47 protein-coding genes and 2 riboswitches (1 of these 49 cut by a window edge) are annotated in these 57,671 nt (G+C 64.9%); of the genes, 33 read left to right on the forward strand and 14 right to left on the reverse strand.

The genetic code is table 11. The features are described 5' to 3' along the window. The first annotated feature begins 290 nt into the window (after positions 1–290). From B3349_RS12620 to B3349_RS12630, 3 genes are all read left to right on the forward strand, one after another. A complete protein-coding gene (locus B3349_RS12620) occupies positions 291–881 on the forward strand; it encodes a septation protein A (RefSeq protein WP_192333928.1) in 591 nt (196 codons plus the stop codon). After that, positions 878–1,147, forward strand: coding sequence for a BolA family protein (locus tag B3349_RS12625; protein WP_291589085.1), 270 nt, complete (start codon positions 878–880; stop codon positions 1,145–1,147). Before B3349_RS12620 ends, B3349_RS12625 begins: the two co-directional genes overlap by 4 nt. A gap of 76 nt (positions 1,148–1,223) precedes the next feature. Continuing rightward, on the forward strand, positions 1,224–2,009 hold the full coding sequence (locus tag B3349_RS12630; protein ID WP_291589088.1) for a peptidylprolyl isomerase: 786 nt from the start codon (positions 1,224–1,226) through the stop codon (positions 2,007–2,009). Between the two features lie 231 nt (positions 2,010–2,240). Here B3349_RS12630 and B3349_RS12635 read toward each other — a convergent pair whose 3' ends face one another. Further along, positions 2,241–3,812, reverse strand: a complete 1,572-nt coding sequence (locus tag B3349_RS12635; RefSeq protein WP_291589233.1) for a fatty acid--CoA ligase — start codon at positions 3,810–3,812, stop codon at positions 2,241–2,243. 179 nt (positions 3,813–3,991) lie between these two features. After that, positions 3,992–4,080, forward strand: a riboswitch (glycine riboswitch). 25 nt (positions 4,081–4,105) lie between these two features. Then, positions 4,106–4,219, forward strand: a riboswitch (glycine riboswitch). 50 nt (positions 4,220–4,269) lie between these two features. On the opposite strand from B3349_RS12635, the gene gcvT reads away from it, so the two are divergent. The 12 genes from gcvT to B3349_RS12695 all read left to right on the forward strand — a co-directional run bounded on the left by gcvT (position 4,270) and on the right by B3349_RS12695 (position 19,859). Then, on the forward strand, positions 4,270–5,400 hold the full coding sequence (gene gcvT / locus B3349_RS12640) for a glycine cleavage system aminomethyltransferase GcvT (RefSeq protein ID WP_291589090.1): 1,131 nt from the start codon (positions 4,270–4,272) through the stop codon (positions 5,398–5,400). Positions 5,401–5,552: 152 nt separating this feature from the next. Then, positions 5,553–5,927 carry a glycine cleavage system protein GcvH gene (gcvH, locus tag B3349_RS12645; RefSeq protein WP_291589092.1) on the forward strand — a complete coding sequence of 125 codons (375 nt, stop codon included), beginning with the start codon at positions 5,553–5,555 and terminating at the stop codon, positions 5,925–5,927. A gap of 49 nt (positions 5,928–5,976) precedes the next feature. After that, positions 5,977–8,880: an aminomethyl-transferring glycine dehydrogenase gene (gene gcvP / locus B3349_RS12650; RefSeq protein WP_291589094.1), complete on the forward strand. Its 2,904-nt coding sequence runs from the start codon at positions 5,977–5,979 to the stop codon at positions 8,878–8,880. Positions 8,881–8,992: 112 nt separating this feature from the next. Further along, positions 8,993–11,197 (forward strand): PAS domain-containing hybrid sensor histidine kinase/response regulator, encoded by a 2,205-nt coding sequence (locus B3349_RS12655; protein ID WP_291589095.1) that lies wholly within the window; start codon positions 8,993–8,995, stop codon positions 11,195–11,197. Between the two features lie 16 nt (positions 11,198–11,213). After that, positions 11,214–11,906: an RluA family pseudouridine synthase gene (locus B3349_RS12660; protein WP_291589097.1), complete on the forward strand. Its 693-nt coding sequence runs from the start codon at positions 11,214–11,216 to the stop codon at positions 11,904–11,906. Positions 11,907–12,396: 490 nt separating this feature from the next. Further along, a complete protein-coding gene (locus B3349_RS12665) occupies positions 12,397–13,518 on the forward strand; it encodes a branched-chain amino acid ABC transporter substrate-binding protein (protein ID WP_291589099.1) in 1,122 nt (373 codons plus the stop codon). A 121-nt stretch (positions 13,519–13,639) separates the two neighbouring features. Continuing rightward, positions 13,640–14,566 (forward strand): high-affinity branched-chain amino acid ABC transporter permease LivH, encoded by a 927-nt coding sequence (livH, locus tag B3349_RS12670; RefSeq protein ID WP_218332018.1) that lies wholly within the window; start codon positions 13,640–13,642, stop codon positions 14,564–14,566. After that, positions 14,566–15,828, forward strand: coding sequence for a high-affinity branched-chain amino acid ABC transporter permease LivM (locus tag B3349_RS12675; RefSeq protein WP_066532793.1), 1,263 nt, complete (start codon positions 14,566–14,568; stop codon positions 15,826–15,828). Before livH ends, B3349_RS12675 begins: the two co-directional genes overlap by 1 nt. Further along, entirely contained in the window at positions 15,825–16,589 is a 765-nt protein-coding gene (gene livG, locus B3349_RS12680) for a high-affinity branched-chain amino acid ABC transporter ATP-binding protein LivG (RefSeq protein ID WP_291589105.1), read from the forward strand. The genes B3349_RS12675 and livG overlap by 4 nt, the downstream gene beginning before the upstream one ends. Continuing rightward, positions 16,589–17,302 carry an ABC transporter ATP-binding protein gene (locus B3349_RS12685; RefSeq protein ID WP_291589107.1) on the forward strand — a complete coding sequence of 238 codons (714 nt, stop codon included), beginning with the start codon at positions 16,589–16,591 and terminating at the stop codon, positions 17,300–17,302. The genes livG and B3349_RS12685 overlap by 1 nt, the downstream gene beginning before the upstream one ends. A gap of 195 nt (positions 17,303–17,497) precedes the next feature. Then, positions 17,498–18,259, forward strand: coding sequence for an SDR family NAD(P)-dependent oxidoreductase (locus tag B3349_RS12690; RefSeq protein ID WP_291589109.1), 762 nt, complete (start codon positions 17,498–17,500; stop codon positions 18,257–18,259). Positions 18,260–18,872: 613 nt separating this feature from the next. Then, positions 18,873–19,859 (forward strand): Bug family tripartite tricarboxylate transporter substrate binding protein, encoded by a 987-nt coding sequence (locus tag B3349_RS12695; RefSeq protein ID WP_291589111.1) that lies wholly within the window; start codon positions 18,873–18,875, stop codon positions 19,857–19,859. 357 nt (positions 19,860–20,216) lie between these two features. Here the strand turns inward: B3349_RS12695 and B3349_RS12700 are convergent, their stop codons facing one another. Together B3349_RS12700 and B3349_RS12705 are read right to left on the reverse strand one after the other, a co-directional pair. Next, complete coding sequence (locus tag B3349_RS12700) at positions 20,217–20,654, reverse strand: universal stress protein (protein WP_192333912.1); 438 nt, start codon at positions 20,652–20,654, stop codon at positions 20,217–20,219. Positions 20,655–20,757: 103 nt separating this feature from the next. Continuing rightward, the gene (locus B3349_RS12705) at positions 20,758–21,531 is read right to left on the reverse strand and encodes a 2OG-Fe dioxygenase family protein (protein WP_291589114.1); all 774 of its coding nucleotides are present in this window, start codon (positions 21,529–21,531) and stop codon (positions 20,758–20,760) included. 355 nt (positions 21,532–21,886) lie between these two features. On the opposite strand from B3349_RS12705, the gene B3349_RS12710 reads away from it, so the two are divergent. After that, the gene (locus tag B3349_RS12710; protein ID WP_291589115.1) at positions 21,887–22,402 is read left to right on the forward strand and encodes a HugZ family pyridoxamine 5'-phosphate oxidase; all 516 of its coding nucleotides are present in this window, start codon (positions 21,887–21,889) and stop codon (positions 22,400–22,402) included. A gap of 164 nt (positions 22,403–22,566) precedes the next feature. On the opposite strand, the gene B3349_RS12715 is transcribed toward B3349_RS12710, so the two are convergent. Then, entirely contained in the window at positions 22,567–23,484 is a 918-nt protein-coding gene (locus tag B3349_RS12715) for a LysR family transcriptional regulator (protein ID WP_291589117.1), read from the reverse strand. 106 nt (positions 23,485–23,590) lie between these two features. Between B3349_RS12715 and B3349_RS12720 the strand changes: the two genes are divergently transcribed. From B3349_RS12720 to B3349_RS12755, 8 genes are all read left to right on the forward strand, one after another. Next, a complete protein-coding gene (locus B3349_RS12720; protein ID WP_291589119.1) occupies positions 23,591–24,700 on the forward strand; it encodes an Ldh family oxidoreductase in 1,110 nt (369 codons plus the stop codon). 42 nt (positions 24,701–24,742) lie between these two features. Then, complete coding sequence (locus B3349_RS12725) at positions 24,743–25,726, forward strand: Bug family tripartite tricarboxylate transporter substrate binding protein (RefSeq protein WP_291589121.1); 984 nt, start codon at positions 24,743–24,745, stop codon at positions 25,724–25,726. 6 nt (positions 25,727–25,732) lie between these two features. Beyond that, positions 25,733–27,103, forward strand: coding sequence for an NAD-dependent succinate-semialdehyde dehydrogenase (locus B3349_RS12730; protein ID WP_291589123.1), 1,371 nt, complete (start codon positions 25,733–25,735; stop codon positions 27,101–27,103). A 37-nt stretch (positions 27,104–27,140) separates the two neighbouring features. After that, complete coding sequence (locus B3349_RS12735) at positions 27,141–27,539, forward strand: cupin domain-containing protein (protein WP_291589125.1); 399 nt, start codon at positions 27,141–27,143, stop codon at positions 27,537–27,539. A 47-nt stretch (positions 27,540–27,586) separates the two neighbouring features. Then, positions 27,587–27,910, forward strand: coding sequence for an antibiotic biosynthesis monooxygenase family protein (locus B3349_RS12740; RefSeq protein ID WP_291589127.1), 324 nt, complete (start codon positions 27,587–27,589; stop codon positions 27,908–27,910). Positions 27,911–28,015: 105 nt separating this feature from the next. Further along, complete coding sequence (locus B3349_RS12745) at positions 28,016–28,810, forward strand: SDR family oxidoreductase (RefSeq protein ID WP_291589128.1); 795 nt, start codon at positions 28,016–28,018, stop codon at positions 28,808–28,810. A gap of 749 nt (positions 28,811–29,559) precedes the next feature. Further along, entirely contained in the window at positions 29,560–32,019 is a 2,460-nt protein-coding gene (locus tag B3349_RS12750; RefSeq protein ID WP_291589129.1) for a membrane-bound PQQ-dependent dehydrogenase, glucose/quinate/shikimate family, read from the forward strand. A gap of 111 nt (positions 32,020–32,130) precedes the next feature. Then, the gene (locus B3349_RS12755) at positions 32,131–32,316 is read left to right on the forward strand and encodes a tautomerase family protein (RefSeq protein WP_291589130.1); all 186 of its coding nucleotides are present in this window, start codon (positions 32,131–32,133) and stop codon (positions 32,314–32,316) included. 291 nt (positions 32,317–32,607) lie between these two features. On the opposite strand, the gene B3349_RS12760 is transcribed toward B3349_RS12755, so the two are convergent. The 4 genes from B3349_RS12760 to B3349_RS12775 all read right to left on the reverse strand — a co-directional run bounded on the left by B3349_RS12760 (position 32,608) and on the right by B3349_RS12775 (position 37,093). Beyond that, positions 32,608–33,597 (reverse strand): Bug family tripartite tricarboxylate transporter substrate binding protein, encoded by a 990-nt coding sequence (locus tag B3349_RS12760; RefSeq protein WP_291589131.1) that lies wholly within the window; start codon positions 33,595–33,597, stop codon positions 32,608–32,610. Positions 33,598–33,677: 80 nt separating this feature from the next. Continuing rightward, complete coding sequence (locus B3349_RS12765) at positions 33,678–34,658, reverse strand: Bug family tripartite tricarboxylate transporter substrate binding protein (RefSeq protein WP_291589132.1); 981 nt, start codon at positions 34,656–34,658, stop codon at positions 33,678–33,680. Between the two features lie 27 nt (positions 34,659–34,685). Next, entirely contained in the window at positions 34,686–36,032 is a 1,347-nt protein-coding gene (locus tag B3349_RS12770; protein WP_291589133.1) for an MFS transporter, read from the reverse strand. Between the two features lie 8 nt (positions 36,033–36,040). Continuing rightward, complete coding sequence (locus tag B3349_RS12775; RefSeq protein ID WP_291589135.1) at positions 36,041–37,093, reverse strand: lactonase family protein; 1,053 nt, start codon at positions 37,091–37,093, stop codon at positions 36,041–36,043. 277 nt (positions 37,094–37,370) lie between these two features. Between B3349_RS12775 and acnA the strand changes: the two genes are divergently transcribed. The 4 genes from acnA (at position 37,371) to B3349_RS12795 (ending at position 42,964) form a co-directional block, all read left to right on the forward strand. Continuing rightward, positions 37,371–40,007, forward strand: coding sequence for an aconitate hydratase AcnA (gene acnA / locus B3349_RS12780; RefSeq protein ID WP_291589137.1), 2,637 nt, complete (start codon positions 37,371–37,373; stop codon positions 40,005–40,007). Positions 40,008–40,033: 26 nt separating this feature from the next. Continuing rightward, entirely contained in the window at positions 40,034–40,930 is an 897-nt protein-coding gene (locus B3349_RS12785; protein ID WP_291589139.1) for a GntR family transcriptional regulator, read from the forward strand. A 10-nt stretch (positions 40,931–40,940) separates the two neighbouring features. Then, complete coding sequence (locus tag B3349_RS12790; RefSeq protein WP_291589141.1) at positions 40,941–41,684, forward strand: ABC transporter substrate-binding protein; 744 nt, start codon at positions 40,941–40,943, stop codon at positions 41,682–41,684. Positions 41,685–41,770: 86 nt separating this feature from the next. Beyond that, entirely contained in the window at positions 41,771–42,964 is a 1,194-nt protein-coding gene (locus B3349_RS12795; RefSeq protein ID WP_291589143.1) for an MFS transporter, read from the forward strand. A gap of 194 nt (positions 42,965–43,158) precedes the next feature. On the opposite strand, the gene B3349_RS12800 is transcribed toward B3349_RS12795, so the two are convergent. Continuing rightward, positions 43,159–44,868 carry a long-chain fatty acid--CoA ligase gene (locus tag B3349_RS12800; RefSeq protein WP_291589145.1) on the reverse strand — a complete coding sequence of 570 codons (1,710 nt, stop codon included), beginning with the start codon at positions 44,866–44,868 and terminating at the stop codon, positions 43,159–43,161. Between the two features lie 329 nt (positions 44,869–45,197). Here B3349_RS12800 and B3349_RS12805 point away from each other — a divergent pair, with 329 nt between their 5' ends. After that, positions 45,198–45,692 carry a hypothetical protein gene (locus B3349_RS12805; protein WP_291589147.1) on the forward strand — a complete coding sequence of 165 codons (495 nt, stop codon included), beginning with the start codon at positions 45,198–45,200 and terminating at the stop codon, positions 45,690–45,692. 38 nt (positions 45,693–45,730) lie between these two features. Here B3349_RS12805 and B3349_RS12810 read toward each other — a convergent pair whose 3' ends face one another. The 3 genes from B3349_RS12810 to hrpA all read right to left on the reverse strand — a co-directional run bounded on the left by B3349_RS12810 (position 45,731) and on the right by hrpA (position 51,958). Continuing rightward, a complete protein-coding gene (locus tag B3349_RS12810; protein WP_291589149.1) occupies positions 45,731–47,164 on the reverse strand; it encodes an MBL fold metallo-hydrolase RNA specificity domain-containing protein in 1,434 nt (477 codons plus the stop codon). A 173-nt stretch (positions 47,165–47,337) separates the two neighbouring features. Continuing rightward, on the reverse strand, positions 47,338–47,865 hold the full coding sequence (locus B3349_RS12815; protein ID WP_291589150.1) for a hypothetical protein: 528 nt from the start codon (positions 47,863–47,865) through the stop codon (positions 47,338–47,340). A gap of 34 nt (positions 47,866–47,899) precedes the next feature. Further along, positions 47,900–51,958 (reverse strand): ATP-dependent RNA helicase HrpA, encoded by a 4,059-nt coding sequence (gene hrpA, locus B3349_RS12820; protein ID WP_291589152.1) that lies wholly within the window; start codon positions 51,956–51,958, stop codon positions 47,900–47,902. Positions 51,959–52,224: 266 nt separating this feature from the next. Here hrpA and B3349_RS12825 point away from each other — a divergent pair, with 266 nt between their 5' ends. From B3349_RS12825 to B3349_RS12835, 3 genes are all read left to right on the forward strand, one after another. Continuing rightward, positions 52,225–53,403 carry a metallophosphoesterase gene (locus tag B3349_RS12825; RefSeq protein ID WP_291589154.1) on the forward strand — a complete coding sequence of 393 codons (1,179 nt, stop codon included), beginning with the start codon at positions 52,225–52,227 and terminating at the stop codon, positions 53,401–53,403. Between the two features lie 352 nt (positions 53,404–53,755). After that, positions 53,756–54,373 carry a hypothetical protein gene (locus B3349_RS12830; protein WP_291589156.1) on the forward strand — a complete coding sequence of 206 codons (618 nt, stop codon included), beginning with the start codon at positions 53,756–53,758 and terminating at the stop codon, positions 54,371–54,373. A gap of 49 nt (positions 54,374–54,422) precedes the next feature. Then, positions 54,423–55,103: a hypothetical protein gene (locus tag B3349_RS12835; protein WP_291589158.1), complete on the forward strand. Its 681-nt coding sequence runs from the start codon at positions 54,423–54,425 to the stop codon at positions 55,101–55,103. Positions 55,104–55,149: 46 nt separating this feature from the next. On the opposite strand, the gene B3349_RS12840 is transcribed toward B3349_RS12835, so the two are convergent. Next, positions 55,150–55,401, reverse strand: a complete 252-nt coding sequence (locus B3349_RS12840) for a hypothetical protein (RefSeq protein ID WP_291589160.1) — start codon at positions 55,399–55,401, stop codon at positions 55,150–55,152. Positions 55,402–55,799: 398 nt separating this feature from the next. Here B3349_RS12840 and B3349_RS12845 point away from each other — a divergent pair, with 398 nt between their 5' ends. After that, a complete protein-coding gene (locus tag B3349_RS12845; protein ID WP_291589162.1) occupies positions 55,800–57,035 on the forward strand; it encodes an MFS transporter in 1,236 nt (411 codons plus the stop codon). Between the two features lie 38 nt (positions 57,036–57,073). Here B3349_RS12845 and B3349_RS12850 read toward each other — a convergent pair whose 3' ends face one another. Continuing rightward, on the reverse strand, positions 57,074–57,671 hold the 3' portion of the coding sequence (locus tag B3349_RS12850; protein WP_291589164.1) for an HPP family protein. 548 nt of this gene lie beyond the right edge of the window; only the last 598 of its 1,146 coding nucleotides appear in the window; its start codon lies beyond the right edge, outside the window; the stop codon is at positions 57,074–57,076.

The raw sequence follows: 57,671 nt of genomic DNA on the forward strand, positions 1-57,671 counted from the left end.
ACGACACGCCCAGCCGCACCGACGGCGGCCACCGCCAGGCCCAGGGCGGCCACAGCTAGGCGCGCCGCCAGCGCCCCCCCGCATGCCGCCGGCAGGCCCGCCCGCCAGGGCGACCGGGGGGCATGGGGCACCGCCGGGCCCTGCGGCAGCCACGGCGGCAGGCCGCCCGTGGCCCCGGCCGTCCATCCGGAACCTGCCGCCCCGGCAGCAACCCTTGTCTGCGGGGTTTTTCGGATATGGCATGCTGCGCTCTTTCGCACCCGGCCCGCAGTGGCTGTCCGCACCGTTACATGAAATTTCTGCTCGATTTCTTCCCCATCATCCTGTTCTTTGTGGCCTACAAGGTCTGGGGTATCTACACCGCCACGGCGGTGGCCATCATCGCCACCGTGCTGCAGATCGGCTATCTGCGCTACAAGACCGGCAAGGTGGAACCCATGCAATGGGTCAGCCTGGGCGTGATCGTGCTGTTCGGCGGCGCCACGCTGCTCGCGCACGACGAGAATTTCATCAAGTGGAAGCCCACCGTGCTGTACTGGCTGATGGGTGGCGCCCTGCTGGTGGGCCAGCTGTTCTTCAAGAAGAACCTGCTCAAAAGCCTGATGGGCGCCCAGATGCAGCTGCCCGAAGCGGCCTGGCGCACCATGAACTGGAGCTGGACCGGCTTCTTCGCCGTCATGGGCGTGCTCAACCTGTGGGTGGCCTACAACTTCGACACCGACACCTGGGTCAACTTCAAGCTGTTTGGCGGCATGGGGCTGATGCTGGTGTTCGTGCTGGCCCAGGCCGTGTACCTGAGCCGCCACATGAAGGAAGCCGGCGGCGACGACGCGGCCCTGCCCGGCGCCGATGCCCAGCAGACCCAGGACCGCCAGCCATGAGCGCCCAGCCCATCACCGCAGCCGCCCTCGAAGCGCGGCTGCGCGAAGTGCTGTCCCCGACGCAGCTGGAAGTGATCGACGAAAGCCACCAGCACGCCGGTCACGCCGGCGCCAACGGCACCGGCTTTGGCACCCATTTCCGGGTGCGCGTGGCCAGCCCGCTGTTTGACGGCAAACCGCGCGTGGCACGCCATAGGCTTGTGTATGATTCCCTGCAAGATTTCATCGACCAGGGCCTGCATGCCCTGGCGATCGAAGTGTTGTAAGCGCCAGCAACCCTCTGTTCAAGTCCCGCTGCACTGCTGGCCGGTGGGCTCACCTATTTTCCTTTTTGGATCCCGCATGAAAAAACAGCTCTTGTCCAGCCTTGTGGCAGCCGCCCTGTTGGGCACGATGGCCTTCTCGGCAACCGCCCAGAACCTGGCCATCGTCAACGGCAAGCCTGTGCCCAAGGCGCGCGCAGACGTTCTGAAGCAACAGCTGGAGCGCTCCGGCCGCCCCGTGCCGGCAGAAATGGATGAGCAGATCAAGGAAGAAGTGATCGCCCGCGAAATCTTCCTGCAGGAAGCCGGCCGCCGCGGCCTGGCTGCTTCGCCCGAATACCGCCAGCAGATGGAACTGGCCCGCGAGACCATTCTGATCCGCGAACTGTTCGCCGACTTCCAGAAGAAGAACCCCGTCACCGACGCCGAAATCAAGGCCGAATACGACAAGTTCGCCGCTGCCAACGAAGGCAAGGAATACCACGCAGCCCACATCCTGGTGGACTCCGAAGACCGCGCCAAGGCCATCATTGCCGAAGTGAACGGCGGCAAGAAGTTCGAAGACATCGCCAAGAAGGAATCCAAGGATCCCGGATCCGGCGCCCAAGGCGGCGACCTGGGCTGGGCCAACCCCGGCAACTACGTGCCCGAATTCAGCGAAGCCATGCTCAAGCTGAACAAGGGTGAAATGACCAGCGCCCCGGTCAAGAGCCAGTTCGGCTGGCACGTGATCCGCGTGATCGAAACCCGCCAGGCCCAGCTGCCTGCGCTGGACGACGTCAAGCCCCAGATCGCCCAGCAACTGGAACAGCAAAAGCTGATGCAGTTCCAGGACGGTCTGCGCGCCAAGGCCAAGGTGCAGTAAGCACCCGGCACGGTGCCGCTGGCCAGCACCTGCGCCCCCAAAACGCGGCTTCGGCCGCGTTTTTTATGGGCGCCCGCAGCGCATGCGACGCCGGCAACCGCCCGGCGGCCCGGCCTGCTCTCCTTTTAGAAACAGGCAAGCCCCTGCCCGCGCCGCCATCGGCGGCAGACAGGGGCTTGCCCGGCAGGTGTGACCGGGGGCTCAGCCCTTCGGCCTCAGACCCTCACTCTCTCAGGCTGCGCACAGATCCGCCTGGCGCAGCAGATGCTTCTGGATCTTGCCGCTGGTGGTCTTGGGCAGGCTGTCGACAAAGTGGTAGCTGCGCGGGCGCTTGTAGCTGGCCAGGCGGTCCCCCTGCATCAAAAACGCATCCAGCACCGCGGCCGTGACCACCGTTCCCGGCTTGGCGACCACATAGGCCGCCACCACCTGGCCCCAGCGCGCGTCCTTCTCGCCCACCACAGCCGCTTCCAGCACCTCGGCGTGCCCCACCAGGGCGTCCTCCACCTCGCGCGGGTAGACGTTCTCCGCCCCCGAATTGATCATGTAGTCGATGCGGTCGCGGATCCACAGATAGCCATCGGCGTCCAGGTGCCCCAGATCGCCGGTGTGGTACCAGCCATGGGCCAGCGCCTTGGCGTTGGCCTCCGGGCGATTCAGGTAGCCGGCCATCATGCAGGGGCCGCGCACCAGGATCTCGCCCACCTCGCCCACCGCGCAGGCATCGGCCGGGTCGGTGGCGGCGCCGTCTTCGCGCACCCGCGCCACCCGCAGATCGTGGTTCAGCGACGGCAGGCCGGCCGAACCGGCATGGCTGAGCTGCTCATGCGGGTACAGCACCGACATGCACGGCCCCATTTCGGTGGTGCCGAAGACCTGCACCAGGCCCGAGCCCACCTGGCGCGTCCACTCGCGGATCAGGTGCGGCGCCATCGAGGCCCCGCCGTACTCCACCAGCCGCAGCGACGACAGATCGCGCTGCCCCAGGGTGGCGTCGTTCAGCAGCATGGTGACCATGGTCGGCGCGGCAAAGAAGAAGGTGACTTTTTCCGCCTCCACCAGGCGCAGCGCATCGGCGGCATCGAAGCGGCGCTGCAGCACCAGGGTGCCCCCCACCTGCAGGCGCGGCAAAAAGCTGGTGTGCAGCTCGGCCGTGTGGTTCAGCGGGGCCACCGACAGGCCCACATCCTCACGGCGGAACTGCATCACCTGGTGCATCATGGCGTTGTGCGCCAGCTTGCTGCGGTGGGTGTGCAGCACACCTTTGGGGCGGCCGGTGGTGCCGCTGGTGTACATCAGGATGCAGGGCGCATCCTCGTCCACCCGCACGTCCACCGCCGTGGCGGGCTGGCCGGCCGCCAGCGCGGCCAGCTGCGCGGTGGCACAGGCCGGCGCGGCGCCCGGGTCGGCGTGGATCCAGTGCTGCACCTGGGGCACCAGCAGCTTGGCCCTTTCGACCACAGCAGCGCCCTCATCCTCGAACACCAGCGCCTTGGCGCTGCCGTCCTGCAGGATGAACGCCAGCTCCTGCGCCGCCAGCCGGTAGTTGATGGGATTGAAGATGGCGCCCAGGCGCGCGGTCGCCAGCAAGGTGAACACAAAGGCCGGCGTGTTGTACAGAAAGGCGGCCACCACATCGCCCTGGCCTATGCCCAGCTGCTGCAGACCATGGGCGTGGCGGTTCACCTCGGCATCCAGCTCGGCATAGGTCCAGGCGCGGCGGCCCTGCGCGTCCGACACCACCAGCGCCTCCTTGCGCGGCAGATAGCGCGCCGGCCAGGCCAGCGTATCGCCCAGGGTCAGCGCCGCACGCGGTGCCGGGACAGGGGCTGCGCCCGCGGGGGAAAACTGTGTGTCGACCAACTTCGTCTCCTTGAATCCATCGAAATTGGTACACGAGTATAGGGAGCGCATCAGATCGTTTGCATCTATGCATATGCATCGGGGTAGGCACCGCCCATCGGCCCGGATATACTGCGCGGATTCGTCAGGAGAGCGCGCCCGGCCAGCAGGCCCAGCGGCGCCGCCGAAGGCGCAGGGGCAACCCCGAACGCTCAGGCAAAAGGACTGGCAGCCGCCCGCCGCATCGACCGCGGGCGTACCTTGTTGGAGAGAGGCGCGGGTGCCGGCACCCCGTCCACCGAAGGAGCAAGCCCCACGCCTGGAAGGTGCGGGTGAATCTCTCAGGTAAAGCGGACAACAGGGCAAAGCGCAGGCGGCGCAGGCCGCCGGCATTTCTTTTGCTTTGCTCTGCGACACCATGACCGCTGACACCACCGACCTGCTGACCACCCCGCTGTACGCCCTGCACCTGGAGCTGGGGGCACGCATGGTTCCCTTTGCCGGCTACGCCATGCCGGTGCAATACCCCAGCGGCCTGATGGCCGAACACCGCCACACCCGCGACGCCGCCGGCCTGTTCGACGTCTCCCACATGGGCCAGCTGCGCCTGGTGGGCCCCGACGCCGCCGCCGCACTGGAAACCCTGCTGCCCGTCGACGTACAGGGCCTGGGCCTGCACAAGCAGCGCTACGGCCTGCTGCTCAACGCCCAGGGCGGCATCCTGGACGACCTGATGTTCGTCAACCGCGGCGAGGACCTGTTCCTCATCGTCAACGGCGCCTGCAAGGTGGCCGACATCGCCCACATCCAGCAGCACATCGGCAGCCGCTGCCAGGTCATCCCCATGCCCGAACAGGCCCTGCTGGCCCTGCAAGGCCCGCAGGCCGCTGCGGCCCTGGGCCGCCTGGCCCCCGAAGTGCTGGGTCTGGTGTTCATGACCGGCATGGCGGTGCAGATCGACGGCATTGCCTGCTACGTCACGCGCAGCGGCTACACCGGCGAAGACGGCTTTGAAATCTCCGTGCCGGGCACCCAGGCCGAAGCCCTGGCCCGCAAGCTGCTGGCCCAGCCCGAGGTGGAACCCGTCGGCCTGGGCGCACGCAATTCGCTGCGCCTGGAAGCCGGCCTGTGCCTGTACGGCAACGACATGGACGACAAGACCACGCCGGTGGAAGCCGCCCTCACCTGGGCCATCCAGAAGGTGCGCCGCACCGGCGGCGCCCGCGCGGGCGGCTTTCTGGGCGCCGACACCGTGCTGGCCCAGCTGGACAACCCGGCGCTGGTGCAGCGCAAGCGCGTGGGCCTGATCGCCACCGAGCGCGTGCCGGTGCGCGAGCCCGCCGTGCTGGAGAACATGGACGGCCAGCAGGTCGGCTACATCACCAGCGGCCTGCTCAGCCCCAGCCTGAACCAGCCCGTGGCCCTGGGCTATGTGCAGCCCGACTACACCGCCGAAGGCACGGAACTGTTCGCCATGGTGCGCGGCAAGCCGGTGCCCATGAAGGTGTCGGCCACCCCGTTCGTCCCCGCGCGCTACCACCGCGGCTGAACGGCCCTGCCGGACTCCCGCACCACAAAAAAGGCACAGCCAACCCCTGGTGCCGGTGCGCGGGCCGCTACAGTGCTGCCAGACCTGTCCCAAACACTGCGTGCACCGCCTGCACCAGCCCCTTTTTCAGAACTTACCTAACGGAGCTTCCCATGAGCATCAAGTTTTCCAAAGAGCACGAGTGGATCAACACCGCCGACACCAACGCCGCCGTGGTCGGCATCACCGTCCACGCGCAGGACGCGCTGGGCGATGTGGTGTTCGTCGACCTGCCCGCTGTGGGCACCACCTTCAATGAAGGCGAAGTGGCCGGCGTGGTCGAATCCGTCAAGGCCGCAGCCGACGTCTACATGCCCGTGAGCGGCGAGATCGTCGAGATCAACGAAGCCCTGCGCGACGACCCCTCCCTGGCCAACAGCGACCCGCTGGGTGCCGGCTGGTTCTTCAAGGTCAAGCTGTCCGATGCATCGCAACTGGATGCCCTGATGGACAAGACCGCCTACGACAGCTTCGCGGCCGGCGCCTGACGCCCAGCCCGCAGCCGTACCGCCCCAGCTTTTGAGATAGGTCCCCTCCATGCTGATGTCTGCCCCCGCCCCTGTGGAATCGCTCCACGCCCTGGAAAACCACAGCGAATTCCTGCCCCGCCATATCGGCATCGATGCGCAGGATGAAGCCCACATGCTCAGCGTGATCGGCGAAGCCTCGCGCGCTGCGCTGATCGACTCCATCGTGCCCAAGGCCATCCGCCGCAGCCGCGCCATGCAGCTGCCGGCCGCGGTGACCGAGGCCGAGGCGCTGGCAGAGCTGAAGGCACTGGCGGGCCAGAACCGCGTGCTCAAAAGCTTTATCGGCCAGGGCTACTACGGCACCCACACGCCGGGCGTGATCCTGCGCAACATCCTGGAGAACCCCGCCTGGTACACGGCCTACACGCCCTACCAGGCCGAAATCTCCCAGGGCCGCATGGAGGCGCTGGTCAACTTCCAGACCATGGTCACCGACCTGACCGGCATGCCCATCGCCAACGCCTCCATGCTGGACGAGGCCACGGCCGCCGCCGAAGCCATGACGCTGGCCAAGCGTTCCGTCAAATCGAAGAGCAACCGCTTCGTGGTGGCGGGCGACACCCACCCGCAGACCATCGAGGTGGTGCAGACCCGCGCCGCCCCGCTGGGCATCACCGTGGTGGTGGCCAACTCCAAGGAGGAGTGGGAGGCAGCGCTGGCGGGTGACTTCTTCGCCGCGCTGATCCAGTACCCTGCCAGCAGCGGCTGGATCGTGGACTGGAAGGCCGATGTCCAGGCCATCCATGCCCAGCAGGCTGCAGCCATCTTCGCCACCGACCTGCTGGCCCTGACCCTGCTGACGCCGCCCGGCGAAATGGGCGCCGACATCGTGGTCGGCAGCACCCAGCGCTTTGGCATGCCCATGGGCGCGGGCGGCCCGCACGCTGCCTTCATGGCCTGCCGCGACGAATTCAAGCGCTCCCTGCCCGGCCGCCTGGTCGGCGTGAGCGTGGACGTACACGGCAAACCCGCCTACCGCCTGGCGCTGCAGACCCGCGAGCAACACATCCGCCGCGAAAAAGCCACCTCCAACATCTGTACGGCCCAGGTGCTGCCGGCGGTCATCGCCAGCATGTACGCCGTCTACCACGGCCCCCAGGGCCTGGCGCGCATCGCCCGCCGCGTGGCCCGCCTTACGGCCATCCTCAGCCGCGGCCTGACCCAGCTGGGCCATTCCAGCCGCCACCACGGCACGGCCTTCGACACCATCGCACTGCACACCCAGGGCGCGACCGATGCCATCGCTGCGCGCGCCGTCGCCCAGGGCGTGAACCTGCGCAAGGCCTGGAACGAATACCTGTGCATCAGCCTGGACGAAACCAGCACCCGTGCCGATGTGGAACTGCTCTGGAGCATCTTCGCCCAGGACGGCCAGGCCCTGCCAACGGTCGAGGCCATGGACGAAGGCGCGCCCTCGCTGATCCCCGACGGCCTGCAGCGCAGCAGCAGCTACCTGACCCACCCGGTGTTCAACACCCACCACTCCGAAACCGCCATGCTGCGCTACATCCGCAGCCTCAGCGACAAGGACCTGGCGCTGGACCGCAGCATGATCCCGCTGGGCTCGTGCACCATGAAGCTCAACGCCACCAGCGAGATGATTCCCATCACCTGGCCGGAGTTCGCCCACATCCACCCCTTTGCCCCAGCCGACCAGCTGCAGGGCTACGCCCAGCTGGACGCCCAACTGCGCCAGTGGCTGTGCGAAGCCACAGGCTACGCTGGCGTCAGCCTGCAGCCCAATGCCGGCAGCCAGGGCGAATACGCCGGCCTGCTGGCCATCAAGGGCTTCCACGCCGCGCGCGGCGAAGCCCACCGCAACATCTGCCTGATCCCCAGCAGCGCCCACGGCACCAACCCCGCCAGCGCCCAGATGGTGGGCATGCAGGTGGTGGTCACCAAGTGCGATGACAACGGCAACGTCGATCTGGCCGATCTGCAGGCCAAGTGCGAGCAGCACAGCGCCAACCTGGCCTGCGTGATGATCACCTACCCCAGCACGCACGGCGTGTTCGAGACCCAGGTGAAGGAGCTCTGCGCCCTGGTGCACCGCCACGGCGGCCGCGTCTACGTGGACGGCGCCAACATGAACGCCCTGGTCGGCGTGGCCGCCCCCGGAGAATTCGGCGGCGATGTGAGCCACCTGAACCTGCACAAGACCTTCTGCATCCCCCACGGCGGTGGCGGCCCCGGCGTGGGCCCGGTCTGTGTGGTGGAAGACCTGGTGCCCTTCCTGCCCGGTCATGCCGCAGGCGGCATTGCCGGCCAGGTCGGTGCGGTCAGTGCCGCCCCCCTGGGCAATGCGGCCGTGCTGCCCATCAGCTGGATGTACATCCGCATGATGGGCGCCGCCGGCCTGCAGGCCGCCACGGAAACCGCCATCCTCAGCGCCAACTACATCAGCGCCCGCCTCAAAGACCATTTCCCCACGCTGTACGCCTCGGCCAACGGCCATGTGGCGCACGAGTGCATCCTGGACCTGCGTGGCCTGAAGGACACCAGCGGCGTGATGGCCGAAGACGTGGCCAAGCGCCTGATCGACTACGGCTTCCACGCGCCCACCCTGTCCTTCCCGGTGGCCAACACGCTGATGGTGGAGCCCACCGAGAGCGAACCGCTGGCCGAGATCGACCGCTTCATCGCCGCGATGATCGCCATCCGTGAGGAAATCCGCCAGGTGGAAGCCGGCCGCTGGGACCGGGAAGACAACCCGCTCAAGCACGCCCCCCACACCGCCGAGCAGGTGGTGGGGGACAACTGGCAGCATGCCTACGGGCGCGAAACAGCGGCCTACCCGCTGCCCGCGCTGCGCCGCAGCAAGTACTGGAGCCCGGTGGGCCGCGTGGACAATGTCTATGGCGACCGCAACCTGTTCTGCAGCTGCGTGCCGCTGGACGCATTTTCGGAGTGACTTTCGGCGGAAAGTCCACACCACCTAGGGATAGCCCTTGTAGCCGCCCCTGTGGGCGGCTTACACTGCCCCTCCCTGTGGCGTGACACACCCGCGCTGCGGCACCACTTCTATGAGCCGCCCGGACCTCTCCTTTCTGCTGCAACACGAAGATCCTGACGCCACCCAGGATCTGCTGCCTCCTGCGCCGTCGCTGGCGCCGGCCTATCCCAATCTGGATGCCTGGGAGGTCACGGAGCACAGCTCCGACGATCCGCTGGCCGCGTTGGTCGCCGAGCTGCGCAACTACCAGGCCGAGCTGGAAATCCAGAACAAGGTGCTGGACTACAGCCAGGCGGTGGCCGAAAGCGCGTCCGAGCGCTTCGAAGCCCTGTTCTCCAGCGTGCCGCTGCCGCTGCTGGTGATCGACGAGCACGACATCGTCATCCAGGCCAACGCCATGGCGCACAGCGCCTTCCAGTCGCCCAGCCAGGACCGGCTGCTGGCCTCCTTCATGCCCTTTGTGGTGCCCGAGGACGCCGACCGCGTGGCCCAGGCCTTTCTGGAAGCACGCCAGCAAGGCCGCAGCGAAGTGCACGAGGTGCAATTCTCCGTGGCCCAGGGCCATGCCATGCAGGGTGATCTGCACATCGCCTGCATCGAAATCCCCCAGCGCACCGGCCCGGCATCGGCCCAGTTCATGTGCGCCGTGGTCGACCAGGGCCCGCTGCTGGCCGAACGCCAGACCCTGCAGGAGCGCAACACCCAGCTGCACGCCAGCGAGCGGCGGCTGGAGGCGGTGATCAACACCTCCATGGACGCCATCATCTGCGTGGACAGCCAGCGGCGCATCACCGTCTTCAACCCCACGGCCGCCACGCTGTTCCTGTGTCCGGTGCAGGAAGCGCTGGGCAGCCGCCTGGAGCGCTTTCTGCCCGATGCGGCCTACGCGCTGGAACTGGCCCCGCTGACCACCCAGGCGGTGCTGGGCGAGATGACCGGCCGCACCGCCAGCGGCCGCGACATCCCTGTGGAAGTCGGCATCTCGTTCGAACGCTATGGCGAGGGCGAGACCACCACCGTCTTCGCCCGGGACCTCACCAGCCGCAAGCGCGCCGAAGCCCAGCGCGGCGAGCTGGAAGTGCAGCTGCGCGAATCGCACAAGATGCAGGCCCTGGGCACGCTGGCCGGCGGCATTGCGCACGACTTCAACAACATCGTCGGCGCCATCCTGGGCAACGTGGAGCTGGCCATGGCCGACTGCGCCCAGAACAGCCCGCTGCAGGAAAGCCTGCGCGAGATCGAAAAAGCCGGCAAGCGCGCCCGCGACCTGGTGCGCCAGATCCTGACCTTCAGCCGGAACCAGCCGCCCCAGCGCCGCGCCGTGCATGCCGGCGAGGTGCTGCGCGACACTGAGCGCTTGCTGCGCGTGTCCCTGCCACCGGCCATCGAGCTGCAGACCCACGTCCCCGCCCATCTGCCTGCGCTGCTGGCCGACCCCACCCAGGTGGAGCAGGCCTTGTTCAACCTGGCCACCAATGCCATGCACGCCATCGGCGAAGTCCGGGGCATGGTGCGCATGGAGGTGGAGCTGCAGGACCCCGACCCCCGCCTGCGCGAGCGCCTGGGCCTGGCCAACAGCCCCTACATCGTCTACACCGTGCAGGACAATGGCCCGGGCATGACGCCGCAGACGCTGCAGCGCATCTTCGAGCCCTTCTTCACCACCAAGCCCGTGGGCCAGGGCACCGGCCTGGGCCTGGCCGTGGTGCACGGCGTGATGCGCACCCATGGCGGCGCCGTGGATGTGCACAGCCAGCCCGGCCTGGGCAGCCGCTTTGCGCTGTACTTCCCGGTCACCGAAGGGGTGGAGCTGCCGCCCGTGGTAGCCGAGCCGCCGCGCACCTCGGTGGTGGCCACGCCGCCGGCCGCCGGTACCATGCTGGCCGACTGCCATGTGATGTACGTGGACGACGACGAAGCCCTGGTCTTCCTGGTCAAGCGCCTGCTCAAGCGCCGGGGCTACCGCGTCACCGGCTTCAGCGACCCGCACGAGGCCACGCAGGCCCTGCACGCCGCGCCTCAGGAATACCACCTGCTGGTGACCGACTACAACATGCCCGGCTACTGCGGCGTCGATCTGGTGCGCGCCGCGCTGCAGATCCGCCCCGACCTGCCCGTGGCGCTGGCTTCGGGCTACATCACCGCCGAAATCGAGCAACAGGCCCTGTCGGCCGGTGCCCAGGCCCTGATCCACAAGCCCAACGATGTGGAAGAGCTGTGCGCCACCGTGGACCGCCTGCTGCATGGCGGCAGTGCCGAGCCCTCCGCCGCCTGAGCGCAGCCCCCTGCCGATGACCGAGATGTGTGCCCAGGCCGCCGCGCCGCTGCATTGCCTGTTCGAAGACCCGCACCTGCTGGTGCTGGACAAGCCCGCCGGCCTGCTGTGCGTGCCCGGGCGCGGCCCGGACAAGCAGGACTGCCTGAGCGCCCGCGCCCAGGCACGCTGGCCCGAAGCGCTGATCGTGCACCGGCTGGACATGGCCACCTCCGGCATCGTGCTGATGGCCCGCAGCCTGGACGTGCAGCGCCGCCTCAGCCTGGCTTTCGAGCAGCGCCGGGTGCACAAGAGCTACGAAGCCGTGGTCAGCGGCACCCCGTCCGCAGCACTGCAGCAGTGGCAGGACCTGCACGCCCCGATTGCCGGCGACTGGGAACGCCGCCCGCTGCGCGTGGTGGCCCCGGAAGGCAAGCCCAGCCATACGCGCTGGCAGCGGCTGGAGACCTGGCTGCAACCGGTGCAGGGGCAAACACAAGCGCAAGAGCTGCCCGTCAGCCGCCTGCGGCTGGAGCCGGTGACCGGCCGCACCCACCAGCTGCGCCTGCATATGCAGCACCTGGGCCACCCCATGCTGGGCGACGCCCTGTACGCGCCACCGGACATTGCCGCCGCCGCCCCGCGCCTGCTGCTGCATGCCTGCACGCTGGCGCTGCAGCACCCCATCACAGGGCAGGACATGCACTGGCACAGTGCAGTGCCGTTCTGAGCCACGCGCGCTTCCTGCGCCTTTCTGCCCCATCCCGCAGCCGTCCTGCGCCAGCATCGCCTCGCAGTTCCCAGGGTGAACCCCGAGACCGGGCCGACACGGTTCAAACCCGGTTTGTCCCTGCGCAAAAAACCATAAGAAAAATACGCCTGTACGGCGCTCTGGAATTAAATAGCCTGCTATTCATTTCATAGACAGTAAGGGCTGACATCCGTCTGACGCAGGGTTTTCACTGCGGCGCTTGAAACCTGCACTTCGGCGCAAAAGCTTTTACAGATTTGCAATATTCCTGCAATCTTCCGCCTGCACAGCGCCCCTGCGGTGGGGGTATCAAATTTGCAGGCGCTTGCTCCATAGGCAAAAACCCTGTTGTTGCACCTACCCCGGCCGATAAGCTGTGCTCCTTGCCAATTTCCCCGCCTCGCATTTGGCATGGACATTGCAAACCCTCCGGATATATCGACACTTCACCACAACAGAGAGGATTTTTATGCGCACTCCGTTCCGTATGCATGCCGTGGTTGCGGCACTGGGTCTTGCTGGCGCCGCGTTCCTGGGCACGGCCCACGCACAGGCCATCAAGATCGCCATGGTGATCCCCACGACCGGCCCTCTGACGCAATACGGTGACATGGTCAAGGAAGGCGCAACCACGGCCGTGGAAATGGCCAATGCCGCTGGTGGCATCAACGGCAAGAAGATCGAGCTGGTGCCGGTGGACGACGCCTGCGAACCCAAGCAAGGCCCCGTCGCCGCCAACCGCGTGGTCAACAGCAAGATCGGCTATGTGATCGGTCCCGTCTGCTCGGGCGCCTCCATCGCTGCCGCCCCCATCTACAACAACGAAGGCGTGGTCGTGGTCACCCCTTCCGCCACGTCGCCCGCGCTGACCGATGGCAAGAACTACCACTTCATCTTCCGCACCATCGGCCGTGACGACCAGCAGGGCCCTGCCGCTGCCAAGTTCATCATCACCCAGGCCAAGCCCAAGAAGGTCGCCATCCTGCACGACAAGCAGTCGTACGGCCAGGGCATTGCCGCTTCCGTGCGCGATGACCTGAAGAAGGCCAACGTGCCCGTGGCCCTGTTCGAAGGCATCAACGCCGGCGACAGCGACTACTCCGCCGTCATCACCAAGCTCAAGGGCGCGGGCGTGGACTTCGTCTACTTCGGCGGCTACCACCCCGAAATGGGCCTGCTGCTGCGCCAGGCCGCCGAGCAAGGCCTGAAGGTCAAGATGATGGGTCCCGAAGGTGTGGGCAACCCCGAAGTCAACGCCATCGCCGGCGCCGCCGTCGAAGGCATGCTGGTGACCCTGCCGGCCGACTTCTCTGCCAACCCCAAGAACGCAGCCGTGGTCAAGGCCTTCAAGGATGCCAAGCGCAATGCGTCGGGCGCCTTCCAGCTGACCTCGTTCGCCGCCGCCCAGTCGCTGCTGGACAGCATCAAGGCCGTGGGTGACAACCCCGCCAAGGTGGCTGACCACCTGCACAAGGCCACGATCGACACCGTGATCGGCCCTGTGTCCTGGTCCAAGCAGGGTGACCTGAAGTCCTTCGACTTCCAGGTCTTCCAGTGGCACAAGGACGGCAGCAAGACGCTGGCCAAGTAAGCCGCTAGCCAGCTAGCACCACGGGGCAGGACAGCCGCACCCATCGGCGTTCCTGCCCCGTTTCTTTAACCCGGGCCTCCCGCCATCCTTGCCTGTGGCCCTCAACGGCGGAAGAGACACCATGTCTGACTTATTGCCCCAGCTGATACAGCAGCTTTTCAACGGGCTCTCTCTCGGAGCCATCTATGCCCTGATTGCCATCGGCTACACCATGGTCTACGGCATCATTGGCATGATCAATTTCGCCCATGGCGACATCTACATGATCGGGGCCTATGTCGGCCTGGTCACGCTGTCGGCCGTGGGTACGCAGGGCAGCCTGCCCATCTGGGCCGTGATCGGCCTGATGCTGGTGGTCGCCGTCATCATCACCGGCGTGTACGGCCTGGCCGTCGAACAGGTGGCCTACAAGCCCTTGCGCAACAGCCCCCGCCTGGTGGCGCTGATCTCCGCCATCGGCATGTCCATCTTCCTGCAGAACTGGGTGGCCCTGGGCCAGGGCGCGCGCGACATGGCCGTGCCTTCGCTGCTGCCCGGCGCCATCAACTTCCACATGGGTGACAACTTCGAAGTCTTCATCCCCTACGCCCGCATGCTGATCATCGTGGTCGCCGTGGTGCTGATGGTGCTGCTGACGCTGTACATCAAGCATTCCCGCATGGGCCGCGCCTCGCGCGCCTGCGCACAGGACATGCACATGGCCAGCATGCTGGGCATCAACACCAACCGCGTGATCTCGTTCACCTTTGTGCTGGGTGCCGTGCTGGCCGCCGTGGGCGGCGTGCTGATCGCCCTGGCCGTGGGCAAGCTCAACCCCTTCATCGGCTTCATCGCCGGCATCAAGGCCTTCACGGCCGCGGTGCTGGGCGGCATCGGCTCCATCCCGGGCGCCATGCTCGGCGGCGTGATCCTGGGCGTGGCCGAAACCTTTGCTGCTGCCTACATCTCGTCGGAATACAAGGACATCGTGGCCTTCGGCCTGCTGGTGCTGATCCTGCTGTTCCGCCCCACCGGCCTGCTGGGCAAACCTGAAGTGGAGAAAGTCTGATGCACCGCCTACGCCTTCAACTCGGGCCGGCGCTGCTGGCTGCCCTGGTGACCGCGCTGGTGGTCACCCCCATCTTCGGTCTGCACCTGGAACGCGCCGGCATGCGCACCACCCTGGTCCCGCAGTGGGACTACGTGCTCTGGGCCTGCGCCATTGTGTTCGTCTGGCAGCTGGTGCGCCCCGCCGTGCGCGGCGTCACCCGCACCTGGAGCCTGCCTTCGCTGCCTACCGTGCCGGAACGCCACCGCAACGGCCTGATCCTGGCCATGCTGCTGTTCGCCGTGTCCTGGCCGTTCTTTGCCGGCCGCAATGCGGTGGACATCGCCACCTTGGCCATGATCTACGTGATGCTGGGCCTGGGCCTGAACATCGTCGTGGGCTTTGCCGGCCTGCTGGACCTGGGCTTCGTGGGCTTCTACGCCGTGGGCGCCTACACCTATGCCCTGCTCTACCACTGGGCGGGCTGGAGCTTCTGGGAAGCGCTGCCGCTGTCGGGCGCCATGTCGGCCCTGTTCGGCTTTGCCCTGGGCTTTCCGGTGCTGCGCCTGCGCGGCGACTACCTGGCCATCGTGACGCTGGGCTTTGGTGAAATCATCCGCCTGCTGCTGGTCAACCTGACCGACTGGACCGGCGGCCCGGACGGCATCTCCAGCATCCCCAAGCCCACGGTGATGGGCCTGCCGATGACCCGCTCGCCCCTGACCGAGGACGGCACCACCTTCCACCAGTTCTTCGGCCTGGAGTTCAACTCCATGCACATGGTGATCTTCCTGTACCTGATGGCCCTGCTGCTGGCGGTGGTGACGCTGCTCATCAGCAACCGACTGATCCGCATGCCCATCGGCCGGGCCTGGGAAGCGCTGCGCGAAGACGAGATCGCCTGCCGCTCGCTGGGTCTGAACCCCATGAAGATCAAGCTCTCTGCCTTCACGCTGGGCGCCATGTTCGCCGGCTTTGGCGGTGCCTTCTTTGCGGCACGCCAGGGCATCGTCAACCCCGAATCCTTCACCTTCATCGAATCCGCGCTGATCCTGGCCATTGTGGTGCTGGGCGGCATGGGTTCGCAGATCGGCGTGATCGTGGCAGCCATCCTGCTGACCGTGCTGCCCGAGCTGGCCCGTGAATTCTCCGAATACCGCATGCTGATCTTTGGTCTGGTCATGATTTTGATGATGGTCTGGCGCCCGCAGGGCCTGCTGCCCATGAAGCGCCACCACGTGCAAGTGCCCCAGGCGCCCTCCGCCAAGGGAGACGCCGCATGAGCCATATCCTGGAAGTCAAGGACCTGAGCATGCGCTTCGGCGGCCTGCTGGCCGTCGACGGCGTGCAACTGGCGCTCAAGCCCAAGGAAATCTTCGCCATCATCGGCCCCAACGGTGCCGGCAAGACCACGGTGTTCAACTGCATCAGCGGCTTCTACAAGCCCACCACCGGCCGGATCGCACTGGAGAGCCAGTCGATCGCCGGCCTGGGCAGCCACAGCGTGGCCCAGCGCGGCGTGGTGCGCACCTTCCAGAACGTGCGCCTGTTCAAGCGCATGACGGCGCTGGAAAACCTGCTGGTGGCCCAGCACCGCCGCACCAGCGCCTCGGTGCTGGGCGGGCTGTTCAACACCAAGTCCTACCGCCAGAGCGAACGCGATGCCATGGACCGCGCCCTGCACTGGCTGGACTTCATGGGCCTGCGCGAGTTCGCCAACCGCGAGGCCGGCAACCTGGCCTACGGCCACCAGCGCCGCCTGGAAATCGCCCGCTGCATGATCACCGAGCCCAAGGTGCTGATGCTGGACGAACCCGCCGCCGGCCTGAACCCGCAGGAAAAGAAAGACCTGCAGGGCCTGATCGACCGCTTGCGCAACGAATACGGCGTGGCCGTGCTGCTGATCGAGCACGACATGGGCCTGGTCATGGGCGTGTCCGAACGCATCATGGTGATGGAACACGGCAAGCCGATTGCCGAAGGCACGCCCGAGGAGGTGCGCAACAACGAACGGGTCATCAAGGCCTATCTGGGAGAGGCATGATGTCCAAGACCATGTTGGAGCTGGAGCAGGTCTCCACGCATTACGGCGCCATCTGCGCGGTGAACCAGGTCAGCCTGAAGGTGAACCAGGGCGAGATCGTCACCCTGATCGGCAGCAACGGCGCAGGCAAGACTTCGCTGCTGATGACCGTCTGCGGCGGCCCGCGCGCCAGCAGCGGCACCATCCACTTTGAGGGCGAGGACATCACCTCGCTGTCCACCCACCACATCATGCGCCGCGGCATCGCCATCTCGCCCGAGGGGCGCCGCGTGTTCTCCGATCTCACCGTCACCGAGAACCTGCAGATGGGCGGCTTCTTTCTGAACAAGGCCGAGATCGAGGACGGCAAGGAGCATGTCTTCAAGCTCTTCCCGCGCCTGAAGGAACGCGCCAACCAGCGCTCGGGCACCATGTCCGGCGGCGAACAGCAGATGCTGGCCATCGGCCGCGCGCTGATGAGCAAGCCCCGCCTGCTGCTGCTCGATGAGCCCACGCTGGGCCTGGCCCCGCTGATCATTGCGCAGATCTTCGAGATCATCCAGACCATCCGCGCCGACGGCGTGACCGTGTTCCTGGTGGAGCAGAACGCCAACCGCGCGCTGCAGATTGCCGATCGCGGCTATGTGCTGGAAACCGGCAAGGTGGTGCTGGAAGACAGCGGCGAGAACCTGCTGAAGAACGACCAGGTGCGCCGGGCCTACCTGGGCGGCTGAACCCCGCCGGCCCCGCGCCGTACGCCCGGTCAGCCCGGGCAAGCCGGGCCACGCGGACAACCAGGGCAGTGCCACCATGCACTGCCCTTTTTTTTGCGCCTGCACGCCCGGCGGCCCGGGCCCGGCTGTCCCCCACCCCGTTTTTGGCCCCCGATGTGACGCGTAGCTGCCGCTGCAGCCGCTACCATCGGCAGCATGCAAAACCGCCCCCTCACCATCCTCACCGGCGCTTCGCGCGGCATGGGCCTGGCCATGGCCGAACAGCTGCTGCAGCAAGGCCACCAGCTGATCACCATCGCCCGCCAGCGCAACGCTGCCCTGGACGATCTGGCCGCCCGCCTGGGCGTGCCGCTGCAGCAGTGGCAGCACGACCTGGCGGCCCCGGCTGCGGCCGCCGCCGCCCTGCGCGACTGGCTGCAGGCACAGGACGCCACGCAGTTCGCCAGCGCCACCCTGATCAACAACGCCGGCGTGATTCCGCCGATTGCCCCGCTGTCGCACAGCGACTGGTCGGCCGTCAGCAACGGCCTGCGCGTGGGCCTGGAAGCCCCCATGCTGCTGACCAGCGCCTTCCTGCAGGCCACCGAACACTGGACGCAGCCGCGCAAGGTGCTGAACATCTCGTCCGGCCTGGGCCGCCGCGCCATCGCCTCGCAGGCCACCTACTGCGCCGCCAAGGCCGGCATGGACATCTTCTCGGCCTCGGTGGCGCTGGACGAAGCCGCCAAGCCCCACGGCGCACGCATCTGCTCGCTAGCGCCCGGCGTGATCGACACCGACATGCAGGTGCAGCTGCGCACCAGCGCCGCCACCGACTTCCCGGACGTGGAACGCTTTGCCCAGCTGCACGCCAGCGGCAGCCTGACCTCGCCCCAGGATGCGGCCGCCCGCAACCTGGCCTGGCTGGAGCGGGCCGACTTCGGCCAGCAGGTCGTGGCCGACGTGCGCCAGCCCTGAGTGCGGCGGCGATGGCCCGGCTCGCACACCACGACCCAGGCCATCGCAAATAACGACACCTTCAAGCAAGGCCCCTGCCTTGCCCTGGCCCGTGCCATGCCCGGCCCGGCGCCAGCGGCCAGAGCCACCACGCAGCGTGCAATGGCTAGCCAGTTATTCAGCCAGACTGCGCTTTTCTAGCGAATCCCACACCCCGCCCGGCGCGCTGCAGGCCAGCGCCGCCCACGCCCCCCGCCCGGCGTGCACCGCACCAACGCGGGGCGGTGCGCATTTTGGTGCCCCGGTGCTCACCACCGCGGGGAATGCCAGCTAATATGCCTGCCTTCCCCACGCAACAGCGTGCTTTGTGGGCCTTGTGACCGCTGCTCCCGATCGGACAGATGCCACCAACCATCGCCACGCCGGCAACCCCGGCAGGCACAGCATGCATGTCCGCGGGGCCGTCCCGGCATGACCGCCGGGGCCTGAAGCTCCGAAACCCGGAGCAAACCCTCTTGATGGCGGACCCACCCTCCCCGATCATCGAAACAGCCCACTCTGTGATGGATCTGCACTTGGCCCTGTCCGGCCTGCGCAGTCCCAGTCTGACCCTCGTCACCGGAGCCTTTCTTCCATGTTTCGCCAACTGATCACCTGCACCTCCATGGCCTTGGCCCTGGGCGCCACTGCCACCCACGCATTCGCACAAGGCGGCACCCAGGACTACCCCAACAAGCCCATCCGCCTGGTGATCCCCTTCCCGCCGGGTGGTGGTACCGACATCCTGTCGCGCGTCATCGCCAACAAGCTGACCGAAGCCACCGGCTGGACCGTGGTGCCCGAGAACAAGGCCGGCGCCGGCGGCACCATCGGCATCACCGAAGCCGTGAAAGCCCAGCCCACCGGCTATGACATGGTCATGGGCCAGAAGGACAACCTGATCCTGGGCCCCTATCTGTACAAGAACCTGCCCTGGAATCCCACCAAGGACCTGACGCCGGTCGCCCACATCGCCTACACCCCGGTGATCATTGCCACCAGCGTCAACTCGCCCTACAAGACCATCGGCGACGTGATCAAGGCCGCCAAGGCCACGCCCGGCAAGATCACCTACGGCTCGCCCGGCAACGGCACCAGCATCCACATCGCCGGCCACATCTTCGAGAAGGCCGCCGGCATCCAGCTGACCCACGTGCCCTACAAGGGCTCCAACCCCGCGCTGATGGACGCCATCGCCGGCAACGTGGACCTGCTGGTCTCGTCCATCCCCTCGGCCATCGGCCAGATCAAGGCCGGCAAGCTGCGCCCTCTGGCCGTGACCTCGGCCAAGCGCTCGTCCTCGCTGCCCGACGTGCCCACCATGCAGGATGCGGGCATGAAGAACTTTGACGTCAGCACCTGGTACGGTCTGTTCATGCCCGCCAACACCCCGGCCGCCATCACCCAGAAGATGAACGCCGAAGTGAACAAGCTGCTGGCCCTGCCCGAAGTGCGCGAAGCCATCCTGGCCCAGGGCGCCGAGCCCCAAGCCCTGTCCATCAAGGACTTCGATGCCATGTACAAGGCCGACTTCAGCCACTCCAAGGCCGTGGTCGAAGCCTCGGGCGCCAAGATCCAGTAAGCGGCATACCCTGCAGTACGTAAAAAGCCCTTGCCGTTTCGGCAAGGGCTTTTTTCATCGAAGGCCGCACGGCAGCAACAGCATACACACAGCGGCAACGCCCTGCGGAAGCGACCTGCGCGGCCACCAGACACTGCGGCACCCCGCTGCATGGGCACTCCCGAGCGTCTGCCGCCTGCCGCACGCCGTCGCCCGCACAGCGGCCCCGCTCACTGCCTCCCTGCTGCCATGCAGCCGTGCCAGCAACGCCCCCACCACCCCATGCACTGACGCACCATGCAAAAAAGGCAGCCAAAGCTGCCTTTTTTATCTGCCGCTGCATGGCCCAGGCCACGCAGCGCGGATGCACCCGCTTGTTTACTGGCGCACCACCAGCACGGGGATGCGGGCCGCGCTCAGCACGCGCTGGGCCACGCTGCCCAGCACCAGCTTTTCCAGACCGCGGCGGCCGTGCGAGCCCATGACGATCAGGTCAGCACCCACGGAGTCGGCCACGCGCACAATGCCTTCGTGCACCGCGTGGCCTTCGCCCACCATGGTCTTCACGGCCACGCCGGCTTCATCCATCTGCTTCTTGACGGCTTCCAGGGCGGTGTTGGCTTCGGCGGTAGCAGCGCTCAGGTACTGTGCCTGGCCGTAGGCGAAATCGGCGCCCACGCCGGTGAAGGGATAGGGGTCCAGCACGTAGACGGCCGTCACTTCGCTGCCAAAGGCCTTGGCCAGACCGGCGGCCTTGGCCACGGCGTGCAGCGAGGTTTCAGAACCATCAACGGGAACGAGAATGTGCTTGAACATGGCAGAGAACTCCTGTTTTATTCCAATGGAAACGTTCCGGCGCGCACTGCGCGCCCTTGAAACACAGTCTGCAGCCTGGGAGCTGCGGGCGTCTTGACTTCCGTCAATCTTGAACGGATTGCAATTCCTTGTCACCCTGAAATTCACCACGGCGGCAGGTCACCACCAGGGTGTCGCGCACCCCGCCGTCCTGCAACGGCTGGATGGGCGTGGATTCGTGGATCATGCGCGCATCGTCCATCAGCATCAGCGACCAGGGCTCGGTCAGCGTGAAGCGCTGGCCGGCCGGGCCGTTGGCCTCGAACACGCGGGTCTCGCCGCCCTTGATGTGGGCGCGGTTCACCAGGAACACCGCCACCAGGTCCACACCGTCGCGGTGCGCCCCTTCGGGCGTGGGGCGGCCAATGCCCTGGGCGGTGTCGATACGGAACTGGTGCGCCTCCACATAGCAGGGACCGGGCACGGGCGCGCGGTCGAACAGCGCACTGGACAGCGCGGCCAGCTGCTCCACCAGCTGGTGCCAGGCCGGCAGCGCCACCGTGGCATCGGACATGGGCGCAAACATGCGCTGCATGCCGCCGTGCAGGGCGTTGTACTCCACCGGCTGCCAGTGCGCGCGGTGGGGCACCTGGCGCGGCACGCCCTGCTCCACCACAAAGCAGGAATGGCGGCGGAAGCGGTAGCGGCCACCATCGCGCAGGAAGGCATCGGGCGGCAGGTCGGACCAGTCGGGATCCATCTGGTGCAGCTCGCCCAGCGTGGTCCCCAGCCACAGCGCCACATCGGAAGGCTGGAGCACGGCAAAACCGTGGTCACGGATCTGCGCCTCCACATGGGCAGGCGAGTGGTAAGGGGGGGCAAAGCTCAATTGGGACATGGTGGACTACAGCTTACTCCCGCTGCAGGCCGGCTTGGAGCAGTTGCGTCAAACTGTCCCGTTTTGCGCGCACTTTTGCATCCCGTGCTGGCCCCCGGCAGGCAGGCCCCGCAACGCCACGCGACCTTGCCCACCCCAACCGGCACATGGGCAGCTCCAGGCCCAAACGGCCTGGCGCAAGCCGTCCGCGCCAGGCACGCCACACCCCGGCCCGGGCGTTGCACCTCGCGCACGCCCGCGTCCCCCACGGCGGCCCGCGCATCCTGCGGGGTCTGCGCACGCACATTGACATGGCCCCGCAGCCGCCTGCGCCGCACTGCCTAGAATGCGCCATCGCCTTACCCTCCCGCTGACCATGGCCCACGAACCCCGTTTGATGCGCAGCCTGCGCGCCCTGCTGCACCACCACCGCACGGCGGCCCTGGCCACCCTCCAGCCGGCCGGCGAAGGCGCGCCGGTCACGCCTTTCGTGTCCTTCGTGCCCTATGCCATCGACACGGAACACCGCCAGCTGGTGCTGCACCTGTCGGGTCTGGCAGCCCACACACAGCAGCTGCAGGCCCAGCCGCTGGCCAGCCTGATGGTGGTCCAGCCGGAGGCAGCCGACGCCCCGGTCCATGCGCTGGAACGCGCCACGCTGCAGGTGCGCGCCAGCACCCCCGAGCGCGGCAGCCCCGCCTGGGAAGCCGCCCGCAGCGCCTACCTGGCGCGCTTTCCAGATGTGGGCTTCATGATGGAGCTGGGCGACTTCCGCCTGGTGTGCCTGGCGCCGCTGGCCGCACGCCACATCGCCGGCTTCGGCGCCGCGCGCGATGTCGCACCCGACGAACTGCTGCAGGTCCTGCAGGCCCCGCCGCAGCCCGGGGACTGATACCGGCCAGCGATCCGGCCCACGCCCATACCACGATCACCCGTAGCGCTCGAACAGCGACATTCCAAACTGCCCAAAGGTGTCCAGAAATGCCGGGCTATTCACTTATGAATTGACCCAAACAGCCTCCGAGAATTCTCGGGCGGCTCATTGGAGAGTCTTGCTCACAGCGATCTAGCCTCGCCCTCACGCCCAAAGCTGAAGTAACCCTGGGCAATCAGCGCCGAGGCCTCATCACGCACCACATCACATATGACGGAAATTGCTGGGTCCTGAGCGTTGTCAATGCGCGTGGCAAGTACCAGCATCCGATGGAGTTGCACGCCCGATATTTCCGAGATTCGCACATCGCGATATCTGCGATCTCTGAACACAGAAATTGGCATCAGAGTTGCGCGCCTTCCTTGAAGCACAAGTTCTCTGATGGTATCGACCGAGTCCACCTCTGCCTGAATCTTCAGGCGCGTATTCAGTGGCGCTAACGTTCTATCCACGATGTCTCGATGCAAACGGGTCATGAGCAACGGCACCTCCGCCAAGTCGGCCAGGGCAACAACTGCGGGGGTATCACGAGCGAGCGGTGTGACCAGTGCAAAAGGCTCTGCCAGCAACGGCTCCATCGATAAAGCCCGGTCGGGTTCTGGATTGGTTACGACAGCTACGTCACAAAGGCTTCGTTCCAACGCCTTCAAAAGCTGCGGGGTAAATGCCTCTTGAATCAACAAGCGCATATCTGCCAACGTCTCATGGCACCGCTCGAACACGCCTGGTAGCAGGACACGTGTCAACGTTGGCGAAGCACCCAACACCACCTCCCTTTTTCCTGCACTCCCGCTGAGTTGGAGCTTTACGCGCGCAGCCTCCGCAAGCATCCGTCGCGCGGAGGCATAAAGCGTTGCGCCCGCTTGAGTGAGGCGTACGCCTCTAGGCCCTCGCTGTACCAGCTGCACGCCCATTTCTTCCTCGAGCTCACGAAGTTGCCGAGTCAAAGCGGGCTGAGCAATGGACACAGCTATGGCGGCGGCCGTCAAGCTTCCGGCGTCAACAATCGCGACGAAATATTTCAAGGTGCGCAGATTCATGGAGCCACACGATATATCAAAGTGATATGGATAGACCAAAATTCAGTATTGGTCTTCAGGTCGAACGGTCAATAAACTTTCTCCCGTTTACTAAGGGGAAATTTAATTGTCCAAGCTTCCTGATCCAGATACTCCGGCGAACAAGCCTGCCACTAAAGATAGCAAAACATTATGGATAAACAGCCCTGCTTTGGAGCGCTTCACGAAAGAAGCATTTCAGGCGGCCGGGCTTCCAGAAGAGGATGCTGCGCGTGTCGCAAAGCTGATGGGAGAAGCCGATCTGCAAGGCTCTGATGGGCACGGCATCATCCGGCTGGCGCCCTATATCCGCCGCATTCGCAGCGGAGGAATCAACGTTCAACCGAACATCAAAGTGGTGCACGAGCGCGCTGCTATGGCGGTCGTGGACGGAGACAACGGCATGGGACACCTTGTGGTCTCGCGCGCTGTTGAGCTTGCCATCGCCAAGGCACGCGAGTGTGGAGTGGCGTGGGTGGGCACGCGAGCGAGCAACCATGCTGGCCCTGCCTCGTTGTATGCGCGCATGCCCATACAGCACAACATGATTGGCTTGTACTTCGCCGTCGGAAATGCCAACCATCTCCCTCCATGGGGAGGAATGGACATGCTGCTGTCGACCAACCCCATAGCCGCCGGGATTCCTGCTGGCGACGAACCGGCTGTGGTGCTCGACATGGCAACCACAGTTGCGGCATACGGCAAGATCAAAGCCAAGGCCAAGCGCGGAGAGCCGCTTCCCGAGGGCTGGATGATCGACCGGCAGGGCAAGCCACTGACAGATTCCAGCCGCTCGCACGAAGGCTTCCTCCTGCCTATCGGCGGTCACAAGGGCTACGGACTCGCACTGATCGTTGGACTGCTCGCTGGCACGCTGCAGGGGGCCGCTATGGGCCGCGATGTGGTGGATTTCAACGCTGACTTCACCACACCGACGAACACGGGTCAGGCCATTTTGGTCATCGACTTGGAAGCCTTCGGAGGGGCCGGTCCCTTTAAGGATGCCGTGGACACATTGGTCCGAGATATCCGCAGCAGCGAACGTCTACCCAACGTGGACCGCATCTGGCTGCCCGGCGAACAAAGCCATCAACGTCGGTCTGACTATGCCAAACGCGGGGTGCCCCTGCCCGAAGCACTGGTGCACGAGCTTGACGAACTCGCCAACCAGCTGTCCATCCGTCCTCTGGACCGATAGGTCAGCGTGAAGCCGGCATAACAAAATATTCAGGAGACAAATATGCCACTGCGTCGACGTACCTTCTCTGCCGGGCTTCTTTGCTCGATTGGAGCACCCGCCGTACAAGCCAGTACCCAACCTGGCAGCTATCCCACGAAACCGATACGACTGATTGTGCCGCTTGCTGCAGGCAGTGCAGTGGATAACGCAGCCCGTGTTCTGTGCCAGAAGATGGGACAACAACTCGGACAGAGCTTTGTCATCGAAAACCAACCGGGATCAGCCGGTTTGATTGGAGCAGAGCGCGTGGCGCGCGCCAGCCCGGATGGCTACACCATGGGAGGCTTCAACGACAGCATCCTGACAATGGTCCCGCATATCTATCCCAAGGTGGGCTGGAACGCACTGACGGACTTTGTACCTGTGTCGTTGGTCGGCACCATCGAGTGGGGCATTGTGGTGAAGCCCGATGCGCCTTATCGCACTCTGGGCGAGTTCGTGGCAGCAGCGAAAGCTGCTCCCGGAAAGCTGACCTTTGGATCAGGCGGCAATGGAAGCCCGCAGCACCTGGCCATGGCCATGTTTGCATCGCGGGCAGGCATTTCGCTGATGCATGTGCCCTACAGAGGGGCGACACCTGCCGGCTTGGCTGTGGCTACGGGGGAAGTCGATATCGGATTCCAAGGGCTAGGAACGATCAACGCCCTCGTGCAAGCAGGAAAGCTGCGTTTGCTGGCGGCTTCTGCTCCCCAACGTCTTTCCCAGTACCCCGAAGTACCGACCGTTTCTGAGTCTGGCTTTTCAGGCTTTCTTTTCAATTCCTGGTTTGCCATGGTCGCGCCCAAAGGCACGCCCAAATCCATCGTGCAGCAACTGCACAAAGCCATAGCACTGGCATTGAAGGACGAATCCACGCGGCAGCAACTTACAGCCCAGGGTCTCACCATCCAGGGCACGACTCCGGAGGCTTTTGTCACGGCGCTGCGCGAGCAGTACGACCGCTATCAAAAAGTCATCCAGACCTCCAGCATCACAGCAGATTGACACAGCATGTTCAACTCTATCAACCCCGCCACTGAAGCTCAATTGGGACAATTCTCTCCCGATGAGCCCGCACACATTGACCAGGCCCTGGATCTTGCCAACAAGGCGCAGCGCGAATGGCGTCGCCTGGACGTCAATCAACGCACCCCACTACTGCGCCAGCTGGCTCTGACCCTTCGCAAGCACAAAGGTGAATGGGCACGCTTGATCACGCTGGAGATGGGGAAGCCCTTATCTGAAGCTTTGGCGGAAGTCGAAAAATGCGCTGTGACTTGCGACTTCTACGCTGAGCATGCAACGCGCATGCTCAGTGATACGTCCATCGAAAGCAACGCCTCAGATAGCAGAATTGTCCATGACCCGCTGGGTATCGTGCTGGCAGTGATGCCGTGGAACTATCCGTTCTGGCAGGCAATGCGCGCTGCCGTGCCTGCCATCGTCGCTGGAAACGGACTATTCCTGAAGCATGCTGCCAATGTCCCTCAGTGCGCGCGAGCCCTAGAGGCACTGTTTGTCGAAGCAGGCGCTCCACCAGGCTTGTTCACAGCGCCCTTGTTGCCATCTTCTGCCGTAGAAGGCCTGATCAACGACGAGCGCATTGCCGCAGTGACCTTCACGGGATCCACGCCTGTCGGCCGCACCATCGCCTCTCAGGCAGGAAATGCCCTGAAGAAGCAGGTTCTCGAATTAGGAGGCTCCGACCCCTTCGTGGTGCTGGCTGATGCAGACGTGGAGGCTGCTGCCGCCGCTGCCGTCAAGGCACGCTTTTCCAACACCGGCCAAAGCTGCATCTCTTCCAAGCGCTTCATTGTGGAAGAAACCATCGCTGACCGCTTCGTGGAAGCATTTTGCAATGGCGCATCAAAACTTGTGCAAGGTGATCCTTTGAACGAGGGCGTGGGGCTGGGACCGATGGCACGCGGCTCTTTGCGCGATGAACTGCATGCTCAGATAGCCGCGACAGTGGCAGAAGGCGCTCAGTTGAAACTGGGTGGCGAATTGCCGTCGGGCCCGGGGTATTTCTACCCGGCGACCGTGCTGGACCATGTCACGCCAAACATGACCGCTGCCAAGCAAGAAACTTTTGGCCCTGCCGCAGCCATTTTGCGCGTGCGCGATACCGAAGAAGCCATTGCACTTGCCAACGCAACCGAGTTTGGCTTGGGGGCAACGCTGTGGACCAAAGATGCCAGCCACGGGCGAGCGCTCGCCCGGCACATCGATGCGGGAGCTGTGTTCATTAACGGCTTGGTCGCGTCGGACCCCCGATTGCCTTTCGGCGGCGTCAAGCAATCTGGCTATGGCCGGGAGCTGGGCGCCCATGGCCTCCATGAATTCACGAATGTGAAAACCCTCTGGAGCGGCCCTGCTCGCTGAGCGCCCGACTCTTTCCACCTTTCGAAAGCAGATGATCATGAGCGAACCCACCATCCTACGCCCCAAATCCCTGAAAGCCTTTGAACGAGGCGGCGGTGCACGCACAACTCCTTTGGTCACCTCGAAACTTGGTGCCACTGCCTTTATCAATGGCATCACAGAATTCGGGCCAGGCGCAAAGATACCGTGGCATTTCCATAACTGCGAGGAAAGCGTGATGCTGCTGGAGGGCGAAGCCATCTTCGACATCGGCGATGAGCACCACGAACTGTCTCCCCAAGACACCACGTTCATTCCCTCGGGAGTTCCTCATCGCTTCCGCAACAAATCCGAGACCCAGGGCATGAAGATTCTCTGGATTTATGGTCGCATGGATGCAACCCGCACTCTGGTGGATACCGGAGAGACGCGCGAAGTCGCAGCCGAACATTCGTAATGGCAAACGCCAAGCCCATGCTTGGCGTCCTTTTTTGAAATCGAAAAATGAACCAAATGTCACGCGCAGAGCATCGCACCCGAGTGATCGAGGTGGCTGATTTCTCTGTTCATCCTGAAGAACATGCAGCCTTTGGACGAGTGCTTTCGCAAGCTGTTGCAGAGGTACTCAGCAATGCCCGGGGCTACCAAGAACATCAAATTCTTTCTTGCCAAGAAACACCAGGCCGGTACTTGCTCACCGTCGCTTGGGACACCTTGGAGGATCACACGGTCGGATTTAGGGAGTCCCCCGCCTTTGTGAAATGGCGTGCGTTGATCAGTCCCTTCTTTGCTAGTCCTCCTTCCGTGGCGCATTTCGATCTTGTTTGACCAAGCTCAGGATGACATTCCTGCTTTCAAGACGCACAATTTATTGACTTTTATATTAATAAAATGCAATAAAACGACGCTTGTGCAGAAGCGAAACGATGCTCCATGCAAGTCAATGAAGAAAGGCAATACGAAGTGAAAGTCAAGAAAACTGCGATCGTCACGGGAGCGGGCTCGGGCATTGGCAAAGCTGTGGCATTGGCCTTGCTGGCCGATGGCTATTGTGTAGTTCTCGCGGGCCGGCGCGCAGCCCTTCTGGATGAGGTCCAGTCCTTGGCGCAGCAACGGCACGGCGCGGGTGACCGAGTACTGTGTGTGCCCACCGACGTTTGCGACCCGGTAGCCGTCGAGCAGCTGTTCGCCCAGGCCGTCAAGCATTTCGGCCGTGTGGACCTGCTGTTCAACAACGCAGGCCGTGGCAATCCGCCGGGCAACTTCTTAGATTGGACCCCTGCCCAATGGCGCGACGTTGTGGACGTCAACCTCAACGGGATGTTCTATTGCCTCCAGCAGGCCTTCCGGGTGATGCGTGACCAAAGCCCGCGCGGTGGTCGCATCATCAACAACGGCTCGATCTCGGCCCATGCACCTCGGCCCAACTCCATCGCATACACGGCGACCAAGCACGCTGTCATGGGCCTGACCAAGACCGCAGCGCTGGACGGTCGGGCCTACGATATCGCTGTCGGCCAGATCGACATTGGCAATGCCATGAGCGATCTTGCTTCACGCATGGCGAAGGGAGTACCCCAAGCCAATGGCGATATCGCCGTAGAACCCCTCATCGACGTCAACATCGTCGGCCAATCGGTGCTGTACATGGCCAACCTGCCACAAGAAGCCAATGTGCTGTTCCACACCGTGATGGCCACCAAGATGCCTTTCGTCGGCCGGGGCTAAGGTCCTCTGCACGAAAGCGCCTGGCTGGGTATCAGCCCCGCCAGCTGTTCGTCAATGCTGGCCGAATGCGGCCGGTCACAGCCCTCGGCGCGCGGTTCATGGCAAGTGCATCATGAAACGCCGCCGGCTGTCGATGGCGTCTCCAGCCATGCCAACTTGAACAGGCCCTGCGCCCCGCGGTCATCCCACGAGGCGACGTCGCATGTCTCTGTGGTCCGCTCCAGCCCTGCGCCGCAGCTCTTCGCTTTGACTCACTTGCGGCGCTCGTTCTGGCATGAGGGATCGCTACCGCCGCCCTCTTTTGTACCCGGCTGTGTGGCATCGACCACGCTGCCTACAGGCCATCTACAGAACTCTGGCCGATTGACATCCCAACCCCAGAGCAGCCGTGTCATCACACGCCCCGCGACAGCATCTGCCCTTGCTGGCGAACACCCTGGCCAACGCCAACTGGCATGCCTGCGCTGCTACCACGATGTTGCCCAAGTGCAAAGAGAAGCCATCGTGGCGCACTCCCCCGGCGAGCCTCTGCCACACGAAAAACCCACGCAATCCGTTGTAAACGTTGAAAAAACATGAATAAGAGGCCAATCAATCTCGGTCCAAAAACGCTTTCAGATCGGTAAAAACCCGCAGTCATATGCAGTCTTCTATAAGACACTTTGCATTTTATCGAATCAATATGCAATGATGCGCCACCTCTCCCATCTCCAAAGGCGGTGAGAGATGCCTCTTTTTCAAAGCTTTTTATGACTGACACACAACAACAACCGCGAGGCTTCGGCATTGCGCAAGGGGTGTTCCTCTTGTACGCAGCCCTGGTCATCACACTCGGCCTGGCTCTGGCATTCAAGGGTGGACAACTGGCGCTTGCAGGCGGGTCTTACTACTACGCGACTGCAGGCGTACTTCTCGTTGCAGCAGTGGGTCTGCTAATGGCACGCCGCAAAGCTGGCGTCCATGTCTTTGGTGCAATCACCATCGCTACGTATGCGTGGGCCTTGTGGGAGGCCGGCTTCGACGGCTGGGCACTGATCCCTCGTTTGGGATGGCTCGCAGTTGTCGGCTTCATATTCCTGGCTCTGTGGCTCTCCGCTCGTGCCCACCTGGGTTCGGGCATCAAACCCACGTACTTCGGCGTTTTCGGCGCCTTGCCCCTTCTGCTGAGCGCAACCATTCTGGTGCCTCTGTTCGTACCGACCACTGCACACCTGGCTGGTCAAGACACCATTGACGCACGCCCCAAGCAGGATTTCAGCCGTGACGCAGTGACCTCGCCTGACGGCAATGTGGCGGCTTCGCATGACGAAACCAACTGGACCGCGTACGCTGGCTCCAACCTGGGCAACCACTATTCGCGCGCCAGCCAAATCACACCGGCCAACGTCGGCAAGCTGGAGAAAGCCTGGGAGTACCGCCACGGCGACAACAAGGCACCAGGTGAGAAGACCGCCTATCTCAATGAAGCCACTCCCATCAAGATCGGCGACACGCTCTATACCTGTACGCCCAAGCAGATCATCGTGGCCATCGATGCCACCTCTGGCAAGGAAAAGTGGCGCTTCGACTCCAAGAACGATCCCGCCTACTTCTCCAACGGCGGCGCCTACTGCCGTGGTGTGTCCTACTACGAAGTGCCCAAGGCTGAAGGCATCTGCTCCAAGCGCATCATCTGGGGGACAAACGATCTGCGCCTGGGCGCTGTCGATGCACCCACCGGCCAGCCTTGCCCGAACTTCGGCCAAGGCGGCTTTGTGGACTTGAAGAAGGGCATGGGCAACTTCCGCAAGGGCTCGACCGGCATCACCTCGGCACCCACCATCGTGCGCGGCGTCGTCATCACCGGCGGCCGTGTGCTGGATTCGGACGTCCGGCCCGCCCCTTCTGGCGTGGTGCGCGGCTTTGACGCCGTGACCGGCGAGCTTCGCTGGGCCTGGGATCTGGGCACTGAAGATACCCACCGCCCTGCCGGCGAGGACTACACACTGAGCACACCCAACAGCTGGGCGCCAATGTCTGCTGACGACGAGCTGGGCTATGTCTACGTCACCACAGGCAATGCCGCTGGTGACTTCTACGGCGGTGACCGCACCCCCTTGGAAGAAAAGTACACGAGCTCGCTGGTGGCAATCGACGCCACGAACGGCAAGGTGGCCTGGCACTTCCAGACCGTGCACCATGACCTTTGGGACTACGACCTGAGCCCTCAGCCCAATCTGATCGACTTCCCCAAGGAAGGCAAAGTCCGTGCGGCCGTGATCCAGGCGACCAAGTCAGGCCAGCTCTACGTGCTGGACCGCACCAACGGCAAGCCGCTGGTTGACGTGGTTGAAACCCCTGTTCCTCAAGGCACCGTGGCAGGCGATCACACCTCGCCCACCCAGCCCTTGTCCAAGATGCCGTTCACCATGGGCCGTCCGTCCAAGGAAATCGAGGTCCTGACCGAAGCCAAGACCTGGGGCCTGACGCCGTTCGACCACATGCAGTGCCGCAAGGAATTTGTGCAGGCTCGCTATGACGGCTACTTCACGCCGCCCACACTGGACCAGAACTCTCTGGTCTTCCCTGGACATCATGGTGGTCTGAATTGGGGCGGAATCATGGCCGACCTCAAGCGCGGCATTATCGTGATCAACACCCAACGTCTGCCCTATATGCAGAGCACGGTGTCACGGGAACGCATGGACGCAGTGGGTGCCAAGTCCTTCCAGGAACAGCCAGGCGCACGCAAAGGTTTCCGGGTCCAGGCAGGCATGCCCTACGGCGCTACCAAGGGAGCCTGGATGTCGGCCCTGAACCAGCCCTGCATTGCACCGCCCTGGGGTTTCATCTCCGCCATCGATCTGCGCACCACCGATGTGCTGTGGAGCCGACCATTCGGCACCGGCTATGACAGCGGCCCGATGGGTATCCCTTCGCGCACCAAGTTCGAAGTCGGTACACCCAGCGACGGCACGGGCGTGACCACGGCTGGTGGAGTGACCATCATCGGTGCAGCCCTGGACCAGTTCATCCGTGCGTACAACACAGAGACTGGCGAGAAGCTGTGGGAGCAGCGCTTGCCGGCAGGCAACCAGGCATCGCCACTCACCTACATGAGCAACGGTCGCCAATACGTGGTGGCCGTGGTGGGCGGACACGACCGCATTCCCACCAAGTTGGGCGACTACATCATTGCCTGGGCACTGCCTGAAACCACCACCAAGTAAGACGCGCAAGTGAGGCAGCCATGTTCAAACTTCATCCAACTGGGACATGGCTGATTTGATGCCCGCCGCATATCGCGGCGGGCTTTTTTTATCCTTTGAAGGAGATCCCCTATGCCCGAAGTCATCGTCTATGCCGTTGAAGGCCGTACACCAGAGCAAAAGAAAATGCTCATGCAAAAGATCACGACAGCTGTGCACGAGTCGTTTGGCACCCAGCCTGACCGGATCGTCGTGCAAATCGTGGAAGCGAAGGCCGATAACAAGACCCGCGGTGGCGTGCTGTACAGCGAGCGCTGATTCTCATGCGGCGGGTAATGCGAAGGGTTGCCAGTCGCCGCTCAATTCGCCGACTTGGAGCGCCGCTCCCCCTCTCAGGGAAAGGGAACAACAAAGGCGCGGCCAGGGATTCGATCTGAGAACTTGCCTTCGAGGACTTGGGGTTCCGCATCCAGGAAAAAATACGGCACAACCAGGTCTTCGCAAGCGCAGTGGCATCGTTGCCGTGATAAAGCAATCGCCCCGCTCATTGCACGCACAACGAGCGGGGCGACGATGGTGAGCAGCAGGGCTGAAAGCCCCCCCTCTGCATCACTCCATGCGGATGTTGCGTTCCTTGACCAGTTTGGCCCATTTGCCTGATTCGCTGGCGATGAACGCCGAGAAGTCTTGGCTGCTGCCTCCGCCGAACTCGTTGCCTTGAGACAGGATGCGCTCCTTGACCTCAGGGTGTTCCATGGCCTGAGCGAACGCAGCCTGCAGCTTGGCCACGATTGCGGACGGCGTCCCCCTTGGGGCGACATAACCCATCCAGTTAGAAACCGTCACCGCCGGATAGCCGAGTTCGGCAAAGGTAGGAACATCCGGCATGGACCGCAGACGTTCAGCCGAAGTCACAGCCAAAGCCTTGATCTTCTTGGCCTGAATGGAGGGCATCGCAGCACCGGTCTGCTCGAACATCAGGTCGACCTGTCCCGCCAGCAAGGCCGTGGAGGCGGGGCCTCCTCCTTTAAAAGGGACGCCCACCATGTCCAAACCAGCCGCGGCCTCGAAGAGCTCAGCCGAGAGGTGGTGCGCACCACCTGGTCCAGCATTGGCGATGTTCAATACACCCGGTTTCGACTTGGCCGCAGCGATGGCGTCCGCGAGATTCCGGTAGGGGCGATCTGCCGGTGCGACCAGAACCAGGGGGCTCTTCTCCAGCAGAATGATTGGCACAAAGGACTTCGGGTCAAAGTTGAGCTTGGGATAAATCCAGGGATTCACCGCAAGGGGACCAAAGCTGCCCATGGCGATGGTGTAGCCATCTGGTGCAGCGCGTCCGGCCAGCTCCATACCAACGTTCCCACTCGCGCCGGGCTTGTTGTCGATGATGATGGGCTGCCCCAAGATCTCCCCCATACGCTTGGCCACCAACCGGGTTTTCACGTCGGTATTTCCGCCCGCTGCGAATGGCACGATGATGGTGATGGCTTTGGCGGGGTAGTTGACCGGTGCCTGCTGGGCTACAGCCCAGATACTGCTCGCGGCCAAGGCCGTGCCGATGACAATCTTGCGACGTGTCGAAGAAGTGGGATGCATGTTGTGTCTCCTGTTTTGGATAAAGTGGCGGTCTATGCCGCCTTGTTGAGCCATCCCCTGCAGAAGCTGCCGAGGCAGCTTCATTCAGGGGTGATGTTTGCGGCCTCGACGATGCGCGCGTACTTGGCCGTTTCTCGGCCTATGAACTCTCGGAACTGGGCCTGGGTCATCGGTTCAGGCTCTCCTCCCTGTTCGCGCAGACGCTTGACAAGGTCATGGTCTTTCAGCGCAACGGCAATAGCTTCGTTCAGCTTGTTCTGGATAGCTGCCGGTGTCTTGGCAGGCGCAAAGACACCAAACCAGTTCTCGAGGTCGTATGCTTTGGCCGCAGGAGTCTCTGCAATGGCAGGGATGTCGGGGGCAAAGCTGGTGCGCTTGGCCGATGTCACCGCCAACGCCTTCACTCGCCCCCCTTTGAGAAATGGGGCGGCACCGGCGTAACTGACGAAAGTCAGATTGACCGCACCAGAGGCCACATCAACCAACTGGCCCGTCGCACCCTTGTAAGGGACGTGCTGCATCTTCACGTTGAGGATGGACTGCAGCAGCTCTCCGTTGAGGTGCTGGGGGTTGCCCACACCGCTGGTGGCATAGGTCACCTTGCCCGGATTCTTGGCGGCATAAGCAGCAAGCTCTGCAATGCTGTTTGCATGGAAACTTGGCGTGGCAACCAGCACATTGGGCACCCGGGAAACCAATGCGATGGGCACAAGGTCACGTTCAGGCTGATACTGCATGCGCGCCTTGTAGACCAACGGGTTGATCGAGGTTTCCCCCGCAGAGCCCAGCAACAGGGTGTAGCCATCGCCAGCAGCCTTGCTTACCAAAGCAGCCCCCACCATGCCACTGGCGCCAGGCTTGTTATCCACCAGCACCGACTGCTTCAGGCTGACGCGCAGTTTTTCGGCCACCAATCGGGCCATTGCATCGACACCACCGCCTGCTGAGAACGGTACGACGATGGTGATGGGTTTGCTGGGATAGTCACCGCTTTGCGCCATTGCAGGTAGTGCAAAGGCGGTCGCAGATATTAGTAAGAGGCTGAGGTTGGTCGATTGCATTGCTGTCTCCTTAAATGTTTTCTTTGGTCAGGTGCGGCTGGGCGCCAGGTCTTGTGTCGTGGCAGACACGTCGTCGTTGCCGTCGCTGTCGTCCAAGCGCATGAAAAAAGTCATGAGGAAGGCCACCAACAGCAAGGCAGAGAGAAACACCAAACCTGCAGATGCGCTGCCGCCTTCGCCTCCTTTGAGCACGCCGATGGCATAGGGCCCCACAAAGCCGCCCAAATTGCCGATGGAGTTGATGACAGCGATGGAGACGGCCGCGGTTGAGCGGCTCAGGAACAGCGTGGGCAAGGCCCAGAAAGGCGACTTGAAAGCGTAAAGACCAGCCAGAGCCAGACTGATGAGCGTCATTGCCAGGTAGGGATTGCCCACGAAGCCGGCGCCGAGCAGCGCAAGGGCGGCCAGCAGCAGCGGCAAGGCCGAGTGGAGCTTGCGCTCGCCTTGGCGGTCCGATCGGCGCGACCACATCACCATGGCAGCAGTCGCCACTACATACGGGACCATGGCGATCAGCCCGATCTGAGTGTGCGTCAGCGCGCCCGAGAAGCCCTTGATGATCTGAGGCATCCAGTAACCGACACCCAGGCTGCCGCACTGGTACACGAAATAGATGAATGACAGGTACACGACCTTGCCATTGCCCATGGCCTGCAACACCGTCAGGTGCTTGACGTTCTTGCGTGACTTCCGATCACGCTCCAGCTCGGCCGCCAGCCATTGCTTCTCATGCGAAGTGAGCCACTTCGCCTGCTCTGGTTTATCGGTCAGTCGGAAAAAGCAGACCACCCCCAGAAACACGGCCGGGATACCTTCCAGGAACAGCATCCATCGCCAGCCGCTCCAGCCAAACCAATGGATATGGTCCATGATCAACGTGCTCATCGGCGCGCCGATGATGTACGACACGGGAATCGCCGCCGTGAACAAAGCCACCGTGGTGGCCAACTCCTTGGAGCGAAACCAGTAGGTCAGATAAACGATGATCCCTGGGAAAAAGCCGGCCTCTGCCACCCCCAGCAGGAAGCGCAGGATGTACAGCTGCGTCGCGTTCTGGGCGAATGCGCTTGCAGCGGCAAGCAGCCCCCAGGTGACCAGAATACGGGCAATCCAGACGCGTGCCCCGTACTTGTTGAGCATCACGTTGCTGGGCACCTCGAACAGGAAATATCCCAGGAAGAAGATGCCAGAAATGAACCCGAACGCTTCGCTGGTCAGCGCCAGCTCTGCATTCATCTGCAAGGCCGCGTAGCCGATGTTGGCCCGGTCAAGATAGGAAATGATGTACAGCAGGAAGACGAAAGGAATGATGCGCCAAGTGACCTTGCGCACGATCTTCTTTTCCTGATCGGGTGGGAGCTGGATGTCGTTCATAACCGGCCTCATGCTGAAAAGACCATGCACACCGGGCTGCCGGAGCGCACTTGCGCGCCGGTCTCGGATAGCACCCCACTATTGGGGTCTACAGCCAAGGTGACGATGGAGTCGCTGTCCTCGTTCAAGGCGAACATGAAGCGGCCATTGGGAGACAAGGCGAAGAAGCGCGGTGTTTTTCCGCCCGTGGATTGCGCCCCCTGGAAAGTCAGGCGTCCCGAAGAGGCATCGATGGAAAACACTGCCACGCTGTCGTAGCCTCGATTGGATGCATACAGAAAGTGGCCTTGGGCATCAATCTGGATTCCCGATGCCCGGCTGTTTCCTGCAAAGGTGTCTGGCAGCGCAGACAGCAACTGGAAAGGCTCAAGTGCGCCAGTGCTCGCGTCAAAGCGATACGCTGTGACAGTCGAATCCAGCTCGTTAATGGCGTAAGCCAGCTGCTGGCGTGGATGGAATGCAAGGTGACGTGGTCCAGAGGATTCACGGGCCGCCACGAAAGGCGTTACAGCGGGTACCAATCGACCATCGGCGAAGGCAAAGCTGAAGATGCGATCCAGGCCTTTGTCGGGCACCACGACATATTTGCCCGAAGGATCGAAAGGGTTGAAGTGGGGCTTGGCCTGCTTTTGCTCCACGCGGTGCGGCCCAACTACGCCTTCCAATGCCACCAATTGGCTGAGCGGTGCCAAAGATCCATCTGCATTCACGGGCAGCACAGCCAGGCTGGCCCCAATGTGGTTGGAGACCACCAGGAAGTTCCCGCTCGGGTCGAAGGCCAGGTGCACGGGATTCTTTCCCTGCGTGCTCTCGCGGTTGATGAAACTGAGACGGCCTGTTTGACGATCCACCCTGAAGGCGCTCACCTCCGATTCATCGCCATGGACGGTATAGAGAAACTGTCCGTCCTTGCTCAAGGCCAGATACGACGGATTGACCAAATCTTTTTCGATGGCAACCAGTTCTAGAGAACCCAGCTCGGGGTCCACGCGAAAGATGCTGATGCCTTCACCACGGGCGTTTCTTTCCTTGGTGGTGCGGCTGCCGACATAGGCGTACATGGGGAATCCTTTGGATGGCGAGACTTTTGCGTCACGACCAGGCAGCACGGAAGTGGCGCAGACGTCTACGGCTGCGCCAGTTGCCAGTGCGGCACACAGGCCACGCCCGAGCCATTCGCGACGCGAGATCGACAAAGTCAACTCAGCCGCAGGGGCATCAGAGGGAAAGGCAAGGGTCACGAAAGCTCTCTTTCGAAGCGCGGTGCAGCGCATCGTGTGGGTCTCTAGGGTTTGCACTGGTTTGCATTTTATTTGCATTAAATGCAAAATTCATCTCATGGAAAACACTGAGACGATCCCCACGATTGCATTGACGGCTGAAGGCACCACCTACCGAGCCGTCGATTTGCCGCAGCTGGCAGGCACGCACTTGGCGCAAATGCCCGTCGTGCTTCGTCTGCTGCTGGAAAACGCCGCCCGCAACATGACCGGCGACGAACGACAAGCAGCCATCCAAGCGCTTTTGGACTGGACCCACACGGGCACGAGCGAAGCAGAAATTGCCTATCAGCCGGGGCGTGTGCTCATGCACGACACGACCAGCACCCCGGCGTTGGTGGACTTGGCGGCCATGCGTAGCACCTTGGCCGAAGCAGGACTTGACCCTTCGGTACTCAACTCCAGCCTGCCGGTGGATGTGTCGGTTGACCATTCCCTGGCTGTGGAGGCCTTTGCCAGGGCCGATGCACCAAGCATCAATATGGAATTCGAAATACGCCGCAATGCCGAGCGTTACGGCTTCCTGCAGTGGGCGTCAAAGGTGCTTCAGGGGGTACGCATCAACCCTCCCGGCACGGGCATCATGCACACCATCAACCTGGAGCAACTGGCCACCGTTGTCACCACGCAAGAGCGCAATGGCCAGGCTTGGCTGGTGCCAGACATGATGATCGGCACGGACAGCCACACGCCCATGATCAATGGCATCGGCGTGCTGGGTTGGGGTGTGGGCGGATTGGAGGCCCAGACCGTGATGTTCGGCATGCCCACGATGCTGCGCATTCCCGATGTGATCGGTGTGCGCCTGGCCGGTCAGTTGCGTCCCGGAGTGCTCGCCACCGATCTTGCGCTGACCGTTACCAGCCGACTGCGCGCCATTGGCGTATCTGGCGAATTCGTCGAATTCTTTGGCCCAGGGGTGTCAAGCCTGAGCGCGGGGGACCGCGCCGTGGTGGCGAACATGGCGCCGGAGTACGGTGCCACCACCGGCTTCTTCCCGGTCGATGCAACGACCTTGGAGTACCTTCGTACCACGGGCCGCAGCGCGCAGGCCGTCGAGCGCGTGGGAGTGCTGACGCAGGCCGTTGGCCTGTGGTTCGACCCTGCGGCCACGCCACGCTACACCCGCACCATTGAAGTGGACCTGGACCGCATCGACATGCATGTCGCAGGGCCTCGCCGCCCTCAGGACCTGCATGCTTACGGTGAGACCGCTCGTTTGCTGCAAGCAATGGACTTCCAGCCAAGGTCCGAGGTAGCCATGCCGCGCCACCCCATTGCGATTGCGGCCATCACCAGTTGCACCAACACGTCTGATCCACGCCTTCTGGTTGCGGCCGGTCTGCTCGCGCGCAAGGCTCGAGCCTTTGGACTGAAAGCACCGGCATGGGTCAAGACATCCCTGGGGCCGGGGTCTCCCGCAGCAGCAGACTATTTGCAGCGCGCGGGTCTGACCGACGACCTGTCAGCGGTAGGCTTCGACATCGTGGGTTACGGCTGCACTACCTGTATCGGTAATCCTGGCCAGTTGCTGCCACCGATTCAAGAGGCGCTGTCAGTTGGGGCTATCCACCCTGTCGCTGTGCTGTCCGGGAATCGCAACTTCCCCGGACGGATACATCCCGACCTGGATCTGGGTTTTCTGATGTCGCCCCCTCTGGTCATCGCATTTGGTCTGGCGGGAAATGCCGAAAAAGACCTGCGTGTCGACCCCATCCAGGTGACGGCAGACGGACGTGCGATTTACTTGCGCGACCTGTGGCCCACGGCAGAGGAAATTGATGCCTGTCTGGCTGCATCGCAAGACCCTTCGGACTACCTCCGTGCGTTCAACATCGCATCCCAAAATCCGCTGTGGCACCGACTACCTGCTCCTGACACGCCGCTCTACCCATGGGATTCCAAATCCACGGCCCTGCGCAGACCGCCGTTTGCCGACCTGGGCGAAGGAAGCATGCTGGGGAACTACACCGCATACCCGTTGTTGGTGGTTGGGGACGACATTACGACCGACCACATATCGCCCGCCAGTGCCATCCCCAAAGACAGCTTGGTTGCGGACTTCCTGGTGGAACGTGGCGATGACCGCAACGACCTCAATGTGTTCGCCTCACGGCGCGGCAATTGGGAGGTCATGGTCCGCGGCGCCTTTCACAGCAAGACACTGAAAAACCTGCTTGCGCCTGATGTGCCTGTAGCACATACGGTTCACGCACCCAGCGGCCAAGTCATGCCCTTGTATGACGCGGCACGGCGCTACGCCGCCGAAGGTGATTCGGTGGTGCTCATCGCTGGCGAGCGCTATGGCACAGGTTCATCGCGCGATTGGGCAGCCAAAGGCCAACGACTCTTGGGCATACGCACCGTGCTGGCCAACAGCTTCGAGCGCATCCACCGCTCGAACCTCATCGGCATGGGGATTCTGCCGCTGCGCTTCCCTGCCGGTGTCACGCCCATGTCGCTCAACCTACAGCTAGGTGACCGAGTGCAAGTGGACGCCCCCGCCGCATCGATCAGCCCTCGTTGCCCTGTGACAGTGCACATCTTGCGTGCCAACGGAGCAAGGGAACAACTGACCGCAACTGCTGCCGTAGAGACTCAACTGGAAGTGGACCTGCTGCGCAAAGGTGGGGTGATTCCCTCCACGCTCCAGCGCATGCTGGAGCAACACCGTAAGGATGTCTCGACGCGATGACTGGGTTAAATGGACAATTCGGTCCTATGCGGACCGAACAAACCATTGTCACCAAAATTCTCGATCTGATTCAGACCGAGTCTATGCCGGTGGGCAGCCACCTGCCTGCTCAACTCCTGGCCGACCGTTTGCGGGTCTCCCGCTCCCCAATAAACGAAGCCCTGGCTTTGTTGGCGGAAAAGGGCATCCTCAAACGCGAGCTCAACCGTGGCTATTTCCTCGCCACCAAGGTAGACGGCCCGGCTAAAGACTGGGCGGGAAAACTCGGCATAGATGAAACCAATGTCGTCGCGGACGTCTATTTCCGTATTGCCGACGACAGGCTGCGGGGTTTACTGCCGACCGATTTCAAGGAAACCGAGATCAAGCAGCGCTACGAGCTCACACCCGCTCAGCTCAACAGCGTGATGACGCGCATTGCACTGGAAGGCTGGGCGGAGAAGAAGCCTGGCTACGGCTGGAGCTTTTCCTCGATGCTGACCACGGCCGACAGCCTGTTGCAGTCCTATCGCTTGCGGCTGGCGGTTGAGCCCGCGGCCTTGCTTGAGCCCAATTACCACTTGGCCCCAGAAGTGATTGAACGCTGTCGCGCAGCCGAGATGCATCTGCTGCAAGGCGGTATCGAGACAGACAGCGCCGACGCCCTTCATGACCGCGGCGTCCGCTTCCACGAATCGTTGGTGGAAGGCTCGGGCAACCCATTTTTTATCGAAACCATTCGCCGCGTGAACCGCGTGCGCCGGCTGCTTTCCTACCGCTCCATGCAGGAGCGGTCTCGCTACCGGGAACACTGCAAACAGCACCTGCATCTGCTCGACCTGCTCGAGCAGGGGCGCAATGAGGAAGCCTCGCAAGCCATGCGAGAGCACCTGTCCAGTACGCTGCGCAACCTCGAAAAGATCAGCGGCATTCTTAAACCTTGACCTTCACACCATGAGCATTTCTACAGACATCATCCAAGCGTTCACCCCGACCGGCGTTCTGCGAGCCTCGATCAATCTGGGTAACCCCATCCTGGCCAATCGCAATGCCCAAACGGGCGAAGTTGGTGGTGTGTCTGTGGACTTGGCCCGTGCATTCGGCGCACAGCTGGGCGTACCCGTGGAACTTGTCGTTTTTGATGCGGCTGGCAAATCCGTCGAAGCAGTGACGGCAGAGCAGGCAGACATTGGGTTCTTCGCCATCGATCCACTGCGTGGACAGCACATCCGCTTCACCGCGCCGTATGTGCTGATCGAAGGCGCCTATCTGGTGCGCAATGCATCTCCTCTGCAAAACAACGAGCAAGTTGACCAGGCCGGCACCCGCGTGACCGTGGGCAAGGGCAGTGCCTACGACCTGTACCTGACCCGGGAACTGAAGCAGGCCACCATCGAACGCGCGCCGACCTCTCCGGCAGTCGTCGACACCTTCATCACCACAAGTTCAGACGTGGCAGCGGGGGTCAGGCAGCAGTTGGAGGCTGACGCACAACGCATTCCCGGTCTGCGCCTGCTCCCTGGTCGCTTCATGGTGATCCAGCAAGCCATGGGGACTCCCACTAGCCGCGGTGAGGCCGCCGCAGCCGTGCTGCATGCTTTTGTTGAGGAACACAAGCGCAGCGGTTTTGTCGCTGAGGCACTGAAGCGCCACCACATTGAAGGCGCCAGCGTTGCTCCTGCAGAAAGCCGCGCGTAAAGGCAGAAGCAGCGCCGGCTTTCGTGCCTGCGCTGGAAGCGTCCGCTTTGCACGGACCACCGCTGTACCCATTCAGATCGAATCCCTTGAACGACTTTTCCTTTCGAAAGATCGCGCTGGCCGCTTTCGGCCCGACGCTGCTGTTTGGCATTGGCGACGGCGCCATCCTGCCCGTCATCGTGCTGCTGGCCAGAGAACTGGGCGCATCGGTGCCAATGGCCGCTCTGGCCGTGATGCTGATCAGCATCGGCTGTGTGCTCAACAACATCCCCGCCTCGCTGCTCATTGCACGCTGGGGTGAGCGCGCAGCCATTGTCACGGCCGGGCTGTGGAGCGCGTTGGGCATGGCAGTCTGCTATTTTGCCGCGCACTTTGGCGTGTTTGCCCTCGGCTGCTTCATGATGGGTATGTCGCAGGCCATCTACAACCTGGCACGCCAAAGCTACATGACCGAAGTGGTGCCCCTGAGCCACCGCGCGCGGGCACTCTCGGCGCTGGGCGGTGTCGTGCGCATAGGCACCTTCATCGGCCCGTTCCTCAGCGCTGCAGTCATCCACTTTCACGGCTTGTCCGCAGCGTTTGCCGTAGGCATCGTCGCGGTGCTGTCCGCAGCTGCGGTGGGCTCGCGCATTCCAGACCTGCCAGACCACCCGCGCCACCAGGCCGCGCAATCCGCCAAGCGCGCGTCACTGCTGTCGACCTTTGCGGACCATCGCAGGATTTTTCTCACGCTGGGCTTGGCCATTCTGCTGGTGGGCGCGGTGCGTGCGTCGCGCAGCGTGGTCCTGCCGCTGTGGGCCGATCACCTGGACCTGGCGCCCACGGCGGCGTCGTTGCTGTTCGGTTTGGCTGGCGGCATCGAGGCGCTGGTTTTCTATCCTGCTGGCAAGGTCATGGACGTCAAGGGTCGACGCTGGGTCGCGCTGCCCGCCATGCTGATCATGGGTGCGGGCATGCTGCTGACTCCATTGACCAGCAGTTTTGCAGCGCTGGTATTGGTTGCCATGCTGATCGGCTTTGGCAACGGTATCAGTTCAGGCATGAACATGACACTGGGCGCAGACCATGCACCGGTGCAGGGCCGCTCGTACTTCCTCGGCGTCTGGCGCTTGCTCGCTGACATCGGCGGCACGGCTGGACCTGCATTGATGTCACTGATCGTGTCCGCAGCCTCGCTGGCCACCGGCATTGCATTCATGGGCACCGTGGCATTGCTGGCAGCGGCACTGCTGCATCGCTGGATTCCAGCAGCATCTCCTGCCGCACCCGGGCGGCACTGAGCGGGCAGGTTCTCCTGCCGTCGCTCACAGTGCGAGCATCCGCTTAGGCAAGGAACGCTCGCAAAGCGGTGCCCAATGCCACCAAGCACCCAGGACTGAGCCACGCCAAGCTCGCCAAGCTGCTTGGGGTCGTATTGCTTCGGGCTTTTTCTTTTTTCCAGGCCGCGGTGGCGGCGCAGCGCCACCGCGCCGGGTCAGGCGCTGGCCGCTGCCGGGGCGGCGGTGGCTTCCAGCTCCTGCAGCTGGCGCCACATCACCTTGCCGCTGCCGCTCTTGGGCAGGGCATCGGCAAACTGCACAATGCGCGGCACCTTGTAGACCGCCATGTGTTCGCGGCACCACTGGACGATGTCCTCCTCGCTGACCTGGCCCTTGAAGGCCTGGCGCAGCACCACCACCGCCTTGACGGTCTCGCCGCGGTAGGCATCCTTGGCGGCGATCACGCAGGCCTCCTGGATGGCCGGGTGGCTGAACATCAGCGCCTCCACCTCGGCCGGCCAGACCTTGAAGCCGCTGGCATTGATCATGCGCTTGAGGCGGTCGGTCAGGAAGAAATAGCCTTCCTCGTCCATGCGCCCCAGGTCCCCGGTGCGGAAGAACTTCTTGCCTCCAATGTCCACAAACGCCGCGCGCGTGGCCTCGGGGTTGTTCCAGTAGCCCTGGAACACCTGCGGGCCGTGCACCAGGATTTCGCCGGTCTCGCCCTGGGGCATTTCCTCCAGCGTGTCGGGGTTGGCCACAAACGATTCCGTGCCCATGAAGGGAATGCCCAGGCACTGCTGCTTGGGGTGGTCATAGGGGTTGTTGTGCGAGGGCGCGGCCGTCTCGGTCAGGCCGTAGCCTTCCTGATAGGACAGATCGAACTCGTCCTTGAGCCGCTGGGCCACGGCCTGGGGCATGGCCGCGCCGCCACCGCCGATATAGACCAGGCTGCTCAGGTCGAAGCTGCGGTAGTTGGGGCTGCCCATCAGGTCGATGACCATGGTGGGGATGTTGGTCCAGTGCGTGACCCGGTACTGCGAGATCAGGCGGCCCGCCACCTCGCGGTCCCAGCGCGGCAGCAGCACCATGGTGGCGCCCAGCACGATGTTGCAATGCATCATCGACACCATGCCGGTGATGTGGAACATGGGCACCACGGCCAGGGTCACGTTCTCGCTGGTGCTGCCGCCCCAGACCGAGCTGGCCATGGCGTTGTGCATGATGGAGCGGTGCGTGTGCATGCAGCCCTTGGGCAGGCCGGTGGTGCCGCTGGTGTAGGGCAGCACGCTCAGGTCGTCCGGTCCCACTTCCAGCGCCGGCACCGGGGCCGTGCTGGCGACCGCGTCCTTCCAGCTGCTGACGCTGCCGCCGTCCAGTGCGGGCAAGGCGCGCGTGGGCTTGAGCCAGGCTTCCCAGGCCTCGGGCATGGGTTCGCAGGCCGCGCCTTCGGGCAGGTAGTCATTCAGCTGCGTGACCACCATGTGCGACAGGCGGTCAGCGGCCGGCAGCGCATTGCTGGCCTTGGCCAGCTCGGGCGCCAGATCGGCGGTGGTGATGGCCAGCTTGACGCTGCCATCGGTGATGTAGTGCTTGAGCTCTTCGGCCAGGTTCATGGGATTGACCGGCACCACCACGGCATTGGCACGCTGGATGGCGAAATGCCCGATCACCAGCTGGGCCATGTTCTGCATCAGCAGGATCACGCGGTCGCCCTTGCGCACGCCCTGGGCATGCATGTGGGCGGCCAGGCGCTCGGCGGTATCGGCCATCTCGCGGTAGCTGACGCGGCGCCCGAAGAACACCAGGCCCGCCTTGTCCGGGTAGCGGCGCGCGCTGATTTCCAGGTTGTCCCACAGGGAGGTGGCAGGCACAGTCAGCGCGTGGGGAAGGCGGCGGGGCCAGAAGGCGTGATGGGGACGCATGACGGAGAGGTTCTTCTACGGGTTGGACACCCCATGAGACTAGGCCGCGCCAGCCCCCTCGGCATTAGGACGGCACCCTAGCCCGCGTCGCTTGTGCGACCCGATCTGACCTGCACGTCAACCAAACACACCACTACCCCCTGGCGCCCGCCTGACCACCCACTACCGGTACGCCCCACTGCCGGGCAGGCTGCTTTCCTGCCCGGCGTGTCAGCCGCGCCTGACAAAAAATGTCTTTCCAGGAAAAGAAACTTACAAAAAAACACAGGCGTTGCAGCCCCCCGCTGCCGCCTGCCTACCGCCTTCCCGCCCTCGAACCAGGATCCCCCATGAGCCCCGCAGCCCCCGCCGACACCCGCTACCCGAAGCCGGCACGCGCCACCCCTCCGCTGCACCGCGAAGCCACCATTGGCCTGCTCTACCTCACCCGCTGGCCCGCGCTGCCCGCGCAACTGACCGAACGCGACCGGCTGGTCCACCGCATCTGCACCCTGCTGTCCAGCAAGCCCCGGGCGTCCCACCTGATCCACCTGCTGGTGCAGGCCCCGAAGGACGATGTACAGGCCGCCCTGCGCACCCTGCTGCAAACCGGCTGCGTCCACATCGGCCACAGCGCCACCGAATCCGGCAGCGCCCGCCGCCCGCAGGCCACCCGTGACCGCGACCGCAACCCCGCTCCCGCCGCCGACACGGACGCAGCAGTTGCCAGCGCCCATCCTTCGGTCACTGCCGCAGCCACACCGTCCGTGTCGGCCACATCCCCCACCCTGCCCGCCTCGCCCGCCACCCGGCTGGGCAAGCTCTGGTCCCGCCTGTCGGCCTGACCGCCTGAGCGCCCACGGGCCGGCTGCGGTGCAGCCGCTCAAAGGCGGTAGCTGTTGCCCAGGGCCGGAATCGTCACCTGCCCCCAGCCCGGTAGCTGCCGCAGCCGCTCGGATAGCGCGGTGGCCGATTTCGCCTCCCCATGCACCACAAACGTCTGTTTCGGCGCCTGGGTGAAGGCCCCGGCCCAGTCCAGCAATGCTTTCTGATCGGCATGGGCGGAGAACCCGCCCAGGGTGTGCACCGAGGCACGCACCGCAATGTCGTCGCCCATCAGCCGCACCCGCTTCTCGCCATCGACCAGGCGGCGGCCCAGCGACCCGGCGGCCTGGAAGCCGCAGATCAGCACCGCGCATTCCGCCCGCCCCAGGTTGTTGTGCAGGTGGTGCAGCACCCGGCCGGCATCGCACATGCCGCTGGCCGACAGAATCACCGCGCCGCTCTTGATGCGGTTGAGCCTGATGGAATCCTCCACATCGCTGATGAAGTGCAGCTGCCGCCACTGCGCCAGCCGCTCCGGGCTGCCCAGCAGCTGCCGGGTCTCGGCGTCAAAAGCGGCAAAGTGCTTGAGCGTGATGGCCGTGGCCGTCACCGCCATGGGCGAATCGACAAAAATCTCCATCGGTGCCAGGCGCTGCTGCGTCGCCAGCTGGGCAAAGTGATAGAGCAGCTCCTGCGTGCGGCCCACGGCAAAGGCCGGAATCACCACATTGCCGCGCGGCACGGTGCGGTTGACCACCTCCACCAGTTCCTCCAGCGTGGAGCTGCTGTCCTTGTGTAAGCGGTCGCCGTAGGTGGATTCGATCAGCAGCACATCGGCGTCGGCAATCGGTGTGGGGTCGCGCAGGATGGGCCGCCCGGGCTGGCCCAGGTCGCCGCTGGCCACCAGCTTGCGCGTGCCGCCCAGTGCATCGCTGAGCCAGACCTCCAGGATGGCCGACCCCAGGATATGCCCCGCATCGCGCATGCGCACCTTCACCGCCGGGTGGGGAGAAAAGGTCTGGTTGTAGGGCTTGGCCTGCACCAGCGACACCGCCAGCTCGGCATCCTGCACGGTGTAGAGCGGCGGCTCCGGCGCCGGCTCCCGGCCGTGGCGCGGGTCTCTGGAATGGTTTTTCCCCGCCGACTTCTGGGAACGGCGCTGCTGCCGCTCGACCTCCATCATCTGGATGTGCGCACTGTCCTTGAGCAGCACATCCAGCAGATCGGCGGTGGCCGCCGTGGCATAGACGGGCCCGCGAAAGCCCCGTGCCGCCAGCTTGGGCAGCAGCCCGCTGTGGTCGATGTGGGCGTGGGTCAGCAACACAAAGTCGATGCGGCGCGGGTCAAAGCCGAAGGCCTGCTGGTTGTGCTCCTGGGCGCCGTGGCCGCCCTGGGCCATGCCGCAGTCGATCAGAAAGCGGCAATCCCCCAACTCCACCAGAAAGCAGGAACCGGTGACCGTCTGCGCGGCCCCGTAAAACGTGATCTGCATCGCAACACCCCTCCCTGTACACGCGCCCCTTGCGGGCGCTCTGGACCCGGGGCACTGCCCAGGCCATACCTGGACAAACTGTAACAGCCGCGCAGACAAACGGTGGCGCACCCGCCACAGGGTCACCTCAGTCCTGCCGCAGATCCGCGATCACCCCATGGCCGCCCTGCGCTTCAGCGCCGGCGCAAGCGCCCGGCCTGCACCGCACGGGCCACCCCCGCCCAGGCGGGGTCCGGCCGCCCGGCCACCAGGGCCTGCACATGGTCCTGCCACATCTGCGCCTGCTGCTCCACCTGGACCTGCCAGAACTGCCGCAGCCGCGCCCTGGTGGAATGGCCGGCGCTGTACGCATAAGGATCCCGCCTGCCCAGCCACCCGGGCAGCAGCTGGCGCGCGTGCAAGGCCACGGCCTGCCGCGTCACCGGCAGGCCCTGCCTGCGCTGCAGCTGGTGCAGCAGCTCATGGGCGAACAGGCCCGCCACCGCAGGATGGTCAAGGCGCAGCGGCGCCTGCAGGCTTGCGCCGCCATAGCAGGCGCGCGGGAACGACAGCCAGCCCCCGTTCAGGCACAGCGCCCGCCGCGTGTCCCCCACCCGGCGCAGGCCCAGGCGCACCTGCTGCGCCAGCCAGGCCCCCTGCTGCGCACCGAAGTGCTGCAGCACAAAGGCTTGTTCAGTGGGCAGCAGGCGGCGCCAGAGCATGGGGCTTCTGCGTGGTCGTGCCGCGCACAGCGGATCAGTGCTGCAGCTGCTGCCACACCTTGTCCAGCCGCTTGGTGCTGACCGGGTACGGCGTGCGCAGCTCCTGCGCGAAAAAGCTTACGCGCAGTTCTTCCAGCATCCAGCGGTATTCCTGCATACGGGCGTCGATCTGGCCCTTGCGCTCGGCCACCAGGCGCCAGTAGCGCTGCTCCATGGGCTGCAGCTCCTTGAGCTTGGTGGCATCGCGGGCCGGATCGGCACGGTACTTGTCCAGCCGCGTGGTGATGGCCTTCAGATAGCGCGCGTAGTGGCCCAGCTGGCTCCACGGCGCCACGGCGATGAAGTTCTTGGGCACCAGTTTGTGCAGCTGCTCACCCGCATCCTTGGTGGCCTCGGGCGCATTCTTGGTGTCCTTGATCTTGCGCGCGGCGGCGGCGTACTCGGTCAGGATGGTGGCACTCATGCGCGCCACTTCGTTGGCGATCAGGGTCAGGCGGCCCCGGCCGTCCTGCACGCGCTGCTTGAAGTCGGCCTCGTTGGCCGGCAGCGGGTCCTGCAGGAACGCCCGGTCGATGGCCACATCGATGATCTGGCCGCGCAGCTCTTCCTGCGTGCCCAGCGGCATATAGGCCACAGCCATCTTCTGCAGATCGGGAATGTTCTTTTCCAGGTACTTCAGCGCATCGCGGATCTGCAGCGCAAACAGGCGGCGCAGGCCCACGCGGTGCTTGGCGGCTGCCGCTTCGGGCTCGTCGAACACCTCGATGCCGACGGCATCGCCGTGGTCGATCAGCGCCGGGAAGCCGATCAGCGTGGTGCCGCCCTTCTTGATTTCCATCAGCTCGGGCAGCTCGCCAAAACCCCATTCCTTGTAGCGGGTGTCATGGGCCTGCGCGGGCGCGGCCTTCTCGGGCTTGCCGGCAGCGCCGCCCGCCTTGGCAGCAGCGGGCGCACCGGCCTGGGCCGGGTGCGGAGCCTTCTGCGCAGATTCGGGCTGGCTCTGCACCACGGCGGCCACCTTCAAGGAGGCCAGCGCCTGGAACGCCCCGCGCGCCTTCACGCCCCACTCGGCCTTGAGCGCGCCCAGGTTGCGCCCCTGGCCCAGCTGGCGGCCATGTTCGTCCGTGATGCGGAAGTTCATGAACAGATGCGGGCTCAGCATGTCCAGCTTGAAGTCGGCACGCTTCACATCCAGCGAAGTCTCGTCCCGCACCTGTTTGAGCAGCACATCGATCAGCCCGCCCTGCGCCCAGCGCTCCACGCTGGTGAACAGCGCGGCCAGCCGCGCCGCGTTCTCGGGCAGCGGCACAAAGCGGCTGCGCGGGCGCTGCGGCAGGCTCTTGAGCAGGGCCTGGATCTTGTCTTTCAGCATGCCGGGCACCAGCCATTCGGCGCGCTCTTCCGACACCTGGTTCAGCACGAACAGCGGCACCGTCACCGTCACGCCGTCGCGCGCATCGCCGGGGCTGTGCAGATAGGCCGCCGCGCAGTCCACCCCGCCCAGCTTGACCAGCTTGGGGAAGTTGTCGGTGGTGATGCCGGCCGCCTCGTGGCGCATCAGCTCGTCCTTGGACAGGCGCAGCAGCTCGGGGTTGCCCTTGCTCTGCAGGCGGAACCAGTGGTCGAACGTGGCGCCGCTGTACACATCGCGCGGCAGCTGCTGGTCATAGAAGGCAAAGATCAACTCGTCGTCCACCAGCACGTCCTGGCGGCGGCTCTTGTGCTCCAGCTCCTCCACCTTGCGCATCAGCTTCAGGTTGGCGGGCAGGAAATGCCATTTGGTTTCCCATTCCCCGGCCACCAGCGCCTGACGGATGAAGAGATTGCGCGCCTCGTGCGGATCGATGCGGCCGTAGCTCACGCGCCGGCCGTTGTAGACCACCAGGCCGTAGAGCGTGGCGCGCTCCAGCGCCACCACATCCGCCTGCTTCTTGCTCCAGTGCGGGTCCAGCAGCTGCTTGCGCAACAGGTGCCCGCCCACTTCTTCCAGCCACTGGGGCTCGATGGCGGCAATGCCCCGGCCGTACAGGCGCGACGTCTCCACCTGCTCGGCCGCCACGATCCAGCGGCCCGGTTTCTTGGACAGGTGGGCGCCGGGGTGGGGGTGGAACTTGATGCCGTGCGCGCCCAGATAGCTTTCGTTTTCCTCACCCTTGTAGCCGATGTTGCCCAGCAGGCCGGACAGCATCGACAGGTGCACGGCCTCATAGCCGGCGGCCTCGTTGTTGAGCAGCCATTTCTGCTCCTTGACCACGGTGAGCAGCTGCGAATGGATGTCGCGCCACTCGCGCACGCGGCGGATGTTGACGAAGTTCTGGCGCAGCAACTGCTCCCACTGGCGGTTGCTGATCTTGTGCGTGGCCTCCTGCTGCGGCTCGGCGGGGTTGAACAGCGCCAGCCGCTCCTCCACCGTGCCTTCCACCTGGGCGCCGCTGCCGCGCTGGCTCACCGGCAAAAAGGCCTGGCTGCGCGCACTGGGCTTGGCCGCGCTCTGGTGCTGCGCCGCCATTTCGGCACGGCTCTTGGCCACCACCTTGCCGCCCCGCGCATCCTGCAGCCATTTCCACAGCCGCAGATAGCCGGTGAACTCGCTTTTTTCATCGTCGAACTTGGCATGCGCCTGGTCGGCCTGCTGCTGCGCCTCCATGGGGCGGTCGCGCACGTCCTGCACCGACAGCGCCGAGGCAATGACCAGCACCTCCGACAGCGCACCGCGCGCACGCGCCTCCAGAATCATGCGGCCCACGCGCGGGTCCAGCGGCAGGCGCGACAGCTCCTTGCCCATGGCCAGCAGATTGCCGCGCTCGTCCACCGCACCCAGTTCGGCCAGCAGCTGGTAGCCGTCGGCAATCGCGCGGCCCGAAGGCGCTTCCAGGAACGGGAAATGCACCACATCGCCCAGGCCCAGCGACTTCATGCGCAGAATCACCCCGGCCAGCGAGCTGCGCAGGATTTCCGGGTCCGTGAATTTGTCGCGGCCGTTGAAGTCCACCTCGTCGTACAGGCGGATGCAGATGCCGTTGGCCACCCGGCCGCAGCGGCCGGCACGCTGGTTGGCGGCGGCCTGCGAAATCGGCTCCACCAGCAGCTGCTCCACCTTGCTGCGGAAGGAATAGCGCTTCACACGGGCCGTGCCCGCGTCGATGACATAGCGTATGCCCGGCACCGTCAGCGAGGTTTCCGCCACGTTCGTGGCCAGCACAATGCGCCGGCCCGTGTGGCCGTCGAAGATCCGGTCCTGCTCGGCCTGCGACAGGCGCGAGAACAGCGGCAGCACCTCGGCACTGCGCAAGGTGGGCGAGTGCTGCAGGTGCTTGCGCACATGGTCTGCCGCTTCGCGGATCTCGCGCTCGCCGGGCAGGAAGATCAGGATGTCGCCGCCCTTGCCGCCGGCCCACAGCTCGTCCACGCCGTCGGCAATGGCGTCGTTCAGGTCCTTGTCCTTCTCGCCCTCGAACGGGCGGTAGCGCATCTCCACCGGGTAGGTCCGGCCCGAGACCATGATCACCGGCGCCGGCCCATCCTTGCCTTCAAAGTGCTTGGCAAAGCGGTCGGCATCGATGGTGGCCGAGGTCACCACCACCTTCAGGTCGGGGCGCTGGGGCAGGATCTGCCGCAGATAGCCCAGCAGAAAGTCGATGTTCAGACTGCGCTCGTGCGCCTCGTCGATGATCAGCGTGTCATAGGCCTTGAGCAGCGGATCGGTCTGGGTTTCGGCCAGCAAGATGCCGTCCGTCATCAACTTGACCGAGGCGTTCTTCTGCAGCGTGTCCTGGAACCGCACCTTGTAGCCCACCACCTCGCCCAACGGCGTGTTCAGCTCCTCGGCAATGCGCTTGGCGACCGAGCTGGCCGCAATTCGGCGCGGCTGGGTGTGGCCGATCAGGTGGCCGCGCACCACGCCCTTGTCGTCCGGCACCGCATTGATCTTGCCGCGGCCCAGCGCCAGCGCGATCTTGGGCAGCTGCGTGGTCTTGCCCGAGCCCGTCTCGCCACAGACGATGATGACCTGGTGGCGGTCCATGGCCTCCATGATCTCGTCACGGCGGCTGGATACGGGGAGTTGCTCGGGGAAGGTGATCTTCAAAGACATAGGGGCGTGATTATCCCCGCGCGCGCAGCCCGCCGGCGCTGCCGCTGCAGATGGACCCACAGCAGACTCTGCACCCGCCCCGCGGCCAAGGCCCTGCGCGCCGGAACTAAATAGGTCACGGCGCTCTCACACACAGTCGCTACCATGCGCGCAGCCGCCGCACACCCTCGCGGCCTGGCGCTTTCCGTCCCGCTGCAGCACCCTGCGGCGGGCTGCATTGACTGCCCCGCTGCCCTGGCGGCGGGCAACAGCCCTTCCCGCATTCCATGATTTTCTATTCCCTGATTCTGGTGCCCATCATCGCGCTGTGGCTGTGGTGGCCCCTGCACCGGCCGGCCCGCCGCACCTTCTGGTGGGCGCTGACGGCCACCATGGTGCTGGGCGCCCTGCCCGCGCTGCTGATCCTGGCCATGCGCCAGACCACGCTGAGCTACCAGGTGATTGCCCATCTGCAGGTGGGCAGCGGCCTGGTGCTGTCCGCCATCGTGCTGTCCATCCTGCTGGCCTTGCTGCGCGATCTGGCCTGGCTGCTTTCGTGGAAGGCTGGCTGGCGCCGCCTGGCCCAGGGCCTGCGCCAGCCGCTGTGGACCGTGGCCGGCGCGGCCCTGGCCCTGCTGGTGTCGGCCTACGGGGTGCTGCAGGCGCTGAAGGTGCCCGAGGTGCGCACCCAGGAGATCACCTTGCCGCGCCTGCCCGCCGAGCTGGACGGCCTGCGCGTGGCCGTGATTGCCGACATCCACGCCAGCCCGGTCAACAACGCCCGCTATGTGCAGGCCCTGGTGGACCGCACCCAGGCGGCCCGGCCCGACCTGATCGTGCTGCCCGGCGACATGGTGGACGGCGACGTCGCCACCCAGGCCGCCAACATCGCCCCGCTGGCCCAGCTGCAGGCCCCGTACGGCGTGTGGTTTGCCCCCGGCAACCACGAGTACTACAGCGGCTACAACGCCTGGGCCAAGGAATTCCGCCGCCTGGGCCTGCACTATCTGGAAAACCAGACCGAGCGCCTGCAGATCCGCGGCCGTACGCTGGCCGTGTCCGGCCTGGGCGACCCGGCCTATGGCCGCCTGTCCAACCAGAACGACAACCCCGCCGTGGCCGAAGGCCTGCCCCCCGACATCGCCGCCGTGCAGCAGCAGGCCCAGGGCGCGGATGTGCACCTGCTGCTGGCCCACCAGCCCAAGCCCGCCCGCGACTATGCCCTGCACGGCGTGGACCTGCAGATCGCCGGCCACACCCATGGCGGCCACATCCGGGGCCTGGACCAGTTGCTGATCGCACCGGCCAACAACGGCTATGTGCGCGGCCTGTACCAGGTCGGCCCGATGCAACTGTTTGTCAGCAGCGGCGCCGGGCTGTGGGCCGGCTTTGCCGTGCGCCTGGGCGTGCCCTCCAGCATCGACCTGCTGGTGCTGCGCAGCCCGGCCGCAACCGCCAAGCCCTGAGCCCCGGCCGGGGCCAGGGCTGCGACGCACTGAGGGCCTGCGGCCCTCCACGCCAGGGCCGGTGCAGCACGCCCCGTCACTGGGTGGGCACGAACGCCACGGTGGCGGCCACGGCACCACCACACCGTGAACAGCCCGCGCACGCAACATGTGCTGCACGCGCCACCAACGCCGCACGCGCGAAAACTCCCCGGGAACCCTGTGTTTGTCGCATTTGGTTGCAGTTGGGCATGCGATGGCGCCATTTTCTGACACGAATGGCCGCCTCCACGCTGAAAAGCCAAGGGTAAGATTTCGTGCAATGGACCCATCGCTCGCTGATCCTATGAATTGCCCTGTCTGCGGCACCTCCATGCCTGCCCAAGCCAAGTTCTGCAGCCAATGCGGCTCGCCGCGCGCAGCGCCGCTGGGCTCGGTGCCGCTGCGCCCGCCCCGCTCGCCGCATGCGCCCAACGCCGCCACTCGGTGGCTGCTGGTCGGCGCCGCCCTGGTGGTGGCGGCTGCAGGCTGGCTGGCATTCAAGCCCGGCATGCTGCCCACAGGCGGCAACGCCGACAACCCGGCGGCCGACGCGCCCACGGATGCCAGCAAGGCCGCCACCCTGGTCGGCCCGCAGGGCGCCGCGGGCACGGCCGGGACAGTGACCACCCCCGACCAGCCCCTGGCAGCTCCCCCTGCGGCACCGCCCAGCGCTGCGGTGCCGGCCACACCCGCCAGCACCGCCCCCGCCACCCCGGCACCTGCCGTGGCCGCCAACCCGCCGCCCACGGCAGTACGGCCGGCCGCCACGGCCCCTTCCGTCCCCGCGGCCGCGTCCACCCCGGTGCCCGCTGCCGCGGTCAAGGCCGTGCCGGCCCCCGCCGTATCGGGCCCGGTGGCACTGCCGCCGTCCCCTTCACCATCTCCTTCACCCGCTGCGCCACGCCCGGCGCCCAAAGACACCCCCACACTGAATGACCTGCTGGACTGAGCTGGCGCCGTCCCGTCACACAGCCGATCTTGGACACAGGAGCCCTGCCATGCCGTATCTGAAACTGAGCCTTGTCACCGCCGCCGCCCTGGTGCTGGCGGGCTGCGCGGCGGTGGAATCCTCCACCACGTCCCTGGGCTGCATGCTGGGCCGCCTCACCCAGAACCCGCCGGCCGGCTGCGGCGCGCCTGCTATCGCCACGGCGCCAGGCACAGGCGCTTCCGGCGCGGCGGCGGCGCAGGCCGGCGAGCGCTTCACCAAGCTGCAGTCCGTGCTGGACCAGGAAATCGAGCTGGCCCGCTCGGTCCAGACGGATGTGGTGTCGTCCATGCAGCACCTGCCCATCAAGCTGCGCTCCAGCGCCGGTCCGGTCAAGCTGCTGGACACGCCCATCACCGACAGCCAGTCGGGCCAGACGCGCAGCATGCGCACGCTGGAGTCCATGACGGTGCAGATGCCGCTGGCGGCCAAGGGCCGCCCGGAATACACCCAGTCCATGGCTGCGCTGAAGAACCTGGCCAACCGCCTGGCCGACAACCGGGGGCAGGCCTCCATCGTCGTGCACCAGGCCGCGGCCGATGTGCAGGCCCAGCGCGTCAACACCGCCACCGGCGTCAGCAAGACCGCCAAGGGCAGTCCGGTGAAGGTGGAAAAAATCGCGGATGCCGCGCTGGCGGCCGGCACCGAGCGCTACACCATCCAGGCGGGGCCGATTCGCGGCGGGCTGTGAACCACACCGGTGTCTGTACAGGCCGTGCAGCGCGTGCAGCCCAGGCCTAACGCAGCGCCTGGCGGCCCTCCACCCCCAGGCTGATCTGCGGCGGCCGGGCCACCCGCTCCACGTCCTGGGTGCGCGGACCTTCGTTGATCAGCACGAACAGGTAGAACAGGCCCATGCTGCCCAGGCCGCCAAACACCAGGCCGATGCTGTCCATCCACCGCCCTTCGGGCATGTGGAACACGAACAGGAACGACAGCGAAAACGCCGCCAGCACGGCAACAAACAGATAAATGAGGGCACCGTCCATATGCCTGGCCTCCCGACAAGGGCGCTGGCACTTCGGTGTGCGGCCCTGCATGCTGCCGTCCGCCGCAGGCGGAGGCAGGGTTGAAGATGTGACCGGCGCCATGCTAGGCAGTCCGCCGCACGCGGCGCTGATCTGGCGCAAACCCTGGGCACGCGCTGGACACACCCTGATACAAACCACTAGGATGGTGGGCCACGGCGGGCGACAGACGGTATTTCGCACCGCCCCCTGCCGGTGCGGCCGCGTGCGCTGCCCGCGCCGGACCGTGGCCCATGATGAAAGCCGCCGCATGCCTTGCCCATTGCCTTGGGCAGTGCCGTGCCCCACAGCCGCCGTGGCACACACCCGCAGGTTCGGGGCGGTGCTGCGCTCCGGTCTGCTCCATCCTCTGTTTTGCCATGTCTGCCCTGCCACCTGCCGTCTCGCCTGTCCCTCCCGCTGCACCTGCCGCCCCCTCCCGCAACCTGGGCCTGCTGGTGGCAGCCCAGTCGCTGGGAGGCGCTTCGCCCCCCATCATCATTTCGCTGGGCGGGCTGGTGGGCCAGCAGCTGTCCAGCGACCCGACCGCCGCCACGCTGCCGGTCAGCCTCTACCAGCTGGGCCTGGCCTTGTCCACCTTGCCGGCCGCGTGGCTGATGCACCGCTGCGGGCGGCGCACGGCCTATCTGCTGGGGGCGGTGATGGGCGTGCTGTCCGGCCTGGTGGCGGCCCAGGGCATCGTCCATTCCAACTTCCTGATGTTCTGCCTGGGCACGGCGCTGGCGGGCTTTTACGGCGCCTGCGTGCAGAGCTACCGCTTTGCCGCCACCGATTCGGTGGGCGACCCCAGCCGCCAGGCACAGGCCATTTCGCGGGTCATGGTGGGCGGGCTGATCGCCGCCATCATCGGCCCGCAGGTGGTGATCTGGACGCGTGACACCCTGCCAATGACCCCGTTTGCCGGCAGCTTCTACAGCCAGGCCCTGCTGGCACTGCTGGCCCTGCCGTTGCTGCTGGGCCTGCGCCTGCCGCCCCCGCCCCCCAAGGCCGTGGCCACCGGAGCCCGGCCGCTGGCCCAGATCGCCCGCACGCCGCAGTTTGTGGTCGCCGCCGCAGCCGGCGTGGTGAGCTATGGCCTGATGGCCTTTCTGATGACGGCCGCCCCCATGGCCATGGTCGGCTGCGGCCACAGCGTGGGCGAGGCGGCGCTGGGCATCCAGTGGCATGTGCTGGCCATGTTCGCCCCCAGCTTCATCACCGGCAAGCTGATTGCCCGCTACGGCAAGCGCCGCATCACGGCCCTGGGGCTGGTGCTGATCGGGGCGTCGGGCCTGATGGCCCTGGCAGGGCTGGAGCTGACGCATTTCTGGGGCTCGCTGGTGCTGCTGGGCCTGGGCTGGAACCTGGGCTTCATCGGCGCCACCGCCTTGCTGACCGAGTGCTACCGCCCCGGCGAACGCGCCAAGGTCCAGGCATTGAACGACTTTCTGGTGTTCGGCACCGTGGCCGTGGCCTCGTTCGGCTCCGGCCAGCTGCTGCACAGCGCGGGCTGGGGCGCCATCAACGCCGGCATGCTGCCGCTGATCGCACTGGTGCTGGTGCTGCTGGCCGCCTCAGGCCGTGCCGCCCGTGATGGCGGGGCCGCGTCGGCTTAAACCGCCTTTCGGACGCCGCCCCGCAGACACCGCCGCCCTCAGTGCAGCAGAATGCGCATGATGTCGGTGCGGGTGATCAACCCGGCCAGCTGGCCCTGGCGCAGCACGGCCACAAACGGCACGGTGTGCACGGCCAGGGTTTCCAGCAGCTCGGACACCGGCGTGTCGTCCTGCACCGTCAGCGGTGCGGCCTGCATCAGATCGGCCGCGCAGGCGGGTGCGGCAGCCGGGGGCTTCTTGCCCCACAGCCGCCAGGTGCGGCGCTGGCGCCGGGCCTCGGCATCGGGCTGGCGCTGTTGCTGCTGCCACAGCCAGTCGAACAAGGCCCCGCGAGCCACCACGCCCAGCAGGCGGCCTTGCGCGTCCACCACCGGCAGGCTCTTGATGGGGTGCTGCTGAAACTGCGCCGCCAGCTGCCCCAGGCCGTCCTGCGGGCTGCAGGTCCACAGCCTGGCACTCATCACCTGGCCGCAGCGCACGCTGCCAAAGCGCCGGGCAATGGCCTGTTCCTCGGCCGCGCGCACCAACTGGCCCAGCTCCTGGGCGGTCAGGTTGTAGTCCTGGTCGAAGCGCGCCAGCAGGGCCTGCAGATCGGCGTTGGACAGATCGTCCGCCGGCAGATGCTGGGCCTTGGCC

Source organism: Comamonas sp. UBA7528 (genome assembly GCF_002479375.1).
In the GTDB taxonomy this organism is placed as follows: Bacteria; Pseudomonadota; Gammaproteobacteria; order Burkholderiales; family Burkholderiaceae_C; genus Comamonas.

Excerpts from the sequence above, each read along its gene's own strand:
- B3349_RS12620 (WP_192333928.1), top strand. The coding sequence starts at position 291 with ATGAAATTTCTGCTCGATTTCTTCCCCATCATCCTGTTCTTTGTGGCC.
- B3349_RS12625 (WP_291589085.1), top strand. The coding sequence starts at position 878 with ATGAGCGCCCAGCCCATCACCGCAGCCGCCCTCGAAGCGCGGCTGCGC.
- B3349_RS12630 (WP_291589088.1), top strand. The coding sequence starts at position 1,224 with ATGAAAAAACAGCTCTTGTCCAGCCTTGTGGCAGCCGCCCTGTTGGGC.
- gcvT (WP_291589090.1), top strand. The coding sequence starts at position 4,270 with ATGACCGCTGACACCACCGACCTGCTGACCACCCCGCTGTACGCCCTG.
- gcvH (WP_291589092.1), top strand. The coding sequence starts at position 5,553 with ATGAGCATCAAGTTTTCCAAAGAGCACGAGTGGATCAACACCGCCGAC.
- gcvP (WP_291589094.1), top strand. The coding sequence starts at position 5,977 with ATGCTGATGTCTGCCCCCGCCCCTGTGGAATCGCTCCACGCCCTGGAA.
- B3349_RS12655 (WP_291589095.1), top strand. The coding sequence starts at position 8,993 with ATGAGCCGCCCGGACCTCTCCTTTCTGCTGCAACACGAAGATCCTGAC.
- B3349_RS12660 (WP_291589097.1), top strand. The coding sequence starts at position 11,214 with ATGACCGAGATGTGTGCCCAGGCCGCCGCGCCGCTGCATTGCCTGTTC.
- B3349_RS12665 (WP_291589099.1), top strand. The coding sequence starts at position 12,397 with ATGCGCACTCCGTTCCGTATGCATGCCGTGGTTGCGGCACTGGGTCTT.
- livH (WP_218332018.1), top strand. The coding sequence starts at position 13,640 with ATGTCTGACTTATTGCCCCAGCTGATACAGCAGCTTTTCAACGGGCTC.
- B3349_RS12675 (WP_066532793.1), top strand. The coding sequence starts at position 14,566 with ATGCACCGCCTACGCCTTCAACTCGGGCCGGCGCTGCTGGCTGCCCTG.
- livG (WP_291589105.1), top strand. The coding sequence starts at position 15,825 with ATGAGCCATATCCTGGAAGTCAAGGACCTGAGCATGCGCTTCGGCGGC.
- B3349_RS12685 (WP_291589107.1), top strand. The coding sequence starts at position 16,589 with ATGTCCAAGACCATGTTGGAGCTGGAGCAGGTCTCCACGCATTACGGC.
- B3349_RS12690 (WP_291589109.1), top strand. The coding sequence starts at position 17,498 with ATGCAAAACCGCCCCCTCACCATCCTCACCGGCGCTTCGCGCGGCATG.
- B3349_RS12695 (WP_291589111.1), top strand. The coding sequence starts at position 18,873 with ATGTTTCGCCAACTGATCACCTGCACCTCCATGGCCTTGGCCCTGGGC.
- B3349_RS12700 (WP_192333912.1), bottom strand. The coding sequence starts at position 20,654 with ATGTTCAAGCACATTCTCGTTCCCGTTGATGGTTCTGAAACCTCGCTG.
- B3349_RS12705 (WP_291589114.1), bottom strand. The coding sequence starts at position 21,531 with ATGTCCCAATTGAGCTTTGCCCCCCCTTACCACTCGCCTGCCCATGTG.
- B3349_RS12710 (WP_291589115.1), top strand. The coding sequence starts at position 21,887 with ATGGCCCACGAACCCCGTTTGATGCGCAGCCTGCGCGCCCTGCTGCAC.
- B3349_RS12715 (WP_291589117.1), bottom strand. The coding sequence starts at position 23,484 with ATGAATCTGCGCACCTTGAAATATTTCGTCGCGATTGTTGACGCCGGA.
- B3349_RS12725 (WP_291589121.1), top strand. The coding sequence starts at position 24,743 with ATGCCACTGCGTCGACGTACCTTCTCTGCCGGGCTTCTTTGCTCGATT.
- B3349_RS12730 (WP_291589123.1), top strand. The coding sequence starts at position 25,733 with ATGTTCAACTCTATCAACCCCGCCACTGAAGCTCAATTGGGACAATTC.
- B3349_RS12735 (WP_291589125.1), top strand. The coding sequence starts at position 27,141 with ATGAGCGAACCCACCATCCTACGCCCCAAATCCCTGAAAGCCTTTGAA.
- B3349_RS12740 (WP_291589127.1), top strand. The coding sequence starts at position 27,587 with ATGAACCAAATGTCACGCGCAGAGCATCGCACCCGAGTGATCGAGGTG.
- B3349_RS12745 (WP_291589128.1), top strand. The coding sequence starts at position 28,016 with ATGCAAGTCAATGAAGAAAGGCAATACGAAGTGAAAGTCAAGAAAACT.
- B3349_RS12750 (WP_291589129.1), top strand. The coding sequence starts at position 29,560 with ATGACTGACACACAACAACAACCGCGAGGCTTCGGCATTGCGCAAGGG.
- B3349_RS12755 (WP_291589130.1), top strand. The coding sequence starts at position 32,131 with ATGCCCGAAGTCATCGTCTATGCCGTTGAAGGCCGTACACCAGAGCAA.
- B3349_RS12760 (WP_291589131.1), bottom strand. The coding sequence starts at position 33,597 with ATGCATCCCACTTCTTCGACACGTCGCAAGATTGTCATCGGCACGGCC.
- B3349_RS12765 (WP_291589132.1), bottom strand. The coding sequence starts at position 34,658 with ATGCAATCGACCAACCTCAGCCTCTTACTAATATCTGCGACCGCCTTT.
- B3349_RS12770 (WP_291589133.1), bottom strand. The coding sequence starts at position 36,032 with ATGAACGACATCCAGCTCCCACCCGATCAGGAAAAGAAGATCGTGCGC.
- B3349_RS12775 (WP_291589135.1), bottom strand. The coding sequence starts at position 37,093 with ATGTACGCCTATGTCGGCAGCCGCACCACCAAGGAAAGAAACGCCCGT.
- acnA (WP_291589137.1), top strand. The coding sequence starts at position 37,371 with ATGGAAAACACTGAGACGATCCCCACGATTGCATTGACGGCTGAAGGC.
- B3349_RS12785 (WP_291589139.1), top strand. The coding sequence starts at position 40,034 with ATGCGGACCGAACAAACCATTGTCACCAAAATTCTCGATCTGATTCAG.
- B3349_RS12790 (WP_291589141.1), top strand. The coding sequence starts at position 40,941 with ATGAGCATTTCTACAGACATCATCCAAGCGTTCACCCCGACCGGCGTT.
- B3349_RS12800 (WP_291589145.1), bottom strand. The coding sequence starts at position 44,868 with ATGCGTCCCCATCACGCCTTCTGGCCCCGCCGCCTTCCCCACGCGCTG.
- B3349_RS12805 (WP_291589147.1), top strand. The coding sequence starts at position 45,198 with ATGAGCCCCGCAGCCCCCGCCGACACCCGCTACCCGAAGCCGGCACGC.
- B3349_RS12810 (WP_291589149.1), bottom strand. The coding sequence starts at position 47,164 with ATGCAGATCACGTTTTACGGGGCCGCGCAGACGGTCACCGGTTCCTGC.
- B3349_RS12815 (WP_291589150.1), bottom strand. The coding sequence starts at position 47,865 with ATGCTCTGGCGCCGCCTGCTGCCCACTGAACAAGCCTTTGTGCTGCAG.
- hrpA (WP_291589152.1), bottom strand. The coding sequence starts at position 51,958 with ATGTCTTTGAAGATCACCTTCCCCGAGCAACTCCCCGTATCCAGCCGC.
- B3349_RS12825 (WP_291589154.1), top strand. The coding sequence starts at position 52,225 with ATGATTTTCTATTCCCTGATTCTGGTGCCCATCATCGCGCTGTGGCTG.
- B3349_RS12830 (WP_291589156.1), top strand. The coding sequence starts at position 53,756 with ATGCCTGCCCAAGCCAAGTTCTGCAGCCAATGCGGCTCGCCGCGCGCA.
- B3349_RS12835 (WP_291589158.1), top strand. The coding sequence starts at position 54,423 with ATGCCGTATCTGAAACTGAGCCTTGTCACCGCCGCCGCCCTGGTGCTG.
- B3349_RS12840 (WP_291589160.1), bottom strand. The coding sequence starts at position 55,401 with ATGGACGGTGCCCTCATTTATCTGTTTGTTGCCGTGCTGGCGGCGTTT.
- B3349_RS12845 (WP_291589162.1), top strand. The coding sequence starts at position 55,800 with ATGTCTGCCCTGCCACCTGCCGTCTCGCCTGTCCCTCCCGCTGCACCT.